Genomic DNA, 57671 nt, shown 5'->3' with positions numbered 1-57671 from the left:
CGACGGCGGCCCCCGCTCCGGGGCGGTCGGCGGCTGCCACGACGACGTCCGGCAGGCCGGCGCGCCGGGCCCGGCCGGTCAGGTCGGCGGCGTCGAGGCCGGGACCGGTGAGGACGACCTGCAGGTCCCGCAGGTCCTGGCGGGCGACCGCGGCGAGCAGGTCGTCGACCGAGTCGCCGGGCTGGACCGGGACGACGACGGTGGCGGTGGTCCTCGTCGAGGGAGCGGGCAGGCCGACGGCGCGCAGCACGGTGTCGACGCGGTGGCCGTAGGTGTGCTCGGCCAGCACGAGCCGGCGAGCGCGGTGGGCGGCGCGGTCACGCGACTCGGGGTCGTGCAGGTAGCGGGTGAGGACGTCGGTGGTCTCCTGCGGGGTGCGCACGACGGCGACCCGGTCCCCGAGGATGGTCTCGATGCCGTTAGACCAGCCGGAGACGACGGGGGTGGCGCACGCGGACAGCTCGAAGACCCGGCGGGCGCACGTGCTGGGCGACTCGACGACGGAGTTGACGTTGAGGAACACCTTGTAGGCCTTGTACGCGTCCAGCATCCGCTCGTACGGCAGCGACCCGACGACGTGCGGGGCGTACCGGTCGGGGAACTGGTAGCGCTCGTCGTCCCCCTGCATCCGGGAGTAGATGTGCAGGCCGAAGGCGGTGGCGGGCTCGAGCACGGTGGCCATCTGCTCGCGGCGCACCGGGTGCTTCTCGGCGAAGAACGTGCCGGCGAAGACGACGTCGTGCTCGCGGGCCCGCTCGGGCAGGACGGGGTTGTGCACGAGGGGCTGGGCGGCGAACGGCAGCACACCGACCCGGTCGTGGCCGAGGTCGGCGCGGTAGGCGGGCAGCCGGTCGGCGTCGACGGTGAACACCCAGTCGAACAGCCGGGCAGTGTCGATGAACCGGTCGTAGTTCGGCGGGTCCTCCTTGTTCCAGAACACCGTCGGGACGCCGCGGTCGCGGCACCAGGCGACGAGGTCACGCAGCGGCTCGCGCGGGGCGTCGGCGGCGGTCATCGTGTACCGCCACTTGCCCCGGTTGCCCTGCCAGGCGGACTCGACGAACAGCAGGTCGGGCGGGTCGCCGGCCAGGCGGTCGTGCCAGTTGCCCTTGTTGAAGGTGATCTGCTGCCACTCCGGGGCGAACGCGGTCTCGGAGAACGGGTCGAGGATGACGGCGACTCGCAGGTCGGGCCGGCGCACCGGCAGCTCGGCGCGCCGCACGACGGGGATGTCGGGCATCTGCGCCGGGCGGTGCGCGTCCACCAGTGCCGGCGCCGCCGTCGCCGCCCTGCCGCCCAGCAAGCGGCGCAGGGAGGGCAGGGCGGTCACCCCTTGAGCAGCTGGCGCGCCATGACGAGCCGCTGGATCTGGTTGGTCCCCTCGTAGATCTGGGTGATCTTCGCGTCACGCATCATCCGCTCGACCGGGTAGTCCCGGGTGTACCCGTACCCGCCGAACAGCTGGACGGCGTCCGTCGTCACCCGCATCGCGACGTCCGAGGCGTAGGCCTTGGCGGCGGCACCGAAGAACGACAGGTCCGGGTCGTTGCGCTCGCTCTTCGCCGCGGCCGCGTAGACCATCTGCCGGGCGCTCTCGACCGCCATCGCCATGTCGGCGAGCATGAACTGCACGCCCTGGAACTCGGCGATGGGCTTGCCGAACTGGCGGCGCTCCTTGACGTAGGAGACGGTGGCGTCCAGGGCGCCCTGGGCGATGCCGAGGGCCTGGGCGCCGATGGTGACCCGGGTGTGGTCGAGGGTCCGCAGCGCGATCTTCAGGCCCTGGCCGACGTCGCCGACGCGGCGGTCGTCGCCGATCCGGACCTTGTCGAAGAGCAGCTCGCGGGTCGGGGAGCCCTTGATGCCCATCTTGCGCTCGGGCTCGGCCATCGTGAAGCCGGGATCGTCGCGGTGCAGGACGAACGCGGTGACGTTGCCGCCGCGCGGGCCGTCGGGGTCGGTGACGGCCATGACCGTGTAGTACTCGCTGACGCCGGCGTTGGTGATCCACGACTTCTGCCCGGAGATCACCCACTCGTCGCCGTCGGCGACCGCGCGGGTGCGCATCGACGCGGTGTCCGAGCCGGCCTCCCGCTCGGACAGGCCGTAGGAGAACATCGCCTCCCCGGACGCGACCGGCGGCAGGTACCGCTTGAGCACGTCCTCGGAGGCGGCGAGCAGCAGCGGCATCGTGCCGAGCTTGTTGACCGCGGGGATGAGCGAGCTCGACGCGCAGACCCGGGCGACCTCCTCGATGACCAGGCAGGTGGCCAGCGCGTCGGCGCCGGCCCCGCCGTACTCCTCGGGGATGTGCGGGGCGTGGAAGTCGCTGGCCCGCAACGCGTCGTAGGAGGCCTGGGGGAACTCGCCGGTCTCGTCCACGTGCGCGGCGTGCGGGGCCACCTTGTCCTCGGCGACGGCGCGCACCGCCTCGCGCAGCGCCTCGTGGTCGTCACTGAGCCGGAAGAGGTCGAAGTCGCTCACGGCTCTCACCGTACTCGGAGCCCCGGACGTCGACCGGAGAGGCCGGGCCGGGTTCTCGCCGGCCGTCAGGCGTGTGTCAGTATCTGCGTGTGCACGCAGACAAAGGACCAGGTAGCGAGCTGGACCCGGCGCTCGTCAGCGAGACCGTGCTGACCCTGCAGATGCTGGCCGACGAGACCCGGCTGCGGCTGCTGTGGGCGCTGCTCGACGCGGAGCTCTCCGTGGGCGACCTGGCCCGCATCGTCGGCAAACCGGCCCCCGCGGTGTCCCAGCACCTCGCCCGGTTGCGGCTGGCGCGCGTCGTCGCCACCCGCCGCGAGGGGACGTTCGTCTACTACCGGATCGAGAACGACCACATCGCCCAGCTGGTCGTGGACGCGGTGCGCCACGCCGAGCACGGCGGCCCGGGCGTCCCGGCCCACCACGCCGAGGAGCTCCCCCGATGACCGACGACCACGACGTCCACGACCACGACGTCCAGGAGCACGACCACGGCCACGACCACGTCCACGACCACGGCACCGGACTGCTGGCCCGGGTCAGGCACGCCCTGGTCCCCCACGCCCACGACGCGAACGACGCGATCCTGACCGCCGAGGAGTCGGCGCGCGACGGCATCCGGACGGCGTGGATCGGCCTGGCCGGGATGATGGCCACCGCACTGGCGCAGGTGGTCATCGTGGCCGTCTCGGGGTCGATCGCGCTGCTGGCCGACACGATCCACAACCTCGGCCACGCCGCGACGACGATCCCGCTGATCATCGCCTTCCGGCTCGGGCGGCGTCGCCCGACGAGCAGGTACCCGTACGGCTACCGCCGCGCCGAGGACCTCGTCGGCCTGTTCATCTCGCTGGTCATCATCGCCACCATCGTGCTCATCGTCTGGGAGTCGATCGACGCCCTGATCAACCCGCGCGAGGTCACGAACCTGGGCTGGGTGCTCGCCGCCGGCGTCGTCGGCTTCGCCGGCAACGAGGCGGTGGCGGTCTACCGGATCCGCACCGGCCGGCGGATCGGGTCGGCAGCGCTCATCGCCGAGGGCCAGCACGCCCGCGCCGACGGGTACACCTCGATCGCCGTCGTCCTCGGCGCGCTCGGGGTGATGGCGGGCTTCGAGCGCGCCGACGCCATCGCCGGCCTGCTCATCGCGGTCGCCATCGCCGCCATCCTCGTCAACTCGCTCGTCATCATCGTCCGGCGGCTCATGGACGGCGTCGACCCCGAGGTGCTGGACCGGATGCGGCGGGCGGCGCAGTCCGTGCCCGGCGTCGTCCTCGTCGGCGAGGTGCGCGCCCGCTGGGCCGGGCACCGGATGGAGGGCGACGCGGAGATCGGCGTGGACGCCGGCCTGAGCCTCACCGAGGCGCACGACGTGGCCGAGCGGGTGCAGCACGAGCTGTTGCACGCGGCGGGGAACCTCGACCGGGTGGTCGTGCACGTCCACCCGACGGTGGACGCCGCGGTGCCCGAGGGCCTGCACGAGCTGTCCGGCCACCACGCGTCGAAGCAGGCGCGTGAGGAGTACCGGGCGCGCCTGGCCACGACTGCCTCGGCGGACAGGCCGTAGCCGAACGCGGACGACGACGTCAGCGGCGTCCTCGGCCGGTCGCCGTGATCGCGGGCGCCGCGATGGCCGTACCCGCGACGGCGAGCGCCCAGCCGAGCGGCAGCACGAGGACCAGGGCGGCGACACCGAGCGGCGCCGCAAACGACGCGCCTGCCCGGTAGAGGCCGACGGCCGCCATGGCGTCCCCGCGCTCGTTCGGCGCAACAGCCTCCGCCGCGGCGGCCGGGCCGAGGGTCTGCAGCGCGCCCATGCCGAGTCCCGAGGCGACGAGCGCCGCCCCGGCCAGCGCGGGGACAGGGACGCCGATCGCAAACACCGCGAGGCCGAGGCCGGTGACGGCGATGCCGAACGCGGTGCCGGGGAGGAGCCGGCGGCTCGGCACGAACCGGGAGAACCAGCCGGCGGCGATGGTCGCCGCGTTCGCGGCTCCGACGGTGGCGCCGACGAACGTCGACGACGAGCCCGCCTGGGCGAGCAGGACGGGGACGTAGGCGCTCATGACGCCCTGCCAGCCGCCGGCCGCCGCCGAGCCCCACGACCCGGCTCGCACCTCCCGGCGGCGGGACACCGCAGTGGTCCCGCGGGTCTGCGCGGCGGCCGAGAAGACCGGCAGTCGCGCCATCAGCGCCACCGGCAGCAGTCCCACAGCGGCGGCGGCGGCCGCCAGCGCCATCGCCGCGGACGCCGAGATCTCCAGCAGCAGCCCGGCGAGCGGGGGACCCGCGACGAGGCCGACGCCGGAGGCCAGGTTCACCGCGGCGAGGCCCCGGGCGGCGGTCGCTCCGGTTCGCACGGCATGGGTCTGCACCCCGGTCCAGAAGAATCCGCGCGCGGCGCCCTGGAGCAGCTGCGAGGCGACGATGGTCGGCAGGCTGAGCGGCAGCAGCAGCACGGCGGCACCGACGGCCATGAGCACCGCCGCAGCCCCGACGAGGTCCTTGTCGGCCACGCGGCGCAGCACCGCCCCGATCCGGGAACCGGACCGCCATCTGGGTGACGGCGGAGACGGCGATGAGGACGCCGACGGACGCCGTGCTGTAGCCGGCGCCGACGATGAGCAGGGGGACCGCGACGGACGCCACGGACAGAGCGAGGGCGAACGCCGCTACCGCGCCGGCGGGCCCCCACCACGGCTCGCGGCCCGGTGTGACGCCGGCGTCCGCCTCCATCCGGCAGAGCGTCCCAGGTCGCGCCAGGACGCAGCACGCCGACCCTCTCACCCCTCCCCCGTAGCCTTGCCGCCATGCCCCTGGTCATGCCCGTCTACGGCACCCGCCCCGAGGCGATCAAGATGGCCCCGGTGGTCCGGGCGGCGCGCGAGCACCCGCGGCTCGACGTCCACGTGACCGTGACCGGGCAGCACCGGGAGATGCTCGACCAGGTCAACGAGCTGTTCGGGATCGTCCCGGACGACGACCTCGACGTGATCACCCCGCGGCAGTCGCTCGCCGCGGTGACCACCCGCACCCTAGAGCGGCTGACCGCGGTCCTCGAGCGGGTCCGGCCGGACGCGGTCGTCGTCCAGGGGGACACGACGACGTCGACGGCCGCGGCGCTGGCCGCGTTCTACCAGCGGATCCCGGTCGTGCACGTCGAGGCCGGGCTGCGCACCGACGACGTGTACTCCCCGTTCCCCGAGGAGATGAACCGGCGGCTCACCACCCGGCTGGCCGCGCTGCACCTGGCGCCGACCCCGGCGAGCCGGGAGAACCTGCTGCGCGAGGCGGTCCCGGCCGGTGACATCACGGTCACCGGGAACACGGTGATCGACGCGCTGCTGGAGACCGTGGGCCGGCGGGTGCCGTTCACGGACCCGGCGCTCAAGGCGTTGGACAGTCCGGACGGCGGCCGCGGCCGGCCGCTGGTGCTCGTCACCACCCACCGGCGCGAGTCGTGGGGCGAGCCGATGGCGGCGGTCGCCCGGGCCTTGGCCCGGCTCGCGGTGGCGCACCCGGAGGCGGTGTTCGTCCTGCCGGCGCACCGTAACCCGGTCGTCCGGGAGGTCGTGCTGCCTCCGCTGGCGGGCCTGGGCAACGTGGTGGTCACGGAGCCGCTGCCGTACGGGGAGTTCGCGCACCTGATGTCCCGTGCCCGGGTGGTGCTGTCGGACTCCGGCGGGGTGCAGGAGGAGGCGCCGAGCCTCGGCGTGCCGGTGCTCGTGCTGCGGGACAACACCGAACGGCCAGAGGCCGTGGACGCCGGCACCGTCCGGCTGATCGGGACGGCCGAGGACGTCGTCGTCGCCGAGGTCGACCGGCTGCTCACCGACGACGCCGCCCACGCGGCGATGGCCGAGGCGGTCAACCCCTACGGAGACGGCCGGGCCGCGGCCCGCTGCGTCGCCGCGATCGGTGAGCTGCTCGGAGTGGACGAGCGGCTCCCGGAGTTCGAGCCGCAGAGACGGGGCAAGCCTCACGAGGCGGAGTCCATCCGGACGTAGCGGGGCCAGCCGATACCGGTCTCAGAACGGCGGCGGCCCGGTGTACTCGCGCGGGTCGGGATCGATCCGGGTGAACCGGCGTGGCGGTTCAGGGTTGAAGTCCCAGGACTCGCCGGGCTTGAGGCGGGCCACGCGGCGGGCAACCCACTCGGACAGCGTGGCGGGCTCGGGCTGGTCGGTGTCGTCATCGGGCTGCCCGGCGGCGGGCTCGGGCTGCCCGGCGTCGTGCTCGGGCTGCCCGGCGTCGTGCTCGGGGGCGGGGTCGGGGTCGACGGGGAACCCGCAGGCTCGGGCCAGGCGGCGGAACTCGTCGGCCGCGGTGTCAACCCGGGCCAGGTACTGCGACAGGCGGCCGGGGTCGCCGCACAGGTCGAGCGTCTGGTCGGTCGGGTGTCCGGCGACTCGGGGGATGGCGGGTTCGGGGGCCCGGCGCAGGACGTGCCCGGTCGGCATCCGCCAGGTGGTCCACCCGGTGGCGGTGCGCCAGACCGCCGCGGCGGACTCGTGCTTGAGGCGGTGGTGGCGGCGGCACAGGAGCTGCAGGTTGCACGGGCAGGTGGGGCCCTGCGGCCACCGCACGATGTGGTCGATGTCGCACAGGGCGCCGCGGCGGCGGCAACCGGGGGCCCGGCAGGTTCGGTCCCGCAGCTGGATGAGAGTGGCGATGGTGCGCCGCGGCCGGTACCGACCCGGGTCCGGGTGCACGGGGGCAACCCCGGCACCGGGCCAGCGGCGTCCGACGGCGCCGAGAGGGGACCTGGCCATGGCGCAGTCCCGCTCGCGGGGTTTGCCGATGAACGACTCACCCGCCGCAGGCGAGAGGTCACCCTCTCGGGTCACTGCGCGGGCGCCGCCACGCGGGGCACCGCCGTCCGGGGCACCCTCACGGGGTGGGTCCTCACCAGGGGCACCCTCATCGGGCGGACTGTCACCGGATGGATTGCCGCTGTGTGGGCCGTCGTCGGGCGGGCCGTTGTCGGGCGGGTTGTCGCCGGGTGGACCGTCATCGGGTGGGCTGTCATCTGGTGGGAGGCCGGGGTAGGTGTGGCCGTCCAGGCCGATGACGGTGCCAGTGAACGGGTCAGTGAGCAGCCGGCGCAAGGTGGCGTCCTCGGCGATCCGCCGGACCACCGCGGCGGGCAGCGGGCCGTAGCCGTCCAGGTACGCGGGGTCCTCCCGCAGCCCGAGCAGCGCCGCCAGGGTGCAGGTCACCAGCAGCTGAGGGCGCCACTGCCCTGAGGGCGCCGGCGGTGGGGCGTCCTCCAGCAGCTGGCGGGCCCAGTCGGTCAGCAGGTCGAAACGGATCGCGTCGATACCGCGGACCTCACCAGCCGCAGCGGCCTGCTCGTCGCGGATCTTCTCCGCGGCGTGGGACAGGCCCCGGAACATGGTCAGCACGTCGACGGCGGGGCCCTCGGCGACCAGCCGGGCCATCCCGTCGTCCAGGGGGGTGACGCCCACCCGCCGCCGCCGCCGACCCGCCTCGGCCCGCCGGGCCGCCGCCGCGGCGTCGATCGTGGCCACCTCCGCGGCGATCCGGGCCCGCAGCTCCGCGGTGGTCAGGACCGCGGCACCGTAGGCCGGCCGACTGGCACCGGCCGGGTCCTCACCCAGCCCCTCGCCGTCCTCGCCGTCCGCATCGTCGGTGGGATCGGTGGGGGTGGGGTCGACCGACAGGGCCTCGTCCAGAGCCAGGGCGACTGGCTCGTCGAGCTCGGCCGCGGCGGCGGCCACGATCCGGGCCCGCGGGTCGTCGAGGTCACCGCAGGCCAGTGCGTCCAGGGTGCTGGGCAGGCGGGTGGACAAGGTGCGGGCCTCGCTGACCCGGGCCGACGCCGTCCACGCCGTCCACCGCATCCGGGCGGCGAGTTCCTCGGTGGAGAAGCACCGGACCCCGTCAGGTCCGCGGCGGGTGAACTCCACGATCGCAGCCGCCTGGCGGGCCCGCAGGCCCGAGATCGCCCGCTCGGTCGCCGCGACCAGCTCCAGCACCGCCCCGTCATCCAGGTCCGCCGGGTCCAGGTGGGCCAGCGCCGCATCCAGCTCCGGGCCGGGCCGCAGACCGGCGAGATACCGGCCCCACCCGCCGTCCGGCACACCCGGCGCGGCCAGTCCGACCTCCGCCGGCACGACCCGGCCATCCGGCAGCCGGCGCGGTACCTGGCCTGGCTCCTCGGGGGCCGCCGACTCACCCCCCGACGGGGCGGAGCCCACGTCGGCATCCGCACCGCCGTCCGGGTGGGCATCCGGGTCGACGTGCCGGTAGGCGTGCGGGTCGAGCAGGGACAGTGCCGCCGCCGCCGCCAGGACCGCGGCGAACCGGTCCTCCACCACCGACGACCCGGCCACGACACCCTCCCTTCACCGCACTCGAACTAGTGTTCGAAACAGTAGATGACGGCACCGACACCCCGCCACCCCAGCTCGCACCCCTGTGGACAAGCACGGGTGCCGGAATTGCATGATCACGAAGCGGGTCGGGCGGGTGGCGGGATTGCATGATCACGAAAGGGGCGGTGGAGAGACCGGCTGGAGCCCTACGTAGGGACCCAGGAACCGGAGCTCAGCTCACAACGTCAGCACCAGACGGTTCCCTGTCCTGGCCCAAGCGCGGTGCTGAGGAGTCACATGCGTCAGGCGGCTCGTTGGCAGACGACCCGATGCGAGCCACCTCCATCTGCCACCACGGAGTCTCGACGAATCCACGTTTGACCGTGAGCAGCTCTAGAGAGGCCGTCCATCCGGTGACGCCTGGGAGCCCGGCAAGAACGTCCGTGATGAACGTGTACAGCTGCTCAGCGTGACGGGTAATGACCTCAGCCACGAGACCGTTGGTTCCTAGCGTCAACGCTAGGTAGCGCACCTCCGGACGACGCGCCAGCTCACCGGCTACCTCCGTGAGCTGGGCGGGCTCGACGTCGACCCTGAGTTGAACCTCGGCCTCGAACCCGAGCGCCGTCGCCTGGACGAGCGTGACCACGTGTGCCCACTGTCGTGACAGCAGCCTCTCAAAGCGCCGCCGCACGGTGCTCTCGTTCATGCCGACCTTCTTGGCAACATCTGAGAAGCTGGCTCGGGCGTCGACTTGCAGGCTGTCAAGAATGGCGGCGTCTGCCTCCTCCAGCCGAACTTCGGCGTACTCCTTCGTCGTCGCGGTCGGTTCGGCGGGCTCCAGGCCCAGCAGTTCCCGGGCCCAGTCGTGACTGACCTTGTAGACGTGAAGGATCAGTTCTCCACTGACCCCCTCCACACCGGGGATCGCCTGGATCTCCTGAACGAGCGCGTGATAGCTGCCCGGGCGCCGCGGCACCATTGCTTCCGCAATGATGTCGTACTGACCAGTCAGCAGAGTGACGAAACGGATGTCGGGGCGTTCCGCAATGCGTCTGGCTACGGTCAGGGCCATCACAGGGCCGCACCGGAGCCGGAGGAAGTAGAACTCATGAGAGTCGCTCGCCTCGGCCCCCCGCATGACCGCGACTTTGACAACCCCGTCATTCACGAGCTGTTGGACCCGCCGAGCGACGGTGGGACCGGTCGTGCCGCAGAGCTCGGCGATCGTGGACCAGCTAGCCCTTCCATCGATCTGGAGTGCGGCGACGATCTTGCGATCCAGGTCGTCGAGGGTGTGATGCGACGGACCGGTCGTGGTCATGCTGGTTGCTGTGCCTCCACCTCGGCGAGGAAGGACCTCACGGTGTCCGTCCAGAGCTCGGCCTCCTCGATCTGCGGCGAGTGGCCCGACTTCTCAAAGACGACGAGCCGGGAGTTGGGTATGAGGTCGGCGATCGTCTCACTGCACGAGACCGGGGTGATCCAGTCAGTACGCCCCACGGTGATAAGTGTTGGGCAGGTCAGTGAAGGCAGCTTGTCCTTGACATCGTAGTTGTGGATGTTGTGAGCAAACGCGTAGTTGTGCGTCTCGTATCGGTAGGGCGTCGTAGCCACCCTTTCCTCGACCTTGGCGGGGTCATAGTTGTAGTCATAGAGCGGAAGGATCTCGCGCCAGCACTCCCGCAGGTCGTCGTTATCGCGGACGCGTCCGTTGTCAATCCGGTCCAGCTTCTCTACATCGACCTGCACGCGACTCGACTTCAGTGCGTTCTCCCGTGACAACTTCTCATGCTCGTGGTCGGGAGAGGTGTCCCGCAGCACCATGGCACGCACCCGCTCGGGGTAGCGGATGGCGTACTCCATCGCGATGAAACCGCCGTATGAGCCACCCGCGACGATGATCTGCTCCGCGCCGATCCACTGACGGAGCCCCTCGACGTCAGAGGCCCACTGATCGTGCGTGAAGGGCGGCTTGCCTTCGGACTCCCCGGATCCGCGAGCGTCGAAGACCAGGACGCGATAGGTGTCGGCTAGGCGGCCAAAGCTCTCCCTCGGCTCCGCCCGAGAGCCCAGCCCTGGTGCTCCGTGGAGGGCTATCAGCACCGGGGCGTCCGGGGGGCCGAGAACCTCCACTGCGAGCTGGTTGCCATTGATCTCGACGAACACTTCGAACTCCTGTCACTAGTGATTCGGACTCGACCGAGTGAAGTCGCCTACGCTGGAATAACGCAGTGCTCAAGGGAACGCGGGTAGGAAGTCAGAGGCTCGGCGCCGTCCTCGGTGACGAGCATGCTGTCGGAGATGCGGTAGCCAGCGTGACCAGGAACGTAGATGCCGGGTTCGTTAGAGACCACCATGCCGGCGGCGAGAAGCGTGGCGTCGCCAGCCTCGAGCCACGGCGGCTCATGCATGCCGAGGCCGATACCGTGGCCCTGCCGGTGCAAGACGTACTTGTCAACCCCGGCAGCGGCGAGTTCAGCCTGACAGGCGGCATTGGCGTCACAGCACGCCACGCCAGGCGCGATCGCCTTTGCACCCACAGCCTGCGCCCGGCGCACAGCTTCGTGATACCGGCGCTGTTCAGGGCTGGGTTCACCAATGACGAACGTGCGTTCGCACTCGACATAGCGACCACCGACCGCGCAACCGAGGGAGAGCAGGAACGTGTCACCAATGCGCAGACGGTATCCAGAGGGAAGCCCATGCGGGTAGGAGGAGTTCTCGCCACCATAGACAAGGCCACCAGCGAGCAGGCTGGTGACGACGACGTCCTCGTGCTCGTCGTACATGATCCCCGTGCCCACCCGTCCAACGAGAGCGGCGAGCTCAGCCTCGGTGGGGAGCTGGCCATGCTCCGTCAGGGCGTCGCGGACCGCGGCGACCCCGGTCTCGACCATGATGTCGCTGATCCGGGCCGCCTCCCGATGGAGGACGACCTCCTCCGGCCGCTTGATGTAGCGGGCTTCCATCACGGCATCGGTCGGGACGATCGTCCGGTCGAACGCTTCTCGGACCATCTCTAGACGCAGGTACGACATCGTTCGTGGATGCCCGATCCGGCCACCCCGCATACGGCGATCGAGGGCTACAAAAGGGTTGGTGGTGCCGGGGTACTCGGCGTACTCGACGATCTCGGCCAGCGCGTGCTGCGACCGGGCGTAGGCAGCCTCCAGACGGGGTACGAGAAGGAGTGCGAGGCCGTCAACCGGCAGCCACACGGCCACTGGGCGCTCGGTTGCGTGGTGGAAGAAGCCGGTGAGGTAGGCGACGTCGTCTGGGTCATCGGACAGGATGCCGTCGAGACCCAGTTCGGCGGCACGCGCACGTACGGAGTCCTGGATCTCCGTCAAGACTACGGAGGTCAGACGCTGGCGGAAGGAAGTCGTCACGAACGTGCTCCTCGCCGTGGGTTGCGGGCGTCGTTGTATGCAGTGGCCAGCAGAGTGGCGGACAGCACCAGTGCCAAGATCCCCAAGGAGGGGAAGAACGTGAGCCACCAGGCGCTCGACATCGCGCCCGACAGCTGCGCCTCGTAGAGGATGCGACCCCACGACCAGGTGTTCGGGTCCCCTAGTCCCAAGAACGCGAGACCGGCGGCCGACAACACCGCTCGGGACGCGGTGAGGACGACCGACACCGCGATCACTGGTGTCACAGCTGGCAAGATGTGCCGGCCGATGATCCACCACGGCGACGTCGTCATGAGCCGTGAGGCGTCAACGTAGGGCAGGTTGACCACGGTGAGGGCCTGGGACCGGACGACACGGGCGACCTCTGGCCAAGAGAACGCTGCGATCACGATGATGATCGTCGTCGTGCTCGGCCCGACCAGGGCGGCGACAAGGATCATGAGGGGGAGCACCGGAAGCGACAGCATGAGGTCAATCACCGTGCTCAGCAGCGCGTCCAGGCGCCGGAAGTACGCTGCCAGTACGGCCACCAGCGCGCCGATGACGATTGCCAGAGCCGACGCTGCCGCCGCCACGAGCAGGCTCTGCCGTGTTCCCCAGACGACCTGGGCGAGCACGTCCCGGCCCAGCGCATCAGTGCCGAAGGGGTGTGCTGCAGACGGCCGCGCGAGCTGGTCTGAGCCGTAGCCGGACGGATACTCAGCCAACAAGGGCGCGATCACCGCGACCACCACGAGAGCAACCATGACGCCGAGGGCCAACATGCCGAGCGGCTGGCGGCGAAAAGCCACCCATGTCGCGCGCCGGGCCGTGGGCTGATCGGTAGCAACGGGCTCGGCAGACGGCAACGGGTTCGTCGCATCAGGCCCAGTCGGGCCCGCAGAGTTCGTCGTGGCACTCATGAAGTCTTCACCCGGGGGTCAAGGAAGCCGTAGATGATGTCGGTGACCATGTTGGCCACCACCACAGTCACGGCCAGAAGGAGGAAGGAGCCCTGAAGAACCGGGAAGTCAAGTTGGATGACCGCCTCGTAGATCCCCCGGCCGAGCCCCGGGTAGGCGAACACCGTCTCGGTGAGTACGGCACCACCCACCAACGTCCCAAGCTGGAGGCCGATGAGCGTGGTCGCGGGCAGCAGCGCATTGCGCAGAGCATGCTTCCATAGCACGCGCCGGTACGGCAGACCATTGGCGCGAGCGAGGGTGCAGTAGTCCTCGCCCAGTGCATCGAGAAGTGTGGCTCGCATGGTAAGGACATAACTGCCCAGCTGTATGAGGACCAGCGAGAGACATGGGAGAACAGCGTGGTACAGAACGTTGCCGTACCACGCGGTTCCATAAATTCCGCGGTCGTACGCCCCGCCGATCGGGAACCAGCCGAGCCAGAGTCCGAATACAAAGAGCAGAAAGACCCCGACACTCGGGATGAACAAGGACTGAGCGGTGACGCCCACCATCTGCACGAGACGGTCGAACGTGCCTCCGGCTCGGGACGCCGCCAGGACGCCCAAAGGTATTCCGATGATCACGGTGAGCCCGAGGGCACCGCCGGCGAGCAGCAGAGTCCAGGGCAACCGCGCCAAGAGAACGTCGATCACCGGGATCGACTGCGTGAACGACACACCAAGGTTGCCCTGAAGGAGTTCGCCGAGGTAGACGATGTACTGAACGCCCAGCGGCTGGTCGAGCTGATACTGCTCAAGGAGGGCGGCCCTCTGGGCCTCGGTCATGTTCGGGCTCTGGATTGCCAGGGTCGGGTCCCCTGGCAGGAGCCGGAGCAGGAGGAAGGTGACCGTCACGGCGAACCAAACCGTGAGGACGCCCCGTCCTACGCGCCGGAGCACGAACGTGGTGAGAGTCATGAAGGCCGCCCCCCTGGTTTCAGCCCACTCGTGTGGCGCTGGCCAACGAGGTCGGGTTGACGATGGAGAGCAGTTCGCTCGGCTGGACGATGAAGTTGGTCCACTCGTCGCTGTGGGCGATGTAGAGGTTCTGGGTGTACATGATGTTGTCGTACACCTGCTCCCGAACGATCCGCGCCGCCTCTTGGACGAGCGGCAGCTGCTCGTCGAACTCCGGCACCACCCGCGCCTGGTTGATGAGCTCGCTCAGCTCAGGATCGTCGACGTGGGTGTAGTTGATAAAACCATCCGGAAGGTACGTGAGCGACATGTTGACCCGCGGGTCCTCCATGATTGCGAAGGTTCCGGCGTAGATGTCGTAGTCGCCCTCCTGGGTCTTCGCGAGGTACGTGTTGCGCTCATACCCTTCGAGCTCGATGGTGATACCGGCTTCGGCGGCACCGTCGCGCACGAGGTTGGCCCACTGGGAGACGATCGGGTCCTGCAGCGAGTAGAGCAGGGAGAACGTCAGCCCGTACGTGCCATCAGAGCCTGCGGTGTACCCCGCCTCCTCGAGGAGCGAGCGAGAGAGCTCCGGGTCGTACTCGTACTCCTCCAGCTCCTCGTACCAGTCGGCGAGAACGGGCATGATCGGGCTCGACCCGGTTGAGACGGCCTGGCCATGGAGAACGACCTCGCGGATGGCCTCGTAGTCCACTGCGTGGGCGAGCGCCTGCCGGACGAGGACGTCGTCGAGGGGCTCTCGGTCCATGTTGTAGAGCATGTGCGCGTAGCCGAGCCCCGGAATCTCTTCCACGGTGATGCCGTCGGCGTCCTGCAGCTCAGCGACCTGAGCCGGTGGGAGGGCGTTGGCAATGAGATCGATGTCGCCGTTCTGCAGGGCGAGGATCTCAGTGTTGACGTCCGGGTACACCCGGAAGACGATCTCATCCGGTCCGGGTCGCCCCGCCTCGACGAGCGGGTAGTTCTCGACCGCCTCGAGGACATAGTCCTGACCCCGCTGGACCTCGGTGAGAACGTATGGACCCGCACTCACCCAGTCGGAGTCGTTAGCGAACTCGGCGACGGACGGGGCGCTCCCAAAGACATGCTCGGGAACGATGTTCGCCCAGAAGCCCACACCCTCGACGAACGAGGAGTCGGGTTCGGTCAGGTGGACCTCGACACGAGTGTCCGAGACGGCCTCGGCCCGGTCGAGGTAGCCGAGCTGGCCGACAAGCGTGCCGGAGGGCTGGTCCTCCTTGGTGGCGTTGAGCGTGAAGGCGACGTCTTCCGCCGTGAGAGGCTCGCCGTCGCTCCACGTCATGTCGTCGCGGATCTCCCAGTACCCGGTGACCTCGTCGACCCAGCCCCAGTCGACGGCGAGCGCCGGCTCCTTGGCACCCTGCTCGTTGATGTGCAGCAGCCGGGGGTACATGAGCCCGGTGACCCAGGAATCGGTCCGGGAGTTGCCGATGAGCGGGTTGAAGTTCACCACGTCTGTCGTCGTGGCCACGGTGAGAGTGCCCCCGGAGGTGTCGCCGGCACCCTGCGTGGCGCCGTCGTCGGCGCCGTCGTCCCCCGGACCGGATGGGGCGCAGGCCCCGAGAGCAAGTGCGGTGGCGGCAGCCAGTGCCACCAGCCGTGGCAGCGTAGAGCGCTTCATCGGGCCCAGACCTCCTCGAGGACGCGGATGGTGTTCTGCCCGACGACGAGACGAATCTCGTCGTCGGAGTAGCCGTGCTTGACGAGCCAGCCGATGATGTTGAAGAAGGCCTCGGCCGGGTTCTCGACGCCGTCGACGTAGTCGACCAGTGGGTGGTCCACATGAGAGTGCGCCTGTGCGATCGAAAGGTTGTCCGCGAACGCCTGGTGCAGGCCGACGTGGTCGCCGAAGAGCGTGTCGGGACCGAAGCTCACGTGCTCGATGCCGACGAGCTCGACGCAGTAGGTGAAGTGGTCCATGACCGACTCGAGACTGTGCCGCGGGTGCTCGGGTGACAGCGTGGTGTGCGGGGCGGCCTCGATCCCGATGACTCCGCCGCGCTCGGCGCAGGCGCGGATGACCTCGTCCGGCTTCATCCGGTTGGTCGGCCAGACGGACCGTGCGCCGGCGTGAGTGATGAACACGGGCACCTTCGAGGCTTGGATCGTCTCGAGCGACGTCCGGTCACCGCTGTGCGACACGTCGATCGCGATCCCGAGCTTGTTCATCCGGTCCACGGCCCGCTCACCGAAGTAGGTGAGGCCGCCGTCACCGCGCTCCTTGAGCCCACTTCCCAGCATGTTGGCCTCGGAGTAGGCGATCCCCATCTGGCGCACGCCGAAGCCGTAGAGGACGTCGAGACGGTCCACCTCGTTCTCGATCATCGTCGCAGCCTCGAGCGCGAAGATGTGGGCGATGCGTCCGGTCTCGGCTGCGTGCCGGATGTCGGCGAGCGTCTCGGCCTTGACCACGAAGTCCTGGTGGGCCAGGTCCGCCATGCGGACGCCGAGATCGAAGAGGACGTCCTGGTACTTCCAGCCCGCGTCGGAGCTGATGCAGCAGGTGCCGTCCATGCCGTTGTCGAACACCGCGGTCAGACCCGACCTCGCCAGGCCCAGGTAGCCGGTGGGTTCGCGGCCCTGGCGGATGTGCTCGCGCACCCGTCCCATGTCATCGGGGAAGACCTGCACGTGCTCGTGCAGCGAGATGACAGTCTCCTCGGTGAGCAGGCGCGTCGTGCGCTCCTTCTCGGCCTCGGAGAGCTCGAGGCCGGCGTAGGGGGGCACGCGGCCCAGCTGCTCGGCGTAGCGGAACTCTCGGTAGTCAACGCCGGGTTCCAAGTACTCGTAGGCGGTGTAGCCGGTGTACCGGCCGGCGGGCTTCTCTAGCACGGGTGCGGATCCTCTCCACGGGGTTGTCGGGCGCCAGACCTCTGGGGCGACACCGGACTCTGGCGCGCTCAGGCACCTCTGTCAACTCTCACGTTCAAATTCAGTGATCCGGTGGCCGTAGACGATGGTTTTCGGCGAGCGGCTGTGGCAGTCTTGGGCACATGGAGAACCCGACCGTGGACGCCCAGGTCCTGACCGTACGTGGCCTCTCGGTGACCTTCGGCCAGGGCAGGCACGCCGTCCCGGCTGTCCGCGAGGTGGACTTGGACGTCCAGCGCGGCCAGCTCGTCGCCCTGCTTGGCGAGTCCGGGTCCGGCAAGTCCGCGACCGCGAGGGCGCTCATGGGCCTGGACGAGGGCAACGCGACAGTCACCGCGAGACAGCTCACCCTCAGCGGGACGGACCTGCGAACGGCCACCCAGACGGAGTTGCGCAAGATTCGCGGCGCACGAATGAGCCTCATCCTGCAGGATGCGCTGTCCTCACTGAACCCCGTGCTCTCGATCGGCGACCAGATCGGCGAGGTCATCCGGGTGCACACCAACCAGTCCCGTAAGCAGGCCTCCGCCCACGCGGAGGAGCTGCTGCGGCTGGTGGGCATCCCGGACGCAGCACGCCGGGTCAAGGACTACCCGCACCAGTTCTCGGGGGGGATGCGCCAGCGCATCCTCATCGCCATGGGGATCGCCCTGCAGCCGGAGCTGCTCGTCGCGGACGAACCCACGACCGCCCTCGACGTGACTGTCCAGGCACAGATCCTCGAACTACTCGACCGGCTCCGTCGCGAACTCGGCATGGCCGTGCTGCTGATCACCCACGACCTCGGCGTCGTCGCCGAGGTCGCCGACCACGTCGTCGTCATGTACGCGGGCCGGGTGGTGGAGGAAGCCCCCGCCGAGAAGGTCTTTGCCAACCCGGCCCACCCGTACACGAAGGCGCTGCTGGAGTCGGTGCCACGGCCCCGGCTGCGTGGAGGAAGCCTGCCGGCGATCCCAGGCTCGCCGCCGAGCCCCAACCAGGCGCCACCGGGCTGTCCGTTCCATCCCCGGTGTGCGTACGCCGTCGAGCGCTGCCGCCACGAGCGCCCGGTGCTACGTACCGTGCTGCCCGGTGTCGAGGCGGCGTGCCACCGAAGCGAGGAGGTGCTCCGTGACCGTGTCGCCTGAAACCATGAACGACCTGCAGGCTGGCGAGGGCAGGCAGGAGGTGCTCGTCGGGAGGGACCTGGTCAAGCACTTCCACAGCGGCTCCCCGGCGTCGAGGCGCAAGGTCCACGCCGTCGACGGCGTGAGCCTGTCACTTCGGGCGGGCGAGGTGCTCGGCATCGTCGGGGAGTCTGGGTGCGGCAAGTCCACCCTCGGTCGGATGCTCGTCGGGCTCGAGCGGCCGACGTCAGGGGCGCTGGTCTATCACGGCCGAGACGTGACCCGAGGTCGTCGTCGCGACCGGCAGTGGCTACGCAAGGGCGTCCAGATGATCTTCCAAGACCCGTACACGTCGCTGGACCCGCGAATGACAGTGGCCGACATCATCGCCGAACCGCTCGCCGCCGCCCACGTCGGGACAGCCCGGTCGCGGCGCGAGCGGGTCGTCGAGCTCCTTGAGCTGGTCGGGCTCTCCAAGGACATGCTGCACCGTTATCCGCATCAGTTCTCGGGAGGCCAGCGGCAGCGTCTGGGCATCGCGCGCGCACTGGCGCTCGAGCCGGACGTCCTGGTGTGTGACGAAGCGGTGTCCGCCCTGGACGTCTCCGTCCAGGCCCAGGTTGTCAACCTGCTCAAGGACCTCCAGGCGCGGCTGGGGGTGGCGATGGTCTTCATCGCCCATGACCTCGGAGTCGTGCACCACATCGCCGACCAGGTGGCCGTCATGTACCTGGGGCACATCGTGGAGACAGGAAGCGTCGAGGCGATCTATGCCGCTCCGGCGCATCCGTACACCCAGGCCCTGCTGTCCGCTTCTCCCACGGTCGATCTCAGCAACCGAGGCGTGTTGGGCCGTCGGCGGATTCTGGGCGGGGAACCACCGTCGCCCCTTAACCCGCCCAGCGGATGCCGGTTCCGCACCCGCTGCTGGTTGGCCGAGGAGCGGTGCGCCGAAGAGGTGCCGTTGCTCCGGCGTCCGACGACAGACGCCCACGGTCTTCAGGTGGCGTGCCACTTCGCCGAGCGTGCACAGGTGGAGGCGAACGCCGACGCCAGGTGACGTGTGTCTACCAGGAGGACGGACCCCTACGGCAGGCATGAGGCGAGTCAGCCCTCAGTCCGACTGCGTCGCCGCATAGTTGACCGGGGCTGACCCGCCTCGCCTGAACAGCAACTTAGGTGACCTGGCGCGCCGGTCCGCTAGAACGGCACCCCGCAGGTGAGGATGACGTTGGCGTACGGGGACGCCTCCCCGGAGCGGACGACGAGCCGCGCCCGCGCCGATCGGGCCTTCAGCTCCTCGTGGGTGACCCACTCCGGCTCGCCGAAGTGGCCACGTAACAGCTCCGCCGCTGCAGGGTTGCGCGCCGCCGTCTCCCGGGCGACCGCAGTGGACTCCACGACGATCTCCTCGGCGAGGGCGTCCACCACCGCGGCGAAGTCCGGCACACCGAACGTCAGGGCCAGGTCGACCACTGGCACCCCGGGCGGCCGGGGCAAGCCACAGTCCGCAACCACCACCATGTCGGTGTGCCCCAGCCGGGCCAGGTGCCAGGAGAGGGCGTCGTTGAGGATGCCGCGACGCTTCACCGTCGCACCTCCTGGATCTCGTCGAGGGTAGGGAAGGACTCCTGGGCGCCGCGGCGGGTGACGGCGACGGCGGCCACCGCGGTCGCGGTCACGACCGCGTCGGGCAGGGTGGCCCCCTCGGCGAGCCGCACCGCGAGGGAGCCCACGAAGGAGTCGCCGGCCCCGGTGGTGTCCACCGCCTGCACCCGGTGGGCCGGGACTCTCGTCGTCCGCGCGGGCCCGTCACCGGCGGACGGCTCGGCGACCACCGCGCCCGCGGCTCCGAGGGTCAGGACGACGGACCGGGGGCCGAGCCCGAGCAGCCGGACGGCGAGGGCCTCATCCCGCGCGCCCAGCGCGGCCGCGTCGCCGCCGGCGTCGCCGGCGTCGCCGGCGGCGTCACCCGCAGCGTCACCCGCGGCGTCGCCGGCGGCGTCGAGGAGGAACCGGGCCTCGGACTCGTTGACGACCAGCGGGTCCGCCACGCGCAGCACCTCCGGCGCCAGCTTGGCGGCCGGGGCGGTGTTGAGCACCACCCGCCCCCGCGCCTGCGTGGCGACCAGGGCCACCGACTCCAGCGGGATCTCCAGTTGCGCGACCACGACCGGCGCGTCCTGCCAGAGCGGGCGCAGCTCGGTGAGCATCGCCGGGGTCACCCGCCGGTTGGCGCCTGGGGAGACGATGATCGAGTTCTCCCCGTCGGGCGTCACCATGATCGTCGCCGTCCCGGTGGGGGCGTCGACCGTGCGCAACCCGGTGAGGTCCACCCCGGCCGACTCCAAGGAGGCACGTAGCAGAGCGCCGTGCTCGTCCGGCCCCACGCAGCCGATGAAGGCGACGTCGCCGCCGAGCCGACCCGCGGCGACGGCCTGGTTGGCCCCCTTGCCGCCGGGGGTCGTCACGACGTCGGCGGCGAGGATCGTCTCGCCCGGTGCGGGCCTGTGGTCGATGTCCAGGACGAGGTCGGCGTTGGCCGAGCCGACGACGACCACCGGGTGCGTATCCATGGGTCTCCGTGGTGTCTGTCCCTGCGGGTCGGTGCCGCGCCGCGTGCGGTCACGCGGCGCGGCACGCGGTCAGCTGGCGGGACGGCTCACAGGTCGCCCTGGCGCACCGCGACGACCGGGACGGAGATGGTCGCCTCGACCTCCTCGCCGGCGAGGACGGCCAGGGCCGCCTCGACCGCCGCGCGGCCGAGCTCCTCCGGCTGCTGCGCGATGGTGGCGTACATCGTGCCCGCCTCGACGGCCGCCTGGCCGTCGGCGGTGGCGTCGAATCCGACGACGAACACGTCCTGGCCCGCCCGGTCGCCAAGCGCCTGGATCGCGCCGAGGGCCATCTCGTCGTTCTCCGCGAAGATCCCGACGACGTCCGGGTTGGCCTGGAGCAGGTTCGTGGCGACGTCGAGGCCCTGCGCCCGGTCGAAGTCGGCCGGCTGCTTGGCGACCACCTCGATGCCTGGGTACTGGGCGATGCCCTCATCGAACCCCTGGCCGCGCTCGCGCGAGGCGGATGTGCCGGCTACGCCCTGCAGGACGATGACCTTGCCCTCCTCGCCGATCGCTTCGGCGAGCGCCTCGGCGGCGAGCCGGCCGCCCTCGACGTTGTCCGAGGCGACGAAGGAGGCGACCTCCGCGCCGTTGACCGCACGGTCGACCGCGATGACGGGCACGTCGGCCTCGACCAGTGGAGAGACCATCGAGCCGGCGGCGTCCGAGTCGACCGGGTTGATGATCACCGCGTCGAGCTCCTGCGCCAGGAAGTTCGCCATCTGGTTGGCCTGCTGGGTGGCGTCGTCCCGGGCGTCGGTGACCACGAGCTCCGCTCCGGCGTCGTCGGCGGCGGCCTGGGCGCCGTCGCGCAGCGAGACGAAGAACGGGTTGTTGAGGGTGGAGAGGGCCAGGCCGATGCTCGCTTCGCCCTCACCACCCGCCGTAGCGGTGGACTCGGCCGTCTGGTCCTCGCTGCCGGAGTCTCCGCTGCCGCAGGCCGACAGGGCAAGAGTCCCGACGGCGAGAAGGGCGGCGAGACGGGTTCGGGGCTTCTTCATTGAAACCATTCCTTTCGGTGGTGCGACCGGGGGCCGGTCGCGTGTCGGTGGTCGGGTATCCGGTCACCTGGGGTGGGAGGACGCCGTTGGTGTGCGGGCCAGAGACCGGTGCGCTCACGATCTCCTGCGGCGCAGCGTGTCGCTGAGGACGGCGAGGGCGATGACCGCGCCGATGACGACCTGCTGCCAGAAGGAGGAGACGTTCAGGAGGTTCAGGCCGTTGCGGATGACGGCGAGCACAAGGGCACCGACGAAGGTGCCGAACGCCCGTCCGGACCCGCCTGCGAGGCTGGCACCGCCGATGACGACGGCGGCGATCGCGTCGAGCTCGTACCCGGCGGCGGCCTGCGGCTGCCCGGAGGCGAGCCGCCCGGCGAGCACGAGGCCCGCGATGGCGGAGTAGAGGCCCGCGAGGGAGTAGATCACGAGCTGCTGGCGGCGGACGTTGATCCCGGACAGCCGGGCCGCCTCCTCGTTGCCGCCGATGGCGTACATGGCCCGGCCGGAGTAGGTGCGGGCGAGGATGAACCCCGCGAGGAGGCCGGCGACGACCATGACGAGCACGGGCACCGGCAACCAGCCGCCAACGGTGCTGCCAAGCCAGGCGACCGCCTCCGGCTGGGCGATGGGCACGCCGTCGGACAGGACGAGGGCCAGCCCCCGGGCGATGGACAGCATCGCCAGCGTGGCGATGAACGCGGGGAGCCGGCCGTAGGCCACGAGCGACCCGGAGACGAACCCGCTCGCCACACCGGTGACGAGGCCGAGAGCGATCGCGACGAAGGGGTTCACGCCGCCCGTGGCCGCCGTGTAGGCGGTGACGATCGACGACAGCGCGGCCACGGAGCCCACGGACAGGTCGATCCCACCGGAGACGATGACGAAGGTCTGCCCGAAGGCCAGGATGGCGACGACGGCCGCCTGGACGCCGATGTTCAGCACGTTCTGGGTGGTGAGGAACACCGGGCTCAGCAGCGCCATGACGACGCCGAGCACGAGGAGAGCGACGAACGCCCCGTTCTGCCCGAGCAGGGTCTTCGCGCGCTCGGTGATCGACTGGGCCACGCCGGTGCGGGCGGTGTCAGCGGGCACGGCTGGACTCCACTTCCTTGACTGCCAGGGCCATGACGACGTCCTGGGTGGCTTCTTCGTGGGTGAGCTCGCCGACGATGTGGCCCTGCGCCATGACGAGGACGCGGTCGCAGACGCCGAGCACCTCGGGCAGCTCGGAGGAAACGAGGAGCACACCCCGCCCGGAGGCGGTCAGAGTGTTGATGAGCTCGTAGATCTCCACCTTGGCGCCGACGTCGATGCCCCGGGTGGGTTCGTCGAGGAGCAGGACCGTGGGATCGGCGGCGAGCCACTTGCCCATGACGACCTTCTGCTGGTTGCCGCCGGACAGGTTGGTGACGACGGCCTGGGTCGACGGCGTGCGGATGCCGAGGTCGTCGACCACCGTGCGCGCCTGGTCACGCAGGCGTGCGCGGTCGACGATCCCTGCCCGGGTGGCATCCCTCAGGACGGCCAGGGTGAGGTTCTCCTCGACCGTGGCGCCGAGCACCAGACCCTGCGCCTTGCGGTCCTCCGGGACGAGACCGAGTCCGGCGCGGATCGCGGCGTGCACGTCGTGCGGGGGCAGCGGGCGGCCCTGGACGGTGACGCTCCCCGAGTCGTACGGGTCTGCGCCGAACACTGCTCGCAGCAGCTCGGTGCGTCCGGCCCCGACGAGACCGGCAATGCCGACGACCTCACCAGCCCGCACGCTCAACGAGACGTCCTCGAACCGTCCACGGGCGGTCAGGCCCTCGACGCGGAGCAGCTCGGCGCCCACCGGGCTCGGGCGGCGGGGGAACTGAGACTCGATGGAGCGCCCGACCATCATCCGCACGAGCTCGTCGGTGTCCGTGCCGGCCGGAACGGTGCCCACCGAGCGGCCGTCGCGCAGCACGGTCACCCGGTCCCCGACGCGCTGGATCTCCTCGAGGTGGTGGGAGATGAAGACCATCCCCACGCCCTTGGTGCGCAGGTCCGCCATGAGGCCGAGCAGGCGGTCCACCTCCGCGTCGGTCAGGGCGGCGGTGGGTTCGTCGAGGATGAGGATGCGGGCGTCGAGGCTGAGCGCCTTGGCGATCTCCACGAGCTGCTGGCGGGCGACACCGAGGGTGGAGACCGGGCGACGCAGGTCGACGTCGAGGCCCACCAGCTGCAGGGCGGCGCTGGCCCGGCGGTCCATCTCCTTGCGGTCGATGATCCCGAACCGGCGGGGCTGGCGGCCCAGGGTGACGTTCTCCGCGACGGACAGCTGGGGAACGAGGTTGAACTCCTGGTAGATGGTCGCGATGCCCAGCGCCTCGGCCTGGGCTGCCGTCGCGATGGTCACGGGCCGCCCGTCGACGAGCACCCGGCCCTCGTCGGGCTGGTACACCCCGGCGAGGCACTTGATGAGGGTCGACTTGCCGGCACCGTTCTCGCCGAGCAGCACGTGGACCTCGCCCCCGCGCAGGTCGAAGGACACCCCGTCGAGAGCGACGACGCCGGGGAACCGCTTGCTGAGGCCCTCGACCCGGAGCAGCTCGGGGCCGGACGACGGGAGGCTCACCGGGGCCTCCCCGGGGCGGTGGACTGACGCAGGACGAGGCGGCAACGCAGATCGGGCATGGGCGCCGGATCCTCCTCGCCCGCGATGCGGGCGAGGAGGGTCCGGGCGGCGTGCTCGCCGAGGGTCCTCGTCGGCTGGGCGACGGCCGTGACGGTGGGGGTGAGCAGACCGAACCAGGGGGTGTCGTCGAACACGGCCAGCGCGAGGTCGTCCGGGACGACCGGCGCGTCGGCGCGGCGCTCCGCGAGGACCCGGAGCACGCCCAGGCCCATGGTGCCGTTGGCGACGAAGACGGCGTCCGGTCGGTCGGGGGTGGCCAGGATGCGTTCCATGGCCGCGTAGCCGCCCTCGGCACGGAAGTCGCCGTGCAGGACGCGGCCGGCGGGCAGCTCGAGGCCGTGCCCGGCCAGGGCCTGGCGGAAGGCGTCGAGCCGTGCCCGCGCGCTGCCGGCGTGCTCGGGTCCGGAGATGATCGCCGGGTCGCGGCGGCCGGTGGCCAGGAGGTGGTCGACGAGCTCCTCGATGGCCTCGGTGGCGTCGGTCAGGACGGTGGGGGCCTCGACGTCGGCCGCGGCCCGGTCCACGAGGACGACGTGGTGCTGGTGCTCGGCGGCCTCACGCAGCAGCGGGGAGGTGTCCACCGTGGGCACCACGATGAGGCCGTCGACCTGACGCTCGAGCAGGATCCGGATGTAGTGGTCCTGCTGGTCGGGGTCCTCGTCCGCGTTGCCGACGATGACCGAGAACCCCGCGGCGCGCGCGGTGTCCTCCACGGCACGAGCCAGCTCGGTGAAGAACGGGTTGAGCAGGTCGGAGACGACGAGGCCCACCGTCCGGGTCCCCGTGCTGCGCAAGGACCTGGCGACGGCGTTCGGCCGGAAGCCCAGCTCACGGGCCGCGGCCAGGACGCGCTCGCGCATCTGCGGGGACGTGGCGGGGTGCCCGGTCACGACCCGGGAGACGGACGCGGTCGAGACGCCGGCGGCCCTCGCCACGTCCTTGATCGTCGGCATCGGTCCTCGCGACCCGGGCCGGTCGGCGGCTCTGCCGGCCGGTCCTCCGTTCGTGTAATCGTTCCCATGGGGACGATTTCATCGAGGTTAATCTCTTGTTCCGACGAGGTCAAGCACCGCCCGGGCCCCCTCGATCAGGCACGGTCCGTCGACGAGGTGCCAGACACCTCACGCGGATCACCGAGGGATCACCCCTTCATGATCACGTCGGCTCTCCACCCGCAGGGATGACCTGGAGGCTCTCGGCCAGAGCTGGTCTGGTTTGATCTGCTGGGGAGGCGGCGATGGGCGGACAGAGCGTTGACGTTGTTGCAGCGGTCGCAGGTGTCCCACCGGCGCAGACCGGCACGATGCGGCGCAATGCACAACAGGCGGGCGCCGACGGCGATCACCCCGAGGGAGCACTCCGATGACCTCCACGACGTGCCGACGACTGGACGGCCGTGTCGCGGTCGTGACGGGCGCGAGCCGTGGCATCGGGTTGGCGATCGCGCAGCGCCTGGTCGCCGAGGGCGCGAAGGTCTGCATCACGGCACGCAAGCCGGATCCGCTGGCCGAGGCCGCGGCAACCATGCCGGACGACAGCGTCATCGCCGTCGCGGGCAAGGCCGACGACCCGGAGCACCAGCACGCGGTGCTCGACCGGGTGGCTGAGGCGTTCGGCCACCTCGACATCCTCGTCAACAACGCCGGCATCAACCCCGTGTACGGCCCGCTGGTGGACGTCGATCTCGCCGCCGCCCGGAAGATCCTCGAGGTGAACCTTCTCGCCACGCTGGCCTGGGTGCAGGAGGCCATGCGGCGCACCGACCTGCGCTTCGCCGAGGGCGGGTCAGTGGTGAACCTGTCGTCGGTCAGCGCAGACACGCCGTCGCCCGGCCTGGGGATGTACGGCGTGAGCAAGGCAGCTGTCGCCCACCTCACCCGGACGCTCGCCGCCGAACTGGGCCCCGCGGTACGGGTCAACGCGGTCTCCCCCGCCGTGGTGAAGACCCGTTTCGCCCGCGCTCTGTACGAGGGCAAGGAGGCCGAGACGGCGGCCCAGTACCCGATGAGGCGCCTCGGGACCCCGGACGACGTCGCCGCAGCGGTCGCTTACCTAGTCTCCGACGAGGCGTCGTGGGTGACCGGGCACGTCCTCACCCTTGACGGCGGCCTGCAGGCCGCCGGCGGAACGGCCTAGCCTTCACTCGTCGCCTAGCCTTCAGCATCTCGGGGTCGGCGAGTGGCTGCCCGAGTTCGACCCGCGGTGGCCCTCGGCCGACTGCGACATGGCTAAAGGTCGATTGACCGGACATAACCACCGCAACGGAAACACAGCAGAGAGCGTGGCGACCTCCATCCCCCTTGGCGCCTGGACCAAAGGCGGCACCGAGACTCACCCAGGCGGAAGTTCCCCCACAGCGGCACGAGCGCCAAGCCAGTTTTCAAGCGACTCGGCACCACAGCCCGACGCTGAACACTTGACTACGTCACACGAACCGATCGCATGCCAAAATCCGTCTATGCCTGCGAGCGCGGAAGCGTCTCTATGTCAGGCCTTTTGTGGGAGAAATCTCAAGTCACGCCAATCGTGCTCGAAGTCGCGTAAGGTCGGCAGGACGTGGCGAACGCTGGAGTTGCATAATCAGGTATCCGCGGTTATGTAGAGAAATCTCAGCAGACCATGTGGAGGTTGCTCGGTCAGCTGCGCTCGCAAAGCTCGCCGCCAGGATGCCAAGAGGACCAAATCCTACAGGTACTACGGGCGCCACATTCCCAGCCCATGCCATACTCGCAACTTCTTCGACCCGCACGTCGATGGCGCCGCGTCCATTCTGGAAAGTGAAGGCGACGTCGGGAGCATCGAAAGGCGCCAGTTGCACCAGCACCTCCATCGATGGCATCTCCTGCCCATCATCGAAGAATTGCAGCACGCCGAGTTTCCATCCACTCTCGAGGAGCTGTCTCGCAGACTCGGGCGTAAGGGTGTCGCCCGGCAACGGAGGTCCATCCGGAAATAGGGACTGTGCCGCGGGAGGAACTCGACCCAAGAACCCGTCCAAGAAACTCTGCATGGGACCCCGGCGGCGGCCCCTTCGTCGCCCGATATTCGTCTGATCAGGTTCGCGGTCAGGCATCAGTGACTCCTTGACTCCTAGGCAGTGACGGGCGGTAGCCCACTTACATCATGCCCTGTCGGTTGCAAGTCCGACGCCTACCGGACCGCTGAACTGAAACAACAAACTGCAACTCTACTCTTTCTCAGTCCGACTGCGTCGTCGCGTAGTACCTCGTCCCCACCCCGTTCGGCCCCGGCACGGCGACGATCCCCACCCCCATCTTCGTCGCCCCGGCCCGCAGGATGTTCGCGTCGTGGCCCGGGCTGTCCCGCCACGCCTCGAACAGCTGCGTGTAGTCGTAGTGGTAGGCGACGTTCTCCGCCCACGAGGTGAACGGGCAGGTCGGCTTGGAGTGCGACAGCGCCCCGTCGCCGGAGAGCTTCGCCGACCACGTCCGGGCCGCCTCGGTCAGGCACGGGTCGGCGACGAGGGTCCGCAGGCCCTTGGCCTTGCGGTAGGCGTTGATCTCATCGAGCACGTGCTGCTCCATCGCGGTGAGCACCGATGCGGTCGCGGCAGCCGGCGCCGGCGGCACTGGCCGGGGGGCCGGCGGCGGCGGGGGTGGCACGTCGGTGATCCCGTCACTGACGTGGACGTCGAGCAGCCGGGTGAGGAAGGCGGCCATGTGGTCGCGGCGGACCGGATCCGCCGGAGCGAAGCGCCCGCTCGTGCTGCCGGAGACGACACCGGCGGCGGCCGCCTTGTCGATCGCGGCCGCGGCCTCGAGGTGGTCGTCGTCCGGGAACGCGTCCGGGGCCGCGGGCAGCGGCGCGCTGCCGGCCTGCCGGGCCCGCACGTCGTGGGCGCGCACGAGGATCGTCGCCATCTCGGCGCGGTTGACCACGTCGTACGGCCGTACCCGGCCGCGGCCGTCGCCCTCCAGGACGCCGAGGTCGGCCAGGGTGTTGAGCGACCGCTGGTGCGGGGACGAGCCGTCGTCGGTGAAGTAGTCCCGCGGCGCGCTGGGCACGGACCCGCCGGTGCGCTTGAGGGCGCGGACGACGAACGTCGCCAGCTCGCCGCGGCGCACCGTGCCGCCCGGCGCGTAGGAGCCGTCGGTGTTGCCGGCGGTCACCTGCCAGTACCGCAGGCAGCCGATGGCGTCGGCGAAGCCGTCGCTGGGCGCCACGTCCCAGAACCACGGGTCGGCGGTGGCCGGGTCCGGGCAGGCGGCATCCGTGCTGCGCGGTTCGACGGCGGTGGCCGTCGGGGCGACAGCAGCCATGCCGGTCACGGTGAGCACCGCCGTGACAGCGGAGAGTAGTGCTCGACGCATGGTCCTTGTGTCGGCAGAACCGCGCCGTTCCTGAAGCCGCGAACCCGCTCAGGTGTCGGTCGTCACCCGGGTGCTGCGCCACAGCCCGCGGGTGTCGTGCACCAGCGCACGACCAAGCGCCTCGGCGGGGACCTCGCGGAACTCGTCGTGGTCGACGAGCAGGACGACGACGTCCGCCCGGCCCAGGGCGGTGGGCAGGTCGACGAGCTCGACCCCGTCGAGGCCGGCGAGTTCGGCGGGCAGCGCCGCCACGTGCGGCTCGACGACGTCGATGGGCGCGTCGACGAGGCCGCGCAGCCGTTCGACGACGTCGACGGCGGGGCTCTCCCGCAGGTCGTCGACGTTGGCCTTGAACGCCAGGCCGAGGGCGGCCACCCGCACCGGCCGGCCGCCCCGGCCGGCCGCGCCGTCCCGGGCGGCCTGGGCCACGAGGGTCGCGACGTGCGCGGCGACCCTCCCCGGCTGGTCGTCGTTGATCTGCCGGGCGGTGCGGATGAGGGTGGCGTCCTCGGGGGCGGCGGCGACGACGAACCACGGGTCGACGGCGATGCAGTGCCCGCCGACGCCGGGCCCGGGGCGCAGGATGTTGACCCGCGGGTGCCGGTTGGCCAGGTCGATCATCTCCCACGGGTCGACGCCGAGCCGCTCGCACACCCGGGCCAGCTCGTTGGCGAAGGCGATGTTGACGTCCCGGTAGGCGTTCTCGGCCAACTTGGACAACTCGGCGGTGCGGGCGTCGGTGAGCAGGAGCCGCCCCTGGACGATGAGCCGGTACACGGCGGCGGCCCGCTCGGCGGCCTCCGGGGTGACGCCGCCGATGACCCGGTCGTTCGTCACGATCTCGATCATGATCCGGCCGGGCAGCACCCGCTCCGGGCAGTGGGCCAGCAGCACCGGGTCCCCGCTCCGGTCGGCGGTGACGCCGGCGACGGCGAGGTCGGGGCGGGCCTCGGCGAGCCAGTGCCCGATCTGCTCGGTGGTGCCGGGCGGGGAGGTGGACTCCAGGATGACGAGCTCCCCGCCGCGCAGCCGGGGGGCGAGCGCGTCGGTGGCGGCGCGGACGGCGGACAGGTCCGCCGTCCGGTCGGCCTGCAGCGGAGTGGGGACGGCGAGGATGTAGGTGTCCGCCGCGGGGACGTCGGTGCTCGCCGAGAGCCGCCCGAGCCGGACGGCGCCGCTGACGGCGACGCCGAGGTCGGGTTCGACGAACGGCACCTCGCCGCGGTTGACCGCCTCGACGGTGGCCGGGTTGACGTCGACGCCGACGACGTCGAGGCCCTGGGTGGCGAACGCGGCGGCGGTGGGCAGGCCGATGTAGCCGAGCCCGACGACGACGAGACGCCCACGTTCCTCCACCACGGGAGGCGACCCTAGCGGCCGGTCATGACTCGAGCAGACGGTGCAGGAGCACGACCATGTCGGCGCGGTTCACCGGTGTCGCCGGGGAGAACGTCGTCGGGCTGGTCCCCTGGGTCACCCCGGCCTCTTCGGCCCAGCCGATCGCCGGTGCGGCGTAGCTGCCGGCGGCGACGTCGTCGAAGCGCTCCGGGGCGGCGGCCGGCTCCCCCACAAGCCGCCACAGCAGGGTGACGGCCTGGTCGCGGGTGACCGGGTCGCCGGGGGCGAACCGGCCGGGTTTGACGCCGGAGGTGATGCCACGCTCGACGGCCCAGCTCACCGCGTCGGCGTAGTAGGCGCCCTGCGGGACGTCGGTGAAGCCGCTGGTCCCGGTGGGGGCCGGGCGGCCCTGCGAGCGCCACAGGAACGTGACGGCCTCGCCGCGGGTGACCGTCTTCTTCGGGGAGAACCTCGTCGCCGTGGTGCCGGAGGTGACGTCGTGGAGCACCGCCCAATCGACGGCTCCGGCGTAGTACGCGTCCGTCGGGACGTCGGTGAACACCGGCAGCACCGGCTCGGGCTCCGGCTCAGGCACAGGCTCGGGCTCGGGTGCCGGTTGAACCTCCGGGACCGGCGCGGCGTCCGGGTCGGGCTCCGAGGGTGGCGGCGTACCCCCGGCGTCCTCGACCGGCGCAGCAGCAGGTCCCTTCCAGGCGAGCAGAACCGGTGACCCCGTCCCGGCGCCCCGGACGACGCCGGTGGTGGCGGTGCCGACGAGGCGGGCCGCGGCGTCCGCCGGGCGCAGGGCCGGGTCGACCTCGAGGTACTGGGCGAGGATGCCGGTGACGTGCGGGGCAGCCATGGACGTGCCGGAGGACTCGGCCCACGCGGCCGGCGACTCGCGGGAGGCGGAGAGGATCCGCACCCCGGGGGCGAACAGGTCCAGGCAGGAGCCGTAGTTGCTGAACGAGGCCCGGGCGTCCGCGGCGTCGGTGGCACCGACGGTGACGGCGGACGGCTCGCGCGCCGGGGAGGTGGCGCACGCGTCGGCGCTGTCGTTGCCGGCCGCGACGACGACGGCGAGCCCGGCGTCGTGCACGGCCCGGATCGCGGAGTCGAGGATCTCGGACGGCGGTCCGGCCAGGGAGATGTTGACGACGCCGGGCGTGCCGCGCGGGTGGGTCTGCAGCACCCAGTCCAGGCCGGCGATGACGTCGGACTGGTTGCCGGACCCGGCGCAGTCCATCACCCGGACGGGGACGACGTCGACCTCGGGGGCGACGCCGACGTCGGCGCCCCCGAGGATCCCGGCGACGTGGGTGCCGTGCCCGTTGCAGTCCGCGCCGCCGTCCGGGCTCTGGACGCCGTCGAGGATCTGGACGCCGGGCTGGACGCGGCCGGTCAGGGCGACGTGGTCAGCGCGCACCCCGGTGTCGACGACGTAGACCCGGACGCCGTCCCCGCCCGCGGGCCGGGACGCGAGCCCGTCGAGGGGCAGGGTCCGTTGGTCGATCCGGTCGACGCCCCATGGGGTCTCGGCGGCGACGTGAACCTCGCGGTCGAGCTCGACGCGCTGGACGTCTGGATGACGCGCCAGCCGCCGGGCCTCGCCGGGACGCAACGACGCCACGAGGCCTGGGAGGGAATCGGTGAGGGGGCGCGGGTGGGCCGAGGAGGCGAGCTCCTGGTGGAACTCCTCCGGGTCGACGCCCGGAGCCAGTTCGACGAGGTAGGACGCCGGCGCCTCCTGGGCGCTCGCGGGAACAGCACCTGCCGCGCCAACGAGGACGGCGAGGAGCGGGGCCCAGAGGAGACGTCGCACGATCGGAGTCTCGACAGGAAGGTGCGCAAAGTTGAGAAGGAACGGGCGGCAAGTCGCCGGGCACCGCCACGCGCCGCCGCGGACGCCGGAAGCCCCGGCCCCCATGACTGGGGACCGGGGCTTCCGATCACAGACCCTCAGGGTGCAAGGGGCATGAGGTGCTACACAGCCGGAACTGCGTCCCGGTCCTCGACCAGGTTGAGGACGCTCTGGGCACCCGCGTCCGGGCTGGTGTTCAGCACGACCGACACGGCGTCGCCTTCGCTGAGCGCCTCCTCGAAGTCGGCCTCGGTAACCGGCTCACCTGCGATACGGAACAGGTCGTCGGCCACGTAGGTGATCTCGACGTACTGCTCGTCCGTGGTGAACAGGTTGAAGCTGCCACCCGCACCGTCAGTGACGGCGGTACCAACAACGTCACCGGTGTAGGTGCCGTCAGCCGGCGCCTCGTTGAGCGCGACCCAGGTCTTCTCGGCGGTGACGGTGTCGTCAGCCTCGTCAAGGACCAGGTTCCCGTTCGGGTCGACGTCCGCACAGCCCAGGAAACCGGGGCCCCCGACGGTGGGGTCGGTCGTGTCAGGGACAAAGGTGTCGAGGCAGGCGACGATCACGTCAGTGCTGTCCTCGTCCACTGCCGCACCGGTGTAGGTGAAGGTCGCCGTACCGGTTTCGTCGACGTCGGTGGTGTCGTCGTCGACCACAGAGTCGATGGTGTCACCAGCCGCGGTGTTCTCGGTGTAGTCACCGTTGGCGTCGACGCTGAACACCTGGAAGGTCACCGGCTGGTTCACGGTGGCTTCACCGAACTGGTTCTCCACGGTGGCGACCACGGTGTGGTCGGTGCCCTCCGGGTTGACGGCGGTCTCGGGCGTCAGGGAGACAACTGCGAGCTCCGCAGCAACCCACGACTTGGTGGCCGTGGCGTTGATCTCGTCGTCGTCAAGGGTGACGGTGCCGGGCGTCGTCTCGGTAGGAGCGGTGTACTCAACGCAAGTGACGTCCGCATCCACTCCGTCGATGCACGCGACGATGAGGTCCTCAGCCCCCAGCGGCGCGTCGGCAGCGTCCGGACCCGTGTAGGTGAAGGTCGCCTCACCGGCCACCTCGCCATCCGTGGCGGCCGTGGTGTTGCCGTCAACAGTGGCACCAGTGGTGTCCACCTCCTCAAAACCGGTGTCAGCCACGCCCTCGTCCTCGACGAAGTCGCGGTAGACCTCGAAGGTCACCGTCTCACCCTCGAGCGGCTCGTCGAACTGGTCGTAGACCGTCGCGGTGACGGTGTGCTCGTCGCTGAGGACGTTGGTGGCCTCGGCCGGTTCCAGCGTCATCGAAGCAGCCTCACGGACCTCCCAGGCCTTGGTGGCCCAGTCGCTCGGCTCAGCGTCGATGTTCGTCGGCTCGCCCGTGACCTGGTCGACCACGAGGACCGTGCGGTCCCCGAAGAACGTGGTCTGCTCCTCGGTGCAGTTCTCCGCGGCAGCGGCAACGACGCAGGCGACGATGTAGTCGTCGCTGTCCTCAGGGACGTCCAAGTCGGTGTCGTCGGTGTAGGTGAACGTGGCCGCAGAGCCCTCGGACTCCACAACCCCGCCCGTCTGCAGCAGCCGCACGTTCTGGCCGGGAACGTCGAACTCGTCGGGGCTGCCGTACACCTCGAACCGGACCAGGCTGCCGTCGACGACAGGCCCACCGTCGGCGTTCACCAGCGTCGCCGTCACAGTGTGCTCGGTGCCGACCGGGTTGACGGCCTCTTCCGGCGTCAGGCTCAGAGCGGCGGGCGCCAGCGCCTCCTCGGTGAGCGGCTCGATGTACTCCTTCTCCACCAGGTCCGCGACGGTCCGCATCACGTAGAACGCCATGTCCTTGCGGTCCACCGAGGTGTACGGCAGGTACAGGCCGCTGGCCTCGCCCTGGACGATGCCCTCGGCGCGCAGCGAGTAGATGTCCTCGGCGCCCGGCAGGGTCGGCGGGACGTCAGCGAACGGGTCGGTGTAGTCGGCCTCGTAGAAGTCAGCGTCCTCGGAGCCGTCCACGACGTTGTCGACCATGCGGTCGATGAACCGGGCCATGTCGCGGCGGGTGATCGACTCGTACGGGGCGAACTCGTCGGCGTTCTTGCCCTCGACGATCTCGAGCTCGACGAGCTGGTCAATCGCGTCCTGCTGCGGACCGGTCAGGCCGTCGGTGTCCTCGAAGCCGGCGTCCGGGGCCTCTTCCGGGTCGACGACGTCGATGTCCGAGGCGCGCTCGATGTAGCCGATCGTCCGGGAGATGAACAGCGCCATCTCGTAGCGCTTGACGTCATCGTCCGGGGCGTAGGTCGTGGCGTTACGGCCACGGGTGATGTCGTACCAGGCGAGGCAGTTGATCGCGTCCTGGTAGGCCTGCGTCTCGCCCGTGATGTCGTCGAAGCCGTAGGGCTCGGTCCAGTCCGCGCACGCGGGATCGATGCTCTGGACATGGTTGTCCGCGTACGCCGCGGGGCCGAAGGCGCCCACGGTGAGGGCGGTGGCCCCCAGTACGGCCAGGGAGCGCTTGGCAGCGCGACCCTGTCTCGTGGTGAAACTCATGAAATGGCCTCCTAGCCATCCACCGGTGGATGTTCGCCCCCGCAGGGGCCCCCTCCCGACCCAGGTGGGGCGGGATTCGGTCCAGGACTCCTCGTACGTCAGTCACCGCGGCGCCGGACTTGAGCAGGCCACCTCGGCAGGCTGCCGAGTCGCGAGCTCCGCCCCCGTCGCAGGGGAGATGACGTCCGTGGAGCCAGTGGACGCCCGTGACTCTAGCGACACGGGTAGTCACGAGCAACAGTGACGCACGTTGGGACCAAGTCGTGACCAAAGACCCAGGTCAGATTGGAGAAACCGGGGCCTCCGTCAGGAGCAGAACTGCGGCACGACCTCGCGCTCGAACAGCTCGATGCCGCTGGTGTCGTCGGCCGCCTCGACGAAGTAGGTGATCGCGTACGTCATGCCGGCGTCCTGCAGGGCGGTCAGGCGCTCACAGATCTGCTCGGGGGTGCCCACCAGCGGCCCGGTGCGGAAGGAGTCGACGGCCCGCTCGAGCCTGTCCTCCGTGAGGTAGGGGCGGTAGCGCTCGCGGATGGCGTCCAGGCGCTCGGTCACCTCCGCGTCGTCCCGACCGATGACGACGTTGTAGTTGGCCGACCGGGTGATCGCCTCGAAGTCCCGCCCGACGGCCCGGCAGTGCTCGGCGAGCACCTGCGACTTGTGGGTGAACCCCTCGAGCGTGCCGTCGAAGTTCGTGTAGTCGGCGTACTTGGCCGCGGTGCGCAGGGTCTTGCGCTCCCCGCCGCCGGCGATCCACAGCGACGGGCCGCCGTCCTGCAGCGGCAGCGGCCGGCCGATCGCGCCGTCCACGTCGAACCGCTCGCCGTGCAGGGTGGCCCGGCCGTCCCGCCACATCTGCAGGAAGATCTGGACGCCCTCGTCCAGGGCGCGCAGCCGGTCCCCCGCGCCGGGGAACCCGTAGCCGTAGGCGCGCCACTCGTGCTCGTACCAACCGGCGCCGATGCCCATCTCCAGGCGGCCACCGCTGACGTGGTCGACGGTCGCGGCGACCTTGGCCAGGTAGGCGGGGTTGCGGTAGCCCATCGACGTGCACATCTGCCCGAGCCGGACCCGCTCCGTCGACGCCGCGAACGCCGCCATCAGGCTCCACGCCTCGTGGGTGGCCTCGTCGGTCGGCTCCGGGACGGTGTGGAAGTGGTCGTAGACCCAGATCGACTCCCACGGCCCGGCCTCGGCCCGGCGGGCGAGGTCACGCATCCGCGGCCACTGCTCGGCGTCCGGGACGTTCGTGAGGTCGAGCCGCCAGCCCTGGGGGATGAACAGACCGAACCGCACGGCTCAGCCCTCCGTCGCGGTGTCGGGGGCGGCGTGCTTGCCGGCGCGGGGCACGCGCATGCCGCCGTTAGCGACGACGCGGGTGAACTCCTCGAGGGCGGCCGCCGGGTTGCCGCCCCGCTTGACGGCCCGCTGGCCGACCATGGCGACGAGGGACTTCGCCAGAGTGTCGGCGAGAAACTCCTTGGCCTCGGCGTCCAGCTTCTTCCAGAAGGCGGGGAACTCCTCGTCCCGGCCGCCGGCGGTGCGCAGCGCCTGCGCGAGCAGCTTCTGGGCCTCTTCGTTCTGCATGGCGCCTGACGCTACCCCGTGCTGAAGTGGGTCGCATGGCTCACGTCAACGACCCGGACGTCGTCCGCCGGCTGCTCACCGACACCCGCCGGTGGGCCGTCGTCGGGCTGTCCTCCAACCGCCGCCGCACCGCTTACTCGATCGCCGGCTACCTGCGCGACGCCCTCGACAAGGAGATCGTGCCGGTGCACCCCAAGGCCGAGGAGGTGCTCGGCGCCACCGGGTACGCGTCGCTGCGGGACGTGCCGGGCGCGATCGACGTCGTCGACGTGTTCGTCCGCAGCGACCTCGCGGGGGCCGTCGTGGACGACGCCATCGCGGTGGGGGCGACAGCGGTGTGGCTGCAGCTCGGGGTGGTGGACGAGGACGCCGCGGCGCGGGCCGCTGCTGCGGGGCTGGACGTCGTCATGGACACCTGCCCGGCGATCGAGGGGCCGCGGCTCGGGCTGGGGTGAGGCTGCGGCGTGGCTGTGCGCGGCGTGGCTGTGCGCGGCGTGTCCGTGGGTGCTGGGCCGGTGAGGCGGCGGCCAGGGCATACCGTGGGCCACCGTGTCCGAGGAGCCGCGGTGGGGTGAGGCCCACGAGTACCGCGCCAGGCCCAGGCTGCGCCGGGCGCCTGCTGCGCGGCCGGGTGCACGCGGCGGTCGAGGCGACCAGGCGGCTGCGGGACGTGGTGACCAGGCGGCCGGGGGACGTCCCGAGGAGCCGGCCCCGCGACGTCCGGCGCCCGTCACGCCCCGCGAGGAGACCTGGTGGGACGAGGCCGAGACCGCGCCCCCACCGCCACCACCACCGTCGCCACCGCGGCGGCGACGCGGCGGGTTCGGCACGTTCCTCGTCGTCCTGCTCGTCCTGCTGATCGGCTACCCGGTGGCGCTCGGGCTCGTCGGGTACACCGCGGTCGACCGGGTCGGGCCGCTCGGGCTGGCCGCGTCCACGCCCGGGCACACCACGCTGCTCGTCGGGTCGGACAGCCGGGAGGGCACCGACATCGGCGGCGGGGGCGGCGCGCGCACCGACACCATCCTGCTGCTGCACCGGATGGGGCTGACCGGGCCGTCCGTGCTCGTCAGCGTGCCGCGGGACTCCTACGTGCCCATCCCCGGCCACGGCTCCAACAAGATCAACGCCGCGTACGCGTTCGGCGGGCCGGCGCTGCTCGCGCAGACCATCGAGGGCGCGACCGGGATCGCCGTCGACAGCTACGTGGAGACCGACCTCGCCTCGTTCCCCGACATCGTCGATGCCGTCGGCGGGGTCGAGCTGTGCCCGCAGGAGCCGATCCAGGACCCGCTGGCCGGGCACCTCGACATCGAGGCCGGCTGCCAGACGATGGACGGCCAGACCGCCCTCGGCTACGCCCGCACCCGGCAGGGCCCGGACGGCGACCTCGGGCGGGTGCAGCGGCAGCGTGAGCTCATCGCCGCCATCGCCGCGCAGGCCGCGTCCCCGGCGACGCTGCTCAACCCGCTCGAGGCGTTCCCGCTGGCCCGCTCGGCCGGGTCCGCGCTCGCCGTCGACGACGGCACCGGGCCGATCGACCTCGCGCAGTTCGGGATGGGGCTGCTGCAGACCACCGGCGGCGACGCGCTGAGCCTCACCGTGCCGGTCGGCGGGCTGAGCCGCCGCGAGGGCGCCGGGTCCGTCGTCGACTGGGACACCGAGCAGGCGGACCGTCTGTTCAGCGCCCTGCTCGCCGGGGACGAGCAGACCGTGCGCGAGATCGCCGAGGCCCAGCCCCCAGCCCGCTGACCCTCAGCGCCTAACCCCCTCCGTGATCATGCAATCCCGCCACCCTCTGGCGGGCCGGCCAGCTCGCAGAATGCTGGGTTGTTGGCGCGACATGCCGGCCAAGCCGTGCTGAACGCAGCATTCTGTGGTGGCGGCGCGCTCCTCCACTCGGTGATCATGCAATCCCGCCACCCTCGGGCGCGCAGGGCCAGCTCGCAGAATGCTGGGTTGTTGGCGCGACACGCCGGCCAAGCCGTGCTGAGCGCAGCATTCTGCGGTGGCGGCGCGCTCCCCCACTCGGTGATCATGCAATCCCGCCACCCTCGGGTGCGCAGGGCCAGCTCGCAGAATGCTGGGTTGTTGGCGCGACACGCCGGCCAAGCCGTGCTGAACGCAGCATTCTGTGGTGGCGGCGCGCTCCCCCACTTGGTGATCATGCAATCCCGCCACCCTCGGCGCGCCTTGCCCGTCGGCGTCCGGCGCCCTCCGTCGTCCAGCGACCGCCGTGTCATGCACCAGTGACAGCCAGATGCCGACCGGCTTGGTCAGGTCGTCGGTAGATGTGCCGCGCATAGCCCGACCCGCAGGTTCTCCTCGCTGTCGAGGTGGTTGTCGCAGCGAATGCAGGCGACGCCGCGGAAGATGACGCTCGGCTGGTCGGGGTCGGCCTCGACCGGCGTGGTGTCGTACAGCGCGGCGAAGCGTGCGGTCAGGCGCGGGTGACGTCGGCCGAGCACGCGATGCAGCTCAGGCTCGGTCCTGGCGGGATTGCTCTGGACAGCGGCGAGCAGTCGGAGGCCTTTGCGATAGGCGTTCTCCGTGAACCGCTGTTCCATGAAATAGTCCGGATTTACCGCGCTCATCTCGTACGCGTCCAGATCGGCGAGGGCGAAGTCGTCCACGTCGGCGGTGATCAGGTACCTGGCTCCGGCCTCAATGGCGTCGGCAATCACCTGGCCGTCCTTCGCGTCAGTGGAGAGCCCCGTGGTGCTGGCTGCTGTGGGTGAGAGTTCAGTCTGGAGGACCTTCTGACGCACCTTCGATGTCAGCATCGACTGGCCGCGGGCGTGCTCGTCGGCTTCGGCCTCGACGTAGGCCGACCACGTCCACCTCAGGCCGTCGGCGTTCGCCCCGGCGATGAGCAGTGTGCGGGTGACGGGCGAGGCGAGCGCGTTGGCGTCGAGGAAGAGGAGCGGGGCGTCACTCACCGAACAACTCGGCCTCGATATCAGCCGCCGACGCCTGCGCCATGCGGAGCATCAGCTCATCGCTGAAACGCTCGTACTCGGCCAGCGGGATGCGGTGGTGGGTGCCAACCTTCACGGCCTTCAGATCGCCGTTCAGGATCCGGCGGCGCACGGTGGAACGGGACATCCCGAGCCGCTTGGCGACCTCGGCGGGGGTGAGCAGCTCGGCCCGGGTGGACAGGTCGACGACTTCGCCCTTGGCGCGGGCGGCGTCGAGGAACGCGCGCACGCGCGCCCAGTCGTCATCCGACAGGTGCGAGGGGTTCACCGTCATCGTGTCGCCCATGCCACCAGTGTAGCCGCTGGTGAACACCTACGAGATTGTATCTGTCCAGGCGATCATCGGCTGGAGCATGACCTTGCGGGTGCGGCGCCCACCGGTCGCGACGGCGGCAAGTAGTCGCCCAGCACATGGGCCGACCCGCCTGCCCCCAGGGAGGGGACATCCAAGTCACATGCGCCACAGGGGTCACAGCCGGTGACGGAGCCGAGGGCACTGGTGACCTTCCGCAGTTCCCTTACCGCGTAAGCACAGGCATCCTGGTCAGTGCCCCGCCGGGGGTGGCCTCCCACCGGAGGACGCAATACCAGGGCCCTGGTCGACCGGACTGCCGCGCCGACCGGGGCTTCTGGTTGCCACGGTGGCTCTGCACGCGAGGTCGGAGCCTATCCCCGCCGCCGACGCACGCCGCCGCGCCGCACGGGGAAGCCCCGAGGGCGAGCTGGTGTTGAACCAAGACAGTCCCTGCGGGCTCAAGGGCCACCGGTACGGCCTCCTAGCGCCCCTGACCCCGCAGGGACCCTCACCGTCCCACTGCTCGCCGGGACGCCGCAACAGAGATCCGCAACAGTCGGGCCCGCTGTCAGTGGTCCCACCTACCGTGTCGCCATGGACGTGACACTCCACCTCACCGAGGACGAGTCGATGCTTCTGCGCCGCGCCGCGGCGGCGGAGGGACGCTCCCCTGAGGACCTCCTGCGCGCCGGCCTGGCGGACCGTCTGCGCCGCACCGTCCTGGACGCCGTCCTCGCCGAGGACCTGCCCCGCTACAGGGCCGCGTTAGACAGGCTCGGTCAGTGATGCATGCCAGCCCGACCGGCCCCGCGATCAGGCCTGGAACCCCGTCGCCGGCCGGGCCAGCCGGGACCGCAGCCGCTCCCCCTTGGCCGCCGCCTCCTCCCGCAGTGCCGCCTGGAACGCCGCCATCCGCTCGCGCAGCGCGTCGTCCGAGGCGGCGAGGATCCGCACCGCGAGCAGTCCCGCGTTGCGCGCCCCGCCCACCGACACCGTCGCCACCGGCACCCCAGCCGGCATCTGGACGATCGACAGCAGCGAGTCCAGCCCGTCGAGGTGCCGCAACGGCACCGGCACCCCGATCACCGGCAGCGGCGTCACCGACGCGAGCATCCCCGGCAGGTGCGCGGCTCCCCCTGCCCCGGCGACGATCACCTGCAGACCTCGCCCCGCGGCGTCCCGGCCGTAGGCGATCATCTCGACCGGCATCCGGTGCGCGGAGACGACGTCCACCTCGTGCGGGACGCCGAACTCGGCCAGCGCGGTCGCGGCCGCCTCCATCACCGGCCAGTCGGAGTCCGAGCCCATGACGACGCCGACCCGCGGCTGCTGCTCGGCCCGCGGCTGCTGCTCACTCATCGATTACTCCTCGGATGAAGTCGGCGGCGTGCCGGGCCCGCGCCCGGACGTCGTCCAGGTCCTCGCCGTAGACGGTGACGTGCCCGACCTTGCGACCGGGCCGCACCGCCTTGCCGTACAGGTGAACCTTGACCCCCGGGTCGCGGGCCATCACGTGCAGGTAGGAGCGGTAGAGGTCCTCGTACTGCCCGTCGAGGACGTTCACCATGACCGTCCAGCGGGCCCGCGGCGTCGTCGCGCCGAGCGGCAGGTCCAGGACGGCGCGCAGGTGCTGCTCGAACTGGGACGTCACCGACCCGTCGATGGTCCAGTGCCCGGAGTTGTGCGGGCGCATCGCGAGCTCGTTGACCAGCACCCGGCCCTCGTCAGTCTCGAACAGCTCGACGGCCAGGACGCCGGTGACGCCGAGCTCCCCGGCGACCCGCAGGGCGACCGTCGTCGCCTCGCCGGCGGTGTCGTCGTCCAGACCCGGTGCCGGGGCGATCACCTCGTCGCACACGCCGTCCACCTGAATCGACTCCACCACCGGCCACGCCGCCGCCTGCCCGGACGGGCTGCGGGCGACGAGCGCGGCAAGCTCGCGCCGGTAGGCGACCTTCTCCTCGGCGAGCAGCGGGCTGCCGGCGGACCGCTCCAGCCAGTCGGCGGCGTCGTCCGCGTTCGCCACGACCCGCACGCCCTTGCCGTCGTAGCCGCCGCGGGGAGTCTTCAGCACGACCGGCCAGCCGACGTCGTCGCCGAACGCGGTGAGTTCGGCGGCGTCGTGGACGGCGGCCCAGCGCGGGCAGGGCAGGCCGAGATCGGTGAGCCGGCGGCGCATGACGAGCTTGTCCTGGGCGTGGACGAGGGCCTGCGGGCCAGGCCGGACGGCGTGGCCGGCGTCGGCGAGCGCGTGCAGGTGCTCGGTGGGGACGTGCTCGTGGTCGAAGGTCACCGCCGCAGTGCCCTCGGCGAGTGACTGGAGGGCGGCCAGGTCGGTGTGGTGGCCGACCGTGGTCTGCGGGATGACCTGGGCGGCGGCGTCGTCCGGGTCGACGGTGAGCAGCCGCAGCCGGACGCCGAGCTCGACGGCCGCGGTCTGCATCATCCGGGCGAGCTGGCCGCCGCCGACGACCGCCACCGTCGGAAACCCCCCGACCCCTCCCCCGTGATCATGCGATCCCGCCACCCCCTCGGCGTGATCATGCAATCCCGCCACCCTCAGCCCCTCCCGCCAGCCCACAGAATGCTGGGTTGTTGGCGCAACACGCCGGCACGAGGGCCCAAAATCCAGCATTTTGCGGGCCTCGGACGCCCCGAACCCACCCCGTGATCATGCAATCCCGCCACCCTCAGCCCCTCCCGCCAGCCCGCAGAATGCTGGGTTGTTGGCGCAACACGCCGGCACGGGGGCCCAAAATCCAGCATTTTGCGGGCCTCGGACGCCCCAGACCCACCCCGTGATCATGCAATCCCGCCACCCTCAACCCCTCCCGCCTGCCCGCAGAATGCTGGGTTGTTGGCGCAACACGCCGGCATGGGGGCCCAAAATCCAGCATTTTGCGGGCCTCGGACGCCCCGAACCCACCCCGTGATCATGCAATCCCGCCACCTGGGGGGTCGGCTGCTCGGGCACAGCGGGGCAGCCTACTGGGCGCCTCGTGGCCTACCGGGCGCTGCGCGGCACCCGGTCGGCGATGACCGCAGCGAGCCGCTCCGGCTCGCTCCACATCGGCCAGTGGCCCGTGGGCAGGTCGATGAGCTCGAGCGCCCGGTACTCCAGCAGACCGAAACGGCACGCCCTGCTCGGCGTAGGAGCGGTACTCCGCCGCCGGGAATGCCGTGCACACGATGGTGCTCGGCACGTCCAGGCGCCTCGGACTGGTGAGCGCCACCCGGTCACGCAACGACGCGGCCGGCTGCGGCACCGCGCGCCGCTGGAACGCAGCGAGTTGCTCGTCGGTCAGCCCCCGCATCGACCCCTGCGCCATCTCCTCCTCCCACTGGGCCGTCAAGGGATACTCGGGCCCCTCGACGTCCGGGTTCATCACGAACCCGTCGGACGCCGGCGCGGTGTCCACCCAGACGACGTGGGCCACCTCGTCCACGTGCCGGTCCAGCGCCACCGTGGCCGCCGCGGCGGCGCCGCTGTGCGCGACGAGCACGGTGGCCACGCCGTCGCCGCCGGTGAGCGCGTCCTCGATCGCGCGGACCTGGTCCTCCACGGTGACCGAGCCGCGGTCGGGGTGATCCGGCTCCAGTCCGGGCAGGGTGAGCGCCACCGGCTCGAGGCCGGCCGCGGCCAGGTGCGGCGCTACGTCGTCCCAGGCCCAGGCCCCCAGCCAGAAGCCGGGGACGAGGACGACGCGGGGCGCGGGTCCGGGACGTGCGGGGGCGACGTCGGTCATGGAGGCAGCGTGGCACCGCCTCGCCGGCCTGGCCAGGGCCTGGCTAGGGCCTGGCCAGGGGCACGGACTCGTGACGGGCCGCGACTAGGCTCGCGCGCGTGCCTGCCGCCCTTCATCGGCTCCTGGACTCGCTGCGCGCCGCGATCACGCTGGTCTGGCGCGAGGTGCTGAAGTTCGGGATGGTCGGCGCGGTCGCGTACGTCGTCGACGTCAGCGTGTTCAACGCGCTGCGGCTCGGGCCGCTGTCGGACTCCCCGCTGGGCGCGAAGGCGTCCTCGGTGGCGGTCGCGACCGTCGTCGCCTGGCTGGGCAACCGGTACTGGACGTTCCGCCGCCGGCGCCGTGCGTCGGCCCGCCGCGAGCTCGTGCTGTTCGTCGTCATGAACGCGATCGGCATGGGTATCGCGCTGGTCTGCCTGTGGATCTCGCACTACGTCCTGGGGTTCACCAGCCCGCTGGCGGACAACATCGCGGCGAACGTCGTCGGGCTGGCGCTGGGCACGGCGTTCCGGTTCTACGCCTACCGCACGTGGGTGTTCAGCGAGGAGCACGCCGTCCTGGACGACGTCCGGCCGGTGGACGCCGCCAGCGCGGCGGCCGAGGTGAGCGTGGTAGCTGAGGGGCGCGTCGCGACCGAACGGTGAGCCGAGCCGCACGGACGACATCCGATTCCCCATTGGGGCCGGATCGACGAGATCGTGACGACGAACAGCAGACCGGGCACCTCGCATCCCAAGGCCGCAGAACGAACTCTAGGCGAAGGGCTCCGATAGGTTTTCAAGCAGGAGATTGGGCGGCCCATCGGTTCAGACGGTACGTTGGCAGTCGCGCCGTTCCCCGAGCTGGCGCCGACGTAGCTACGGGATCAGGCGAGGTAGTGGAGGCCCACTTGGCAAGCACTGTCGATGACGTAACAGGCGTTGTCGTCCCTGTTGGTGGTGCGCTGGGAGAGGTCGCGCAGCTACCGGGCGACCCGTGGACAATGCTCGCAGACGGCACGGGGATGCTGATCCAGTGGCGACCCCTGGTCCCCGCAGATGCCGGCCCGGCATGGGGGCCGGTTCTCAAGTCGGGCTCTGCGTTCGCGCAGCAGCTGTCCAACGTCGTACACCGAGCGGGCGCCCGTTCTACCGTCAGCGCCGGCGCCACGCTGTTCCGGGTAGAAGTACCTACGGGACAGACTCTGCAGCAGTTGGTTCCCGCCGTAGGCGGTGGTTTTCGAGGCATGACTCGAGCGGCGGGCGCCACGAAGGTCACGGGTCACGCGCGGCTTGTTCCGGTCACGGGAGCCGCTGTCGGCGCTGGTCTGGCGATCGGCCCTCTAATGGGTTTGATGGCGCTCTCCGTCGGCACCGAGATGCTGGCAAGACACGAGCAAGACAGGAAGCTCCAAGCGATCCTGGAAGCGGCCCAAGGCGTTCAGCGCCACCTGCAGCAGCAGATCCATGCCGAACTGAAGACGGCGGAGCAAGCGCTCGAGGCTGCGACAGCAGCCATTCTCGATCAGGTCTCCGTGCCGCAGGGCGTTGGGCTCTCGTCAGCTGTAACGGGGCTCCGTAACGTGAGGAACCAGGCGCTGAATTGGCTGGACCAGTGGGAGGAGCGAGTCTCGGCCCTCCCGACGGATGGCAACGGCGTATCTCTCTCCCAGCTGCACAAGGCGCTCGACGTCGGCCTGGGCGGGCCCGAATCGTTCCCCGCACAGGTAGCGGTGCTGTACCGCGCCCTAGTGCTGGAGTCACGAGCGCAGGTGGTCACTGCCGCAGAGGCCGCCCTGGCCAATCCGGGCCAGACCCTGCGAAACCTTGAGGCCTCGATCCAACAACGGCTCGACGCCAACACCGCCGCCCAGGAGCGGTTGCGCGAGCTGCTGCTGACGCTGATCGAGCACCCCGTGACCCTCGGGCTACCCACGAGACCGGCAACGTCGCGCAAGGCCGCGCAGATGGAGCGATTGATCGCCCGTCTCACGCACGCGATGGTCAAGACTTCAGACGCGCCTCCCGTGCTGACCGCTGAAAACCGCCAGGTCCTCGAAGCAGTCAGGCGAGAGGACGGGACGGTGAGCATCCTGCAGCCGAGGATGGCCACCGCGTAATTGCCCTTCACAAATGCCCCCCTGTGGAAGGCGGCTCGCCGGTTCTGAGGCTGGTCACATGGAAGCACCCATCGAGAAGCGCATTCATCCACAATCCTTCTCATGGACGCCCGTCGCGCCCAAGATCTGTGGATGACGCTGGGGAAGAACTACAACAATGTGATCCCGTACAGGCCGACGAGTAGCGTCGCCCGCGCTGATCGATAGGCCGGGCGAGGAGGGGTGCGGTACGCCGTGTCCCTCCCCTCATCCACCGGAGCAAACTGGCCAGACCTTTGATCGCCAACCGGTCGTCGGTCGCCGGCGGCGCGGTGACGGCTACGGTGGGCGGTGTGGCAGTGCGGCAGGCGGTGGAGACGCTCCTGCGAGCAGTGGACGACGGCTCGCTGGCCAGGCTGTGCGAGCGCCACGACGTGGAGATCCTGACCCTCTTCGGTAGCGCCCGCACGGATCCGGCGTCCGCGCGGGACGTCGACATCGGCGTCCGGTTCCGCGGGCGGGCGACGCCGGACCCGGTGCCGCTGATCGGTGACCTGATGGACCTGCTGTCCACCGACGCCGTCGACGTCCTGCTGGTGGACCGGGCCACGCCCACCGGCAGGTTCGCCGCCCTCGTCGAGGCGAGGCGCCGCCCTCGTCGAGGCGAGGCCGCTGTACGAGACGGCCGACGGCGTGTGGGCGAACGCCCAGATGGCCGCCGCTCTCGAGTTCTACGAGACGGAGTGGCTGCGACGCCTCGACCTCGAACAGCTGGCCCGATGACGCCGTCGGCGCTGCAGGCGGCGACCGTCCAGGCCAAGTTGCGGCTGATGCGCGATCCCACCCTCCCGTGATCATGCAATCCCGCCACCCATACCGTCCCCGTGGTTAGTCAAGAAAACCCTCTTCGTGATCATGCAATCCCGCCACCCAGGGTCGGCCGCGCAGTCCTGGCAGTGAGGGGGTGACGCGTTCCCGGACAGCGACATTGGCTGGTTCAGGCGGCAAGTGTGGCGTGTTGGTGGTACTCGTTGGCGACCTCGAGCGGGGTCTTGTAGCCGAGTGCCGAGTGGAGACGTTGCCGATTGTAGAACACTTCGATGTATTCTGCAATGGCCTGGCGGGCCTTGTCTCGGGTGGGGAAGACGGTGCGGTACACGAGCTCGTTCTTCAACGCCCCGAAAAAGGATTCGGCCATGGCATTGTCCCAGCAGATCCCGGTTCTTCCCATCGAACCGGTGAGCCCGTGCTCGGCGAGGTGGCGGGCGAATTGGGCGCTGGTGTATTGACTGCCGCGGTCCGAGTGAAATACCGCGCCGGCGGCGAGGGGGACGTTGCGCGTGGCCATCGTGATCGCGTCGCAGACCAGGTCGGTGCGCATGTGGTCGGCCATCGACCACCCCACGACGGCCTTGGTGTGGCAGTCGATCACGGTCGCCAGGTACAGCCAGCCCTGCCAGGTGGGCACGTACGTGATGTCGCCGACGAGCTTGTGGCCGGGCGCGGTGGCGGTGAAGTCCCGGCCGACGTGGTCGGCGATGACGGGTTCGGTGCCGGGGTCACGCACCGTGGTGGTCCGGTAGGCCCGCGGCTGGCACGCGCGAAGCCCCTTCTCCTGCATGATGTCTCGCACGATCCGCACCGACGCGCCCGCCACGTCGGCGTCGTCGCTGCGCCCGAGCACCGCGTGCACCCGGCGCACCCCGTAGGTGCCGCGGCCGGCGGCGAACGCGGCCTGCACGTGCACCCCGATCTTGGCTCGCCGCACCTGCCGCGCGCTGGGCTGCCCGGTCAACCAGTCGTAGAACGCCGAGGTCGACACCGCCAGCACCGTGCACATGAGCACCACGCTGAACGGGCTCCTGCGGTCGGCCTTCTCCGCGGCAATGAGCGCGTACTTGTCGCTCACTGCTGCTCCCTGGCGAAGAAGGCTGCTGCTTTTTTTAGGAACTCCGCCTGCAACCTGAGCTCACGGTTCTCCCGCTCCAGCTCCCGTAACCGGCTCCGCTCGGGCAGGTTCAACTCCTCACTGACCGGGTGCTCCCGCCGGTACTTGTTGCACCAGTTCCCAAGGGTGCCCTCGTTGATGCCCAGCTCCCGGGCCACCTCGGCGATCGGCCGGCTCGACTCGATCACCAACCTGACGGCCTCTTCACGGTATTCCTGAGTGAACTTCCGATACTTAGACATCAACGACCCCTTCTGTCAGGAGGAATACTCCCCCCTCGGGCCACTATCCGGCGGGAAGGACACACCCCACAGGTCCGCACACCCGCAGAGTGCTGGGTTGGTGGCTCGACACGCCGGGCTGTGCGGAACGCAGCATTCTGTGGTGGAGGCCTATACCCGATGCGGGCTGCATGCAATCAGGCCGGCCGGCTCCCACCGCCCGCTCGAACGTCCCTGGGTTCGTGGCGCGCCGCGACCACTCTCATCCCCGGAGTGGCCCGCCAGAGCCATGAAGCGGGTGGCGGGATTGCATGATCACGGGGTGGGTTTGGGGCGTCCGGGGCGTGCAAAATGCTGGATTTTGGGCCCCCATGCCGGCGTGTTGCGCCAACAACCCAGCATTCTGCGGGCAGGCGGGAGGGGCAGAGGGTGGCGGGATTGCATGATCACGAACGAGAGTATTGGGAGCGGGTCAGGGGGCGGCGCGGAGGAAGAGGGCGAACACCGGCGGGCGGGGGCGCAGCAGCTCCAGGCGGCCACCGTCGGCGGTGACGAGGTCCCGCGCGAGCGCCAGCCCGAGCCCGGTCGAGCGGGCGCTGGACACCTTGCGCTCGAACACCCGCACCCCGAGCGAGTCCGGGATCCCCGGCCCCTCGTCGGCGACCTCGACGACCACCGAGCTGCCGCTCTGCCGCACCCGCACGGACGTCGTCCCGGCGCCGTGCTGCAGGGAGTTCTCCAGCAGGGTCGCCAGCGCCTGGGCGAGCGGTCCAGCGCTGGCCAGCACGACGACGTCCCGTGGCACCTCGACGTCCAGCCGACGGCCCGCGGCCCGGTACTGCGGCAGCCACTCCTCGCGCTGCTGGTCGAGCACGTCGCCGAGCACCAGCGGCGCGGGCGCCGCGCGCGCCTGCCGGTTGCGGTCCAGCAGGTCGTCGACGACCTGGACCAGCCGCTCGACCTGGTCCAGCGCGATCCGGGCCTCCTCGCGCACGGCCGGCTCGTCGGTCGCCGCGGCGATCTCCTCCAGCCGCATCGACACCGCCGTCAGCGGGGTGCGCAGCTGGTGGGAGGCGTCGGAGGCGAACTCCCGCTCTGCCGCCAGCCGGGCGGCCATCCGCTCGGCGCTGGCGGCGATCTCGGCCGCGACCAGGTCCACCTCCGGGACGCCGCTGCGCTGCGCCGACGGCCGGATCTGCCCGGAGCCGAGCCGCTGGGCGTTGCGGGCCAGGTCCACCAGCGGCTCGGTGAGCCGCCGGGCCTGCACCAGACCGAGCGCCACCCCGGCCACGATCGCGCCGACCGACACGACGAGCACGAGCACGACCACCTGCAGCGCCGCGGACACCACCGACGAGCGCGGCACGTCGACCCGCGCGGACAACCGGTCGGTCGTCGTCTCCCCCCGCAGGTACGGCGGGTCGGGCTCCCCGGCGGTCACCAGACCGCCGTCCGGCAGGGTCACGGTGACGTACGCCGTCCACTCCCGCTCCGCGTTCACGTACGGCTCGAGGACGTCGGGGGTCACCTCCTGGTCGAACTCCAGCCGCCGCTCGACGGTGCGCAGCAGTGCGTCGGAGCGGTCCTGGGCGCTGCGCAGCGCCTGGTCACGCACCAGCGCGACACCGACGATCCCCAGCGGGATGCCGAGCAGCAGGACGGCGAGCACCACCGAGGCGACGGTGGCCTGCAGGATGCGGGCCCGCACCGGCTACTCCCGCTCGAAGCGGAAGCCCACGCCTCGCACGGTGGAGATGAACCGGGGGTTCGTCGCGTCGTCCCCGAGCTTGCGGCGCAGCCACGACACGTGCATGTCGAGGGTCTTCGTCGAGGTCCACCACTCGGTGTCCCACACCTCGCGCATGAGCTCGTCGCGGGTGACCACGGACCCGGCCTCGCGCAGCAGCACCCGCAGCAGGTCGAACTCCTTGGCGGTGAGCTGCAGCTCGGTGTCCCCGACCCACGCCCGGCGGGCGTCGCCGTCCAGCCGGACGCCGTGCACCTCGGTGAGCGAGGACTCCCCCGCCTCGGCCCCGCCGCGGCGCAGCAGCGCCCGCACCCGGGCGAGCAGCTCGGCGAGCCGGAACGGCTTGGTGACGTAGTCGTCGGCACCGGCGTCCAGGCCGACGACGGTGTCGACCTCGTCGGCGCGAGCGGTCAGCACGAGCACGGGGGCGGTGACCCCGTCGGAGCGGATCCGCCGGCACACGTCGAGCCCGTCGATGTCCGGCAGCCCGAGGTCCAGGACGACGAGGTCGACCCCGCTGGAGGCGACGTCGATCGCGCCCTGCCCGGTGTCGCGGACCTCGACGTCGTAGCCCTCCCGGCCCAGGGCGCGGGCCAGCGGCTCGGCGATCGCCGGGTCGTCCTCGGCCAGCAGCACCCTCGTCACGCCGGGCATGGTAGTCATGGCCAGGTCACACAACGATCTGGACGGCGTCGCCTGGACGACGACGCGTGCCGGTCACGCGGGGACCGTGACCGTCCGCGGCCCCGCCTTCAGGACGCCGCTCGGCAGCTCGCGGCCGACGACGTCCTGGACGTAGCGGGCCACCTCGAGCAGCGCCGCCAGGTCCACGCCGGTGGCCACCCCCATGTCCTCGAGCATGTGCACGACCTCCTCGGTCGCCACGTTGCCGGAGGCTCCCGGCGCGTACGGGCAGCCTCCGAGCCCGCCGACGCTGGCGTCGAACTCGGTCGCGCCGTGCTCCATCGCGGTGAGGATGTTGGCCAGCGCCGTGCCGCGGGTGTTGTGGAAGTGCAGCAGAAACGGGGTGCCGGCGTACGCGGCCAGGTAGCCGTCGACGAGGGCGGCGACCCGGCCGGGGGTGGCGACGCCGGTGGTGTCCCCGAACGCGATCCGGTCCGCGCCGTCCGCGACCGCCCGCCGGACGACGTCGAGCACCCGGGACGTCGGCACCTCCCCCTCGTAGGGGCAGCCGAACGACGTGGAGACGATGACCTCGAGCGTGCCGCCGGCGTCGTGGACGTGCTGGACGACGCCGGCGATGTCGTCGAGGGACTCCGCGGTCGAGCGGTTGACGTTCTTGCGGTTGTGCGTGTCGGAGGCCGAGACCACCATCTCGAGTTCGGTGAACCCGGCGGCGATGGCGCGCTGGGCGCCCTTGAGGTTCGGCACCAGCGCCGAGTAGCGGACGTCGGGGTGCTTGCGCGCCCGCGCCCACACCTCCTCGGCGTCGGCCATCTGCGGGATCGCCTTCGGGTGCACGAAGCTCACCGCCTCGATCCGGCGCAGCCCGGTGCCCGGCAGCAGATCGAGCAGCCGCACCTTCGCGTCGGTGGGGACCGGCGCCTCGTTCTGCAGCCCGTCGCGCGGACCGACCTCGCGCAGGCTGACCCGCTCCGGCCAGGTGCCCATGGCGTCCTCCTCCATGCTTGTCGTCCAGTGCTCGTCGTCCGGTGCTCGTCCGGTACTCGTCAGACCCCCGGCCAGCGCGGGGTCCGCTTCTCGGCGAACGCCCGCACCCCCTCGGCCCGGTCCTGGCTGAACGCGGTCGCCCGCCACGCGGCGTCCTCGACCTCGAGCGCGGTGGCGAGGTCGACGTCCAGGCCCAGGCGCATCGCCCGCTTGGCGTTGCGGACCCCGACCGGGGAGTTCGCGGCGATCGCGCGGGCCACCTCGAGGGCGACGTCCCGGGCCGCGCCCGGCTCGGTGAGCCGGTCGACCAGCCCGAGCCGGTGGGCCTCGGCGGCGTCGACCCGCCGGGCGGTGAAGACGAGGTCGGCGGCCCGGGACCAGCCGAGGCGGCGGGTCAGCAGCTGGGTGCCGCCACCACCGGGGACGACGCCGACGGACACCTCGGGCAGGCCGAGGACGGCGGTCGGGTCGGCGACGATGAGGTCGCAGGCCAGGGCGATCTCGCAGCCGCCGCCGAGGGCGTACCCGGCGACGGCGGCGACCGCCGGCACCGGCAGGTCCAGGACGCCGCGGTAGGCGGCGCGGGTGACGTCCCGCTGGCGGCGCAGGTCCTCGTCGGTGAAGGCGTTGCGCTCCTTGAGGTCCGCGCCGACGCAGAAGGCCTTCGGCTGGCTGGAGCTCACGACGACCGCGCGCACCGTGCGGTCCTGCGCGAGGTGCGCGGTGGCGGTGGCGAGCTCGGCGGCGAGCGCGGTCGACACGGCGTTCATCGCCTCGGGCCGGTCCAGGACGATCTCGGCGACGTGCTCGCCGTGGCGGTCCACGCGGATCACACCGGGCAGGCTACCCGCGGCCCGGCGACCGGGCTCACGCGCCGCGGCGGGTGCTGCGGTCAGGCGCCGCGACGGGTGCTGCGGCGCACGACGGCGGGGGTCACCGCGCCGATACCCCGCAGGGTCCGCCGGTGCAGCGGGGCGACCTCGAAGCCGCTCGCCGCGCCGAGCCGGGCCGCGGTGGTCTCGTCGACGAGCACCGTCCCGGGCGCGGCGATGCCGGTCAGCCGCGACGCCCGGTTCACCGTCGTGCCGAACACGTCCCCGAGCCGGGCCACGACCGGCCCGGTCGCCATCCCGACCCGGACGTCGGGCAGCACCTCGTCCTCGGCCATCGCCTCGGCGATGTCGAGGGCGATCCCGCCCGCGGCCGGCGTCGACGTCGAGACGAACAGCACCTCGTCGCCGACCGTCTTGACCACCCGGCCGCCGTGCGCGGAGACGATGTCGGACGTCGTCGCCTCGAACCGCTGCACCAGCCCGGCCAGCTCCCGTTCGCTGGCCCGACGCACGATCCGGGTGAAGGACACCAGGTCGGCGAACCCGACCGTGCGCACCGGCCCGGGGTGCGCACCGGCGTCCGACTCGGCGTCCGAGATCATCCGGGCCGCCGCCGAGGCCAGGTGCCGCCGCCACGCGTAGGTGAGCAGCGGCTCGGTGCGCTCGAGCACCTCGGCCAGGACGGCGCCGACCTGCTGCGCGACCTCGACGTCCGGGGCGGCGTGGTCCTCCTCGGTGAGGGACTCGGCGACGAGCTGGATCTGCCAGTTCGCCAGCCGGTCCGCGGTGCGGCCCATCGCCCGGGTCAGCCCGAGCGCGGTCTCCTCGTCGATCACCCCGTCGCGGACCAGCCCGACCATCGCGCGCAGCGCCTCGACGTCGGCCTCGGTGAACGCCTGCGCCGCGTCCCCGACGTTCGGGAACCCCAGCGCCCGCCAGAACTTTCGCGCCGACAGCAGCGACGTGCCGACCGCGCCGGACACCTCCCGGCGGCGCAGCTCGCGCTCGGCGCCGAGCAGCCGCCGCTCGACGGCCTTCGCCGAGTCCGACAGCCTCGCCTCGGGGACCTGCGGGTCCGGGTCGACGGGGCTCACGGTGTCCCTCCGGTCACGTCCCGACCCCGGCGTGGACGACGTCCCCGGCGGACAACGCGTGCCGCTCGCCCGCGGCGTCCCGGACGACGAGCCGGCCGTCGTCGTCCAGCTCCTCGGCGGTGCCGACCACCTCCCCGGCGGGCAGCACCACCCGGACGGCGCGGCCCAGGGTCCAGCAGGACTCGCGGACCTCCGCGGCCAGCCCGGACGCCGTCACGTCACCGTCCGCGGCCACCCACCGGGCGTAGCGGTCGGCGACGGCGCGCAGGACGGCGCGCAGGACGGTGTCGCGGTCGGTCGTCGCCGCCCCGGCCAGCCGCAGGGAGGTCGCGGTGGGCACCGGCAGCTCGGCGCGGGTCTGGGTGACGTTGAGGCCGATCCCGACGACGAGCGCGCCCTGGCCGGGGACGGCCTCGGCCAGGACGCCGGCGACCTTGCCGGCGGCTGGCTCGGCGACCTTGCCGGCGGCGTCCGCGCCGGCGTCCTGCTCGGCGTCCGGGACCTCGACGAGCACGTCGTTCGGCCACTTCACCCCGGCCCGCACCCCGGCGACCCGGCGGGTGGCCGCGGCGACCGCCGTCCCGGCCAGCAGCGGCAGCCAGGACCACCGCCGCGCCGGCACGTCCGGGCGCAGCAGCACCGACACCTCGACCGAGGAGCGCTCCGGGGCCTGCCAGCTGCGGGCCAGCCGGCCGCGGCCGGCGACCTGGTGGTCGGTGGCCAGCACGGACAGGTCCGGGTAGCCGGCCGGGTCTGCGGCCGCCGCGGCGAGCAGGTCGGCGTTCGTCGAGCCGGTCCGCGCGACGACGTCCAGGCGGGCGAACGGACCGGACGGCGCGAGCAGGGCGGCGCGCAGGGCGTCCGCGCGCAGCGGGGGGCGGTCCAGGTCGCCCCACGGTGTGCCCACGGCGATCACTGTAGGCGGACGCGACGTACGTCACGTGAGCGGGCCGGGGCCCCGCACTAGGCTCCGGGCTGCCTGCCCGACCGCACGCCTGCCGGCGTCCCGCGCGACCCCGAGGAGACCGCCATGGCCCACCCGGCGCCCGAGCCGCACGTCGACCCTGCCGCCGCAGGAGGCACCGAGGTCCCCGCGGACATCAACATCCACACCAGCGCCGGCAAGCTCGCCGACCTGCACCGGCGCACCGAGGAGGCCGTGCACGCCGGGTCCGCCGGCGGGATCGAGAGGCAGCACGCCAAGGGCAAGAAGACGGCCCGCGAGCGGATCGACATGCTGCTCGACGAGGGCTCCTTCACCGAGCTCGACGCCCTCGCCCGGCACCGCTCGACGAACTTCGGCCAGCAGGCGAACCGGCCCTACGGGGACGGCGTCGTCACCGGCTACGGCACCGTCGACGGCCGGCCGGTGTGCGTGTTCGCCCAGGACTTCACCGTGTTCGGCGGATCCCTCGGCGAGGTGTTCGGGGAGAAGATCGTCAAGGTGATGGACCTGGCGATGAAGACGGGCTGCCCGGTCATCGGCATCAACGACTCCGGCGGCGCCCGGATCCAGGAGGGGGTGGTGTCCCTCGGCCTGTACGGGGAGATCTTCCGGCGGAACGTGCTGGCCTCCGGCGTCGTCCCGCAGATCTCCCTGATCATGGGGCCGTGCGCCGGCGGCGCCGTGTACTCCCCGGCGATCACCGACTTCACCGTGATGGTCGACCAGACCTCGCACATGTTCATCACCGGCCCGGACGTCATCAAGACGGTCACCGGTGAGGACGTCGGGATGGAGGAGCTCGGCGGCGCCCGCACCCACAACACGACGTCCGGGAACGCCCACTACCTGGCCTCCGACGAGGACGACGCGGTCGCCTACGTCAAGGAGCTGCTCAGCCACCTGCCGAGCAACAACCTGTCCGACCCGCCGGTGTTCGACGCCGACGTCGACCTCGAGGTCACCGACGAGGACCGCGAGCTCGACACCTTCGTCCCGGACTCCCCGAACCAGCCGTACGACATGCACACCGTCATCGAGCACGTTGTCGATGAAGGGGACTTCCTCGAGGTGCAGCCGCTGTTCGCGCCGAACATCGTCGTCGGGTTCGGCCGGGTCGAGGGCCGCTCCGTCGGCGTCGTCGCCAACCAGCCGATGCAGCTCGCCGGCACCCTGGACATCGACGCCTCGGAGAAGGCCGCCCGGTTCGTGCGGACCTGCGACGCGTTCAACGTGCCGGTGCTGACGTTCGTCGACGTCCCCGGCTTCCTGCCCGGGACCGACCAGGAGTACGGCGGGATCATCCGCCGCGGCGCCAAGCTCCTGTACGCCTACGCCGAGGCGACCGTCCCGCTCGTCACCGTCATCACCCGCAAGGCCTACGGCGGCGCGTACGACGTCATGGGGTCCAAGCACCTCGGCGCCGACGTCAACCTCGCCTGGCCGACCGCGCAGATCGCGGTCATGGGCGCGCAGGGCGCGGTCAACATCCTCTACCGCAGCCGGCTCAAGGAGGCCGCGGACGCCGGGCAGGACGTCGACGCCCTGCGCCAGCAGCTCATCACCGAGTACGAGGACACCCTCGCCAACCCCTACGTGGCCGCCGAGCGGGGTTACGTGGACGCGGTGATCCCGCCGTCCGCGACCCGGGTCGAGGTGGTCAAGGCGCTGCGGATGCTGCGCTCGAAGCGGGAGACCCTGCCGCCCAAGAAGCACGGCAACATCCCGCTCTGATCTGACCCCTCTCGGTGATCAGTCAAAAATCCCTCTTCATGATCAGTCGAAAATCCCCCTTCGTGATCATGCAATCCCGCCACCCCGCACGACCCAGCCCACGCTCGCAGAATGCTGGGTTGGTGGCGCGACACGCCGGCAAAGATGTTCCGAACGCAGCATTCTGTGGCGAGGCCCGTGGCCGGGGAGCGGCTCCCGGGGTAGCCGGCGGCGCGTCCTTTCATGCTCCGGGGTGGCTGCCCTGACGTAAGGTCGGACGGCCTGCTCGCCCGCTACCCTCGGGCCATGGACGGCGACACGACGGCGCCCGAGCAGACTCCGCACCTGCGCGTCGTGCGCGGGGAGCCCACCGCCGAGGAGCTCGCGGCCCTCGTCACGGTGCTCGCCGCAGCGGCTCGCAGGTTCGACGGCCCGGCGGACGACGGACCAACCTCGGCGTGGAACGACCGGCTGGCATGGGCCCGGCCCCCGCTGCGGCCCGGGCCCGGCGCCTGGCGCTCGTCCGCCTGGCCGCGCTAGCCGGCGGTCAGGCCCGCGGCACGGGCGGGTGCCCCTCGTCGTCCGGGTTCACGGGGCGGTCGTCCGGATGCACCGGGCGCGGCTCCTCCACCGGCGGGTTGACGGCGTCCGGGTGCTCGGCGTCCGGACGGACGTCCGCCCGGTGCCCGGGCTGGCGACCGTCCTCGACGAGAAGTGTCACCAGCTCGTGGTAGTGCTGGATCGCCCGGCGGAGCTCCTCCGTCGTCGCCACGTCACCGCTGTCGTGGTGCCGGCGGCGAGCCTCGTGCGCGGCCCGGTACCGCTCGACGATCTCCGGGTGGTCGGCGGCCATGAGCTCGGCGCGGGAGGTGAAGTCGTGGCCGGGGTACCCGCGCTCGTCCATGATCTCGGCGACCATCGCGTCGGCGGCGTCCACGGCCTCACCGGGCCGCTCGACGAAGTCCGCCTGGATCTGCTGCCAGCGGGCCAGGTAGCGCTCGCGGGCCGCGGGCCCTAGCGACTTGATCTGCGCGGCGTCCCGGCGCTCGGCGACCTCGGACAGGTGCGCGCGGGCCCGGCGCTCGCTGCCGTACTCGTCGACCGCGTGGTCGTACTCCGGACCGAACCGGTCGCGGACCTGCCGGGCCTTCCGGTTGCGCACGACCAGCCACGCGACCAGTGCAACCAGGAGCAGGACGACGACCACGAGGATGATCCACGTCGTGGTGTCCATGATCTGAACATGCCCGTCCGCCGGCTCGTCAAACCCGCCCATGCTCACGACGGGCCTGTCGGACGCCGCGGGTAGGGTCCGCGAGCGTGACCGACACCCCGCGCCCACGCACCCCGATCGACGACCTGGCCGACCGCTACGTCGACGAGTACGCCGCCCTGGACCCCATCGCCGCGACCGCGATCGGCGTCCAGGGGCACGACGACCGGCTCACCGACTACTCCCCCGACGGCGTCGCCGAGCGGGCGGAGCTGCACCGGCGCACGCTGGCCGCGCTCGAGACGCTCGAGCCGGCCGACGACACCGACCGGATCACCGTCGCGGCGATGCGCGACCGGCTCGGCCTGGCCCTCGAGCTGCACGACGCCGGGCTCGACCTGGCACCGCTCAACGTCATCCACTCACCGGTGCAGGACCTGCGCGACGTCTTCGACCTGATGCCGACCGCGACCGCCGAGGACTGGGCCGTGGTGGCGCGCCGGCTCACCGCGATGCCGGACGCCGTCGCGGGGTACGTCGAGTCGCTGCGGCGGGCCGCGGCGTCCGGGCGGGCACCCGCGCGCCGCCAGGTCGAGGCGGCCGCCGGGCAGGCAGAGCAGTTCGGGGACGGCGAGTCCGGGTTCTTCGTCATCCTCGCTGGCCAGGCCGACCGGTCCGGGACGGCGGACGGCGCGGTCGCCGCGGACCTGGACCGTGCGGCGTCCGCGGCGGCCGGCGCCTACCGCGACCTCACCCGCTACCTGCGCGAGGAGCTGCTGCCCGCCGCCCGGGAGGAGGACGCCGTCGGCCGGGAGGAGTACGCGCTGTGGTCGCGGGAGTTCGTCGGCGCCCGCGTCGACCTCGAGGAGACCTATGTCTGGGGGCAGGAGGAGCTGGCGCGCATCGAGGCCGAGATGCGTGAGGTCGCCCAGCAGATCGTCCCCGGCGGCTCGGTGCAGGACGCCGTCGCCGCGCTCAACGCCGACCCGAAGCGGACGATCCGGGGCACCGAGGCGTTCCGGGAGTGGATGCAGGCCAAGGCCGACGAGGCGATCGCCGCGCTCGCCGACGTCCACTTCGACATCCCCGAGCCAGTCCGCCGGATCGAGTGCCGGATCGCCCCGACGAACTCGGGTGGCATCTACTACACCGGGCCGACCGAGGACTTCTCCCGCCCGGGCCGGATGTGGTGGTCGGTGCCCGAGGGC

The 57671-nt window shown here is 71.3% G+C and carries 52 protein-coding genes (2 of these 52 running past the window's edge); 15 read left to right on the top strand and 37 right to left on the bottom strand.

All coding sequences use genetic code 11. The features are described from left to right. Together HJG43_03410 and HJG43_03405 are read right to left on the bottom strand one after the other, a co-directional pair. Positions 1 to 1330: the 5' portion of a glycosyltransferase gene (locus HJG43_03410; GenBank protein ID UER53764.1), read on the bottom strand. It extends 440 nt beyond the left edge of the window; the window shows 1330 of its 1770 coding nt (coding positions 1-1330); its start codon is at positions 1328 to 1330; its stop codon lies off the left edge, out of view. After that, positions 1327 to 2484 (bottom strand): acyl-CoA dehydrogenase, encoded by a 1158-nt coding sequence (locus tag HJG43_03405; GenBank protein UER53763.1) that lies wholly within the window; start codon positions 2482 to 2484, stop codon positions 1327 to 1329. Before HJG43_03405 ends, HJG43_03410 begins: the two co-directional genes overlap by 4 nt. 161 nt (positions 2485 to 2645) lie before the next feature. On the opposite strand from HJG43_03405, the gene HJG43_03400 reads away from it, so the two are divergent. Both HJG43_03400 and HJG43_03395 read left to right on the top strand, forming a co-directional pair. Beyond that, the gene (locus HJG43_03400; protein UER55663.1) at positions 2646 to 2930 is read left to right on the top strand and encodes a helix-turn-helix transcriptional regulator; all 285 of its coding nucleotides are present in this window, start codon (positions 2646 to 2648) and stop codon (positions 2928 to 2930) included. After that, positions 2927 to 4051: a cation transporter gene (locus tag HJG43_03395; protein UER53762.1), complete on the top strand. Its 1125-nt coding sequence runs from the start codon at positions 2927 to 2929 to the stop codon at positions 4049 to 4051. Before HJG43_03400 ends, HJG43_03395 begins: the two co-directional genes overlap by 4 nt. Before the next feature lie 19 nt (positions 4052 to 4070). Here the strand turns inward: HJG43_03395 and HJG43_03390 are convergent, their stop codons facing one another. Next, positions 4071 to 5000: an MFS transporter gene (locus tag HJG43_03390; GenBank protein UER53761.1), complete on the bottom strand. Its 930-nt coding sequence runs from the start codon at positions 4998 to 5000 to the stop codon at positions 4071 to 4073. A 294-nt stretch (positions 5001 to 5294) separates the two neighbouring features. On the opposite strand from HJG43_03390, the gene wecB reads away from it, so the two are divergent. Further along, positions 5295 to 6491, top strand: coding sequence for a UDP-N-acetylglucosamine 2-epimerase (non-hydrolyzing) (wecB, locus tag HJG43_03385; protein UER53760.1), 1197 nt, complete (start codon positions 5295 to 5297; stop codon positions 6489 to 6491). Between the two features lie 21 nt (positions 6492 to 6512). On the opposite strand, the gene HJG43_03380 is transcribed toward wecB, so the two are convergent. The 8 genes from HJG43_03380 to HJG43_03345 all read right to left on the bottom strand — a co-directional run bounded on the left by HJG43_03380 (position 6513) and on the right by HJG43_03345 (position 16952). After that, entirely contained in the window at positions 6513 to 8840 is a 2328-nt protein-coding gene (locus tag HJG43_03380; protein ID UER53759.1) for a DUF222 domain-containing protein, read from the bottom strand. Between the two features lie 214 nt (positions 8841 to 9054). Further along, positions 9055 to 10146 (bottom strand): Lrp/AsnC family transcriptional regulator, encoded by a 1092-nt coding sequence (locus HJG43_03375; protein UER53758.1) that lies wholly within the window; start codon positions 10144 to 10146, stop codon positions 9055 to 9057. Continuing rightward, on the bottom strand, positions 10143 to 10991 hold the full coding sequence (locus HJG43_03370) for an alpha/beta hydrolase (protein UER53757.1): 849 nt from the start codon (positions 10989 to 10991) through the stop codon (positions 10143 to 10145). Before HJG43_03370 ends, HJG43_03375 begins: the two co-directional genes overlap by 4 nt. A gap of 47 nt (positions 10992 to 11038) precedes the next feature. Then, a complete protein-coding gene (locus HJG43_03365) occupies positions 11039 to 12214 on the bottom strand; it encodes an aminopeptidase P family protein (protein UER53756.1) in 1176 nt (391 codons plus the stop codon). Beyond that, on the bottom strand, positions 12211 to 13137 hold the full coding sequence (locus HJG43_03360; GenBank protein ID UER53755.1) for an ABC transporter permease: 927 nt from the start codon (positions 13135 to 13137) through the stop codon (positions 12211 to 12213). The genes HJG43_03365 and HJG43_03360 overlap by 4 nt, the downstream gene beginning before the upstream one ends. Next, positions 13134 to 14096, bottom strand: a complete 963-nt coding sequence (locus HJG43_03355; GenBank protein UER53754.1) for an ABC transporter permease — start codon at positions 14094 to 14096, stop codon at positions 13134 to 13136. Before HJG43_03355 ends, HJG43_03360 begins: the two co-directional genes overlap by 4 nt. Positions 14097 to 14115: 19 nt before the next feature. Then, positions 14116 to 15741, bottom strand: a complete 1626-nt coding sequence (locus HJG43_03350; GenBank protein ID UER53753.1) for an ABC transporter substrate-binding protein — start codon at positions 15739 to 15741, stop codon at positions 14116 to 14118. Beyond that, positions 15738 to 16952 (bottom strand): diguanylate cyclase, encoded by a 1215-nt coding sequence (locus tag HJG43_03345; protein UER53752.1) that lies wholly within the window; start codon positions 16950 to 16952, stop codon positions 15738 to 15740. The genes HJG43_03350 and HJG43_03345 overlap by 4 nt, the downstream gene beginning before the upstream one ends. 161 nt (positions 16953 to 17113) lie before the next feature. Between HJG43_03345 and HJG43_03340 the strand changes: the two genes are divergently transcribed. Continuing rightward, positions 17114 to 18118: an ABC transporter ATP-binding protein gene (locus HJG43_03340; GenBank protein UER53751.1), complete on the top strand. Its 1005-nt coding sequence runs from the start codon at positions 17114 to 17116 to the stop codon at positions 18116 to 18118. 4 nt (positions 18119 to 18122) lie between these two features. Beyond that, on the top strand, positions 18123 to 19157 hold the full coding sequence (locus tag HJG43_03335; protein UER55662.1) for an ATP-binding cassette domain-containing protein: 1035 nt from the start codon (positions 18123 to 18125) through the stop codon (positions 19155 to 19157). Between the two features lie 140 nt (positions 19158 to 19297). Here the strand turns inward: HJG43_03335 and rbsD are convergent, their stop codons facing one another. From rbsD to HJG43_03305, 6 genes are all read right to left on the bottom strand, one after another. Next, complete coding sequence (gene rbsD / locus HJG43_03330; protein UER53750.1) at positions 19298 to 19687, bottom strand: D-ribose pyranase; 390 nt, start codon at positions 19685 to 19687, stop codon at positions 19298 to 19300. After that, positions 19684 to 20673: a ribokinase gene (locus tag HJG43_03325; GenBank protein ID UER53749.1), complete on the bottom strand. Its 990-nt coding sequence runs from the start codon at positions 20671 to 20673 to the stop codon at positions 19684 to 19686. The genes rbsD and HJG43_03325 overlap by 4 nt, the downstream gene beginning before the upstream one ends. 86 nt (positions 20674 to 20759) lie before the next feature. Beyond that, positions 20760 to 21716 carry a substrate-binding domain-containing protein gene (locus HJG43_03320; protein UER53748.1) on the bottom strand — a complete coding sequence of 319 codons (957 nt, stop codon included), beginning with the start codon at positions 21714 to 21716 and terminating at the stop codon, positions 20760 to 20762. 114 nt (positions 21717 to 21830) lie between these two features. Then, complete coding sequence (locus HJG43_03315; protein UER55661.1) at positions 21831 to 22697, bottom strand: ABC transporter permease; 867 nt, start codon at positions 22695 to 22697, stop codon at positions 21831 to 21833. Between the two features lie 100 nt (positions 22698 to 22797). Further along, positions 22798 to 24360, bottom strand: coding sequence for a sugar ABC transporter ATP-binding protein (locus HJG43_03310; GenBank protein UER53747.1), 1563 nt, complete (start codon positions 24358 to 24360; stop codon positions 22798 to 22800). Beyond that, positions 24312 to 25328, bottom strand: a complete 1017-nt coding sequence (locus HJG43_03305; GenBank protein UER53746.1) for a LacI family DNA-binding transcriptional regulator — start codon at positions 25326 to 25328, stop codon at positions 24312 to 24314. The genes HJG43_03310 and HJG43_03305 overlap by 49 nt, the downstream gene beginning before the upstream one ends. Positions 25329 to 25737: 409 nt before the next feature. Here HJG43_03305 and HJG43_03300 point away from each other — a divergent pair, with 409 nt between their 5' ends. Next, positions 25738 to 26511 (top strand): SDR family oxidoreductase, encoded by a 774-nt coding sequence (locus tag HJG43_03300; GenBank protein ID UER53745.1) that lies wholly within the window; start codon positions 25738 to 25740, stop codon positions 26509 to 26511. Between the two features lie 379 nt (positions 26512 to 26890). On the opposite strand, the gene HJG43_03295 is transcribed toward HJG43_03300, so the two are convergent. The 7 genes from HJG43_03295 to HJG43_03265 all read right to left on the bottom strand — a co-directional run bounded on the left by HJG43_03295 (position 26891) and on the right by HJG43_03265 (position 36023). Further along, entirely contained in the window at positions 26891 to 27244 is a 354-nt protein-coding gene (locus tag HJG43_03295) for a hypothetical protein (protein UER53744.1), read from the bottom strand. Positions 27245 to 27572: 328 nt separating this feature from the next. Further along, positions 27573 to 28655, bottom strand: a complete 1083-nt coding sequence (locus HJG43_03290; GenBank protein ID UER53743.1) for a hypothetical protein — start codon at positions 28653 to 28655, stop codon at positions 27573 to 27575. A 99-nt stretch (positions 28656 to 28754) separates the two neighbouring features. Further along, entirely contained in the window at positions 28755 to 30062 is a 1308-nt protein-coding gene (wecC, locus tag HJG43_03285) for a UDP-N-acetyl-D-mannosamine dehydrogenase (protein ID UER55660.1), read from the bottom strand. A 25-nt stretch (positions 30063 to 30087) separates the two neighbouring features. Next, entirely contained in the window at positions 30088 to 31866 is a 1779-nt protein-coding gene (locus HJG43_03280; GenBank protein ID UER53742.1) for a S8 family serine peptidase, read from the bottom strand. A 161-nt stretch (positions 31867 to 32027) separates the two neighbouring features. Further along, a complete protein-coding gene (locus HJG43_03275) occupies positions 32028 to 34436 on the bottom strand; it encodes an S-layer homology domain-containing protein (protein UER53741.1) in 2409 nt (802 codons plus the stop codon). Positions 34437 to 34742: 306 nt separating this feature from the next. Continuing rightward, positions 34743 to 35732 carry an LLM class F420-dependent oxidoreductase gene (locus tag HJG43_03270; protein ID UER53740.1) on the bottom strand — a complete coding sequence of 330 codons (990 nt, stop codon included), beginning with the start codon at positions 35730 to 35732 and terminating at the stop codon, positions 34743 to 34745. 3 nt (positions 35733 to 35735) lie between these two features. Beyond that, positions 35736 to 36023 carry a hypothetical protein gene (locus HJG43_03265; GenBank protein UER53739.1) on the bottom strand — a complete coding sequence of 96 codons (288 nt, stop codon included), beginning with the start codon at positions 36021 to 36023 and terminating at the stop codon, positions 35736 to 35738. Between the two features lie 35 nt (positions 36024 to 36058). Here HJG43_03265 and HJG43_03260 point away from each other — a divergent pair, with 35 nt between their 5' ends. Further along, positions 36059 to 36478, top strand: a complete 420-nt coding sequence (locus HJG43_03260) for a CoA-binding protein (GenBank protein ID UER53738.1) — start codon at positions 36059 to 36061, stop codon at positions 36476 to 36478. A gap of 388 nt (positions 36479 to 36866) precedes the next feature. Beyond that, positions 36867 to 37775 carry an LCP family protein gene (locus HJG43_03255; GenBank protein UER55659.1) on the top strand — a complete coding sequence of 303 codons (909 nt, stop codon included), beginning with the start codon at positions 36867 to 36869 and terminating at the stop codon, positions 37773 to 37775. 524 nt (positions 37776 to 38299) lie between these two features. Here the strand turns inward: HJG43_03255 and HJG43_03250 are convergent. Together HJG43_03250 and HJG43_03245 are read right to left on the bottom strand one after the other, a co-directional pair. Then, complete coding sequence (locus HJG43_03250) at positions 38300 to 38962, bottom strand: hypothetical protein (GenBank protein UER53737.1); 663 nt, start codon at positions 38960 to 38962, stop codon at positions 38300 to 38302. Continuing rightward, entirely contained in the window at positions 38955 to 39275 is a 321-nt protein-coding gene (locus HJG43_03245) for a helix-turn-helix domain-containing protein (protein ID UER55658.1), read from the bottom strand. Before HJG43_03245 ends, HJG43_03250 begins: the two co-directional genes overlap by 8 nt. 615 nt (positions 39276 to 39890) lie before the next feature. Between HJG43_03245 and HJG43_03240 the strand changes: the two genes are divergently transcribed. Then, positions 39891 to 40082 carry a CopG family transcriptional regulator gene (locus tag HJG43_03240; GenBank protein UER53736.1) on the top strand — a complete coding sequence of 64 codons (192 nt, stop codon included), beginning with the start codon at positions 39891 to 39893 and terminating at the stop codon, positions 40080 to 40082. Positions 40083 to 40109: 27 nt separating this feature from the next. Here HJG43_03240 and purE read toward each other — a convergent pair whose 3' ends face one another. The 3 genes from purE to HJG43_03225 form a co-directional block, all read right to left on the bottom strand. Further along, a complete protein-coding gene (purE, locus tag HJG43_03235) occupies positions 40110 to 40655 on the bottom strand; it encodes a 5-(carboxyamino)imidazole ribonucleotide mutase (GenBank protein UER53735.1) in 546 nt (181 codons plus the stop codon). Beyond that, positions 40648 to 41931, bottom strand: a complete 1284-nt coding sequence (locus HJG43_03230; GenBank protein ID UER53734.1) for a 5-(carboxyamino)imidazole ribonucleotide synthase — start codon at positions 41929 to 41931, stop codon at positions 40648 to 40650. The genes purE and HJG43_03230 overlap by 8 nt, the downstream gene beginning before the upstream one ends. 298 nt (positions 41932 to 42229) lie before the next feature. After that, positions 42230 to 43042 carry an alpha/beta fold hydrolase gene (locus HJG43_03225; GenBank protein ID UER53733.1) on the bottom strand — a complete coding sequence of 271 codons (813 nt, stop codon included), beginning with the start codon at positions 43040 to 43042 and terminating at the stop codon, positions 42230 to 42232. A 179-nt stretch (positions 43043 to 43221) separates the two neighbouring features. On the opposite strand from HJG43_03225, the gene HJG43_03220 reads away from it, so the two are divergent. The 3 genes from HJG43_03220 to HJG43_03210 all read left to right on the top strand — a co-directional run bounded on the left by HJG43_03220 (position 43222) and on the right by HJG43_03210 (position 45973). Next, positions 43222 to 43686: a GtrA family protein gene (locus HJG43_03220; GenBank protein UER55657.1), complete on the top strand. Its 465-nt coding sequence runs from the start codon at positions 43222 to 43224 to the stop codon at positions 43684 to 43686. A gap of 689 nt (positions 43687 to 44375) precedes the next feature. Further along, a complete protein-coding gene (locus tag HJG43_03215) occupies positions 44376 to 45140 on the top strand; it encodes a hypothetical protein (protein UER53732.1) in 765 nt (254 codons plus the stop codon). A gap of 332 nt (positions 45141 to 45472) precedes the next feature. Further along, on the top strand, positions 45473 to 45973 hold the full coding sequence (locus tag HJG43_03210) for a nucleotidyltransferase domain-containing protein (GenBank protein ID UER53731.1): 501 nt from the start codon (positions 45473 to 45475) through the stop codon (positions 45971 to 45973). A 143-nt stretch (positions 45974 to 46116) separates the two neighbouring features. Here HJG43_03210 and HJG43_03205 read toward each other — a convergent pair. The 7 genes from HJG43_03205 to HJG43_03175 all read right to left on the bottom strand — a co-directional run bounded on the left by HJG43_03205 (position 46117) and on the right by HJG43_03175 (position 53501). Next, positions 46117 to 47309, bottom strand: a protein-coding gene (locus HJG43_03205; protein ID UER53730.1) for an IS3 family transposase whose coding sequence is annotated in 2 segments (ribosomal slippage) — positions 46117 to 47054 and positions 47054 to 47309 — 1194 coding nt in all. Because the reading frame shifts where the segments join, the coding sequence is not laid out codon by codon here. A gap of 451 nt (positions 47310 to 47760) precedes the next feature. Next, positions 47761 to 48996 (bottom strand): sensor histidine kinase, encoded by a 1236-nt coding sequence (locus tag HJG43_03200; GenBank protein ID UER53729.1) that lies wholly within the window; start codon positions 48994 to 48996, stop codon positions 47761 to 47763. 3 nt (positions 48997 to 48999) lie between these two features. Further along, positions 49000 to 49698 (bottom strand): response regulator transcription factor, encoded by a 699-nt coding sequence (locus HJG43_03195; GenBank protein ID UER53728.1) that lies wholly within the window; start codon positions 49696 to 49698, stop codon positions 49000 to 49002. Between the two features lie 54 nt (positions 49699 to 49752). Then, positions 49753 to 50667, bottom strand: coding sequence for a hydroxymethylglutaryl-CoA lyase (locus tag HJG43_03190; protein UER53727.1), 915 nt, complete (start codon positions 50665 to 50667; stop codon positions 49753 to 49755). 59 nt (positions 50668 to 50726) lie between these two features. Further along, positions 50727 to 51437, bottom strand: a complete 711-nt coding sequence (locus tag HJG43_03185; GenBank protein ID UER55656.1) for an enoyl-CoA hydratase — start codon at positions 51435 to 51437, stop codon at positions 50727 to 50729. 122 nt (positions 51438 to 51559) lie between these two features. Next, positions 51560 to 52594 (bottom strand): adenylate/guanylate cyclase domain-containing protein, encoded by a 1035-nt coding sequence (locus HJG43_03180; protein ID UER53726.1) that lies wholly within the window; start codon positions 52592 to 52594, stop codon positions 51560 to 51562. 13 nt (positions 52595 to 52607) lie between these two features. Beyond that, on the bottom strand, positions 52608 to 53501 hold the full coding sequence (locus HJG43_03175) for a biotin--[acetyl-CoA-carboxylase] ligase (protein ID UER53725.1): 894 nt from the start codon (positions 53499 to 53501) through the stop codon (positions 52608 to 52610). 123 nt (positions 53502 to 53624) lie between these two features. Between HJG43_03175 and HJG43_03170 the strand changes: the two genes are divergently transcribed. Next, entirely contained in the window at positions 53625 to 55271 is a 1647-nt protein-coding gene (locus HJG43_03170; protein ID UER53724.1) for an acyl-CoA carboxylase subunit beta, read from the top strand. 285 nt (positions 55272 to 55556) lie between these two features. Next, the gene (locus HJG43_03165) at positions 55557 to 55790 is read left to right on the top strand and encodes an acyl-CoA carboxylase subunit epsilon (GenBank protein ID UER53723.1); all 234 of its coding nucleotides are present in this window, start codon (positions 55557 to 55559) and stop codon (positions 55788 to 55790) included. A gap of 7 nt (positions 55791 to 55797) precedes the next feature. On the opposite strand, the gene HJG43_03160 is transcribed toward HJG43_03165, so the two are convergent. Further along, positions 55798 to 56484, bottom strand: a complete 687-nt coding sequence (locus tag HJG43_03160; GenBank protein UER53722.1) for a hypothetical protein — start codon at positions 56482 to 56484, stop codon at positions 55798 to 55800. 86 nt (positions 56485 to 56570) lie between these two features. Here HJG43_03160 and HJG43_03155 point away from each other — a divergent pair, with 86 nt between their 5' ends. Further along, on the top strand, positions 56571 to 57671 hold the 5' portion of the coding sequence (locus HJG43_03155) for a DUF885 domain-containing protein (GenBank protein UER53721.1). 591 nt of this gene lie beyond the right edge of the window; only the first 1101 of its 1692 coding nucleotides appear in the window; the start codon lies at positions 56571 to 56573; its stop codon lies beyond the right edge, outside the window.

This window comes from Kineosporiaceae bacterium SCSIO 59966, from assembly GCA_020881835.1.
Lineage (GTDB): Bacteria > Actinomycetota > Actinomycetes > Actinomycetales > SCSIO-59966 > SCSIO-59966.
This window is presented reverse-complemented; position numbering and strand designations above follow the sequence as displayed.

Excerpts from the sequence above, each read along its gene's own strand:
- HJG43_03400 (UER55663.1), top strand. The coding sequence starts at position 2,646 with ATGCTGGCCGACGAGACCCGGCTGCGGCTGCTGTGGGCGCTGCTCGAC.
- HJG43_03395 (UER53762.1), top strand. The coding sequence starts at position 2,927 with ATGACCGACGACCACGACGTCCACGACCACGACGTCCAGGAGCACGAC.
- wecB (UER53760.1), top strand. The coding sequence starts at position 5,295 with ATGCCCCTGGTCATGCCCGTCTACGGCACCCGCCCCGAGGCGATCAAG.
- HJG43_03375 (UER53758.1), bottom strand. The coding sequence starts at position 10,146 with ATGACCACGACCGGTCCGTCGCATCACACCCTCGACGACCTGGATCGC.
- HJG43_03360 (UER53755.1), bottom strand. The coding sequence starts at position 13,137 with ATGAGTGCCACGACGAACTCTGCGGGCCCGACTGGGCCTGATGCGACG.
- HJG43_03355 (UER53754.1), bottom strand. The coding sequence starts at position 14,096 with ATGACTCTCACCACGTTCGTGCTCCGGCGCGTAGGACGGGGCGTCCTC.
- HJG43_03350 (UER53753.1), bottom strand. The coding sequence starts at position 15,741 with ATGAAGCGCTCTACGCTGCCACGGCTGGTGGCACTGGCTGCCGCCACC.
- HJG43_03340 (UER53751.1), top strand. The coding sequence starts at position 17,114 with ATGGAGAACCCGACCGTGGACGCCCAGGTCCTGACCGTACGTGGCCTC.
- HJG43_03335 (UER55662.1), top strand. The coding sequence starts at position 18,123 with ATGAACGACCTGCAGGCTGGCGAGGGCAGGCAGGAGGTGCTCGTCGGG.
- HJG43_03325 (UER53749.1), bottom strand. The coding sequence starts at position 20,673 with ATGGATACGCACCCGGTGGTCGTCGTCGGCTCGGCCAACGCCGACCTC.
- HJG43_03320 (UER53748.1), bottom strand. The coding sequence starts at position 21,716 with ATGAAGAAGCCCCGAACCCGTCTCGCCGCCCTTCTCGCCGTCGGGACT.
- HJG43_03315 (UER55661.1), bottom strand. The coding sequence starts at position 22,697 with ATGGCGCTGCTGAGCCCGGTGTTCCTCACCACCCAGAACGTGCTGAAC.
- HJG43_03305 (UER53746.1), bottom strand. The coding sequence starts at position 25,328 with ATGCCGACGATCAAGGACGTGGCGAGGGCCGCCGGCGTCTCGACCGCG.
- HJG43_03300 (UER53745.1), top strand. The coding sequence starts at position 25,738 with ATGACCTCCACGACGTGCCGACGACTGGACGGCCGTGTCGCGGTCGTG.
- HJG43_03290 (UER53743.1), bottom strand. The coding sequence starts at position 28,655 with ATGGCTGCTGTCGCCCCGACGGCCACCGCCGTCGAACCGCGCAGCACG.
- HJG43_03275 (UER53741.1), bottom strand. The coding sequence starts at position 34,436 with ATGAGTTTCACCACGAGACAGGGTCGCGCTGCCAAGCGCTCCCTGGCC.
- HJG43_03265 (UER53739.1), bottom strand. The coding sequence starts at position 36,023 with ATGCAGAACGAAGAGGCCCAGAAGCTGCTCGCGCAGGCGCTGCGCACC.
- HJG43_03260 (UER53738.1), top strand. The coding sequence starts at position 36,059 with ATGGCTCACGTCAACGACCCGGACGTCGTCCGCCGGCTGCTCACCGAC.
- HJG43_03245 (UER55658.1), bottom strand. The coding sequence starts at position 39,275 with ATGACGGTGAACCCCTCGCACCTGTCGGATGACGACTGGGCGCGCGTG.
- HJG43_03240 (UER53736.1), top strand. The coding sequence starts at position 39,891 with ATGGACGTGACACTCCACCTCACCGAGGACGAGTCGATGCTTCTGCGC.
- purE (UER53735.1), bottom strand. The coding sequence starts at position 40,655 with ATGAGTGAGCAGCAGCCGCGGGCCGAGCAGCAGCCGCGGGTCGGCGTC.
- HJG43_03230 (UER53734.1), bottom strand. The coding sequence starts at position 41,931 with ATGCTGGATTTTGGGCCCTCGTGCCGGCGTGTTGCGCCAACAACCCAG.
- HJG43_03225 (UER53733.1), bottom strand. The coding sequence starts at position 43,042 with ATGACCGACGTCGCCCCCGCACGTCCCGGACCCGCGCCCCGCGTCGTC.
- HJG43_03220 (UER55657.1), top strand. The coding sequence starts at position 43,222 with ATGGTCGGCGCGGTCGCGTACGTCGTCGACGTCAGCGTGTTCAACGCG.
- HJG43_03215 (UER53732.1), top strand. The coding sequence starts at position 44,376 with ATGGCGCTCTCCGTCGGCACCGAGATGCTGGCAAGACACGAGCAAGAC.
- HJG43_03195 (UER53728.1), bottom strand. The coding sequence starts at position 49,698 with ATGACTACCATGCCCGGCGTGACGAGGGTGCTGCTGGCCGAGGACGAC.
- HJG43_03190 (UER53727.1), bottom strand. The coding sequence starts at position 50,667 with ATGGGCACCTGGCCGGAGCGGGTCAGCCTGCGCGAGGTCGGTCCGCGC.
- HJG43_03185 (UER55656.1), bottom strand. The coding sequence starts at position 51,437 with ATGAACGCCGTGTCGACCGCGCTCGCCGCCGAGCTCGCCACCGCCACC.
- HJG43_03170 (UER53724.1), top strand. The coding sequence starts at position 53,625 with ATGGCCCACCCGGCGCCCGAGCCGCACGTCGACCCTGCCGCCGCAGGA.
- HJG43_03165 (UER53723.1), top strand. The coding sequence starts at position 55,557 with ATGGACGGCGACACGACGGCGCCCGAGCAGACTCCGCACCTGCGCGTC.
- HJG43_03160 (UER53722.1), bottom strand. The coding sequence starts at position 56,484 with ATGGACACCACGACGTGGATCATCCTCGTGGTCGTCGTCCTGCTCCTG.